This is a genomic window from Pseudomonas sp. S3E12 (genome assembly GCF_001702295.1).
GTDB classification, from domain to species: domain Bacteria; phylum Pseudomonadota; class Gammaproteobacteria; order Pseudomonadales; family Pseudomonadaceae; genus Aquipseudomonas; species Aquipseudomonas marginalis.
The window spans coordinates 453288-510958 of the sequence record NZ_MBDT01000005.1; the positions used below are offsets into that span (position 1 = coordinate 453288).

Annotated in this window: 48 protein-coding genes (2 of these 48 cut by a window edge); 32 read left to right on the plus strand and 16 right to left on the minus strand. The window is 61.7% G+C overall.

Annotated elements, in window-relative coordinates; translation table 11 throughout:
• Positions 1 to 1717, minus strand: the 5' portion of a protein-coding gene (locus BB029_RS06860; RefSeq protein ID WP_065938650.1) for a TonB-dependent receptor. The gene continues 302 nt to the left of window position 1, outside the view; only the first 1717 of its 2019 coding nucleotides appear in the window; its start codon is at positions 1715 to 1717; the stop codon falls past the left edge of the window.
• A gap of 149 nt (positions 1718 to 1866) precedes the next feature.
• Here BB029_RS06860 and BB029_RS06865 point away from each other — a divergent pair, with 149 nt between their 5' ends.
• From BB029_RS06865 to BB029_RS06915, 11 genes are all read left to right on the plus strand, one after another.
• Positions 1867 to 2100: a VF530 family DNA-binding protein gene (locus BB029_RS06865; protein WP_027604640.1), complete on the plus strand. Its 234-nt coding sequence runs from the start codon at positions 1867 to 1869 to the stop codon at positions 2098 to 2100.
• A 4-nt stretch (positions 2101 to 2104) separates the two neighbouring features.
• Positions 2105 to 2731, plus strand: coding sequence for a Pr6Pr family membrane protein (locus BB029_RS06870; RefSeq protein ID WP_065938651.1), 627 nt, complete (start codon positions 2105 to 2107; stop codon positions 2729 to 2731).
• A 492-nt stretch (positions 2732 to 3223) separates the two neighbouring features.
• A complete protein-coding gene (locus tag BB029_RS06875; RefSeq protein ID WP_065926573.1) occupies positions 3224 to 3733 on the plus strand; it encodes a fimbrial protein in 510 nt (169 codons plus the stop codon).
• Positions 3734 to 3783: 50 nt separating this feature from the next.
• Positions 3784 to 4344, plus strand: coding sequence for a fimbrial protein (locus tag BB029_RS06880; RefSeq protein WP_065938652.1), 561 nt, complete (start codon positions 3784 to 3786; stop codon positions 4342 to 4344).
• Positions 4345 to 4363: 19 nt separating this feature from the next.
• Positions 4364 to 6967: an outer membrane usher protein gene (locus BB029_RS06885; protein ID WP_168166798.1), complete on the plus strand. Its 2604-nt coding sequence runs from the start codon at positions 4364 to 4366 to the stop codon at positions 6965 to 6967.
• Positions 6964 to 7725: a fimbria/pilus periplasmic chaperone gene (locus tag BB029_RS06890; protein WP_065926571.1), complete on the plus strand. Its 762-nt coding sequence runs from the start codon at positions 6964 to 6966 to the stop codon at positions 7723 to 7725. The genes BB029_RS06885 and BB029_RS06890 overlap by 4 nt, the downstream gene beginning before the upstream one ends.
• Positions 7726 to 7747: 22 nt before the next feature.
• Positions 7748 to 8329 (plus strand): fimbrial protein, encoded by a 582-nt coding sequence (locus BB029_RS06895; protein ID WP_065938653.1) that lies wholly within the window; start codon positions 7748 to 7750, stop codon positions 8327 to 8329.
• 10 nt (positions 8330 to 8339) lie between these two features.
• Positions 8340 to 8834: a fimbrial protein gene (locus BB029_RS06900; RefSeq protein WP_065938654.1), complete on the plus strand. Its 495-nt coding sequence runs from the start codon at positions 8340 to 8342 to the stop codon at positions 8832 to 8834.
• A gap of 13 nt (positions 8835 to 8847) precedes the next feature.
• Positions 8848 to 9327 carry a fimbrial protein gene (locus BB029_RS06905; protein WP_065926568.1) on the plus strand — a complete coding sequence of 160 codons (480 nt, stop codon included), beginning with the start codon at positions 8848 to 8850 and terminating at the stop codon, positions 9325 to 9327.
• Between the two features lie 9 nt (positions 9328 to 9336).
• Positions 9337 to 9885, plus strand: coding sequence for a fimbrial protein (locus BB029_RS06910; protein WP_065938655.1), 549 nt, complete (start codon positions 9337 to 9339; stop codon positions 9883 to 9885).
• Between the two features lie 125 nt (positions 9886 to 10010).
• Positions 10011 to 10958, plus strand: coding sequence for a fimbrial protein (locus BB029_RS06915; RefSeq protein ID WP_065938656.1), 948 nt, complete (start codon positions 10011 to 10013; stop codon positions 10956 to 10958).
• Positions 10959 to 10961: 3 nt separating this feature from the next.
• Here the strand turns inward: BB029_RS06915 and BB029_RS06920 are convergent, their stop codons facing one another.
• Complete coding sequence (locus BB029_RS06920; RefSeq protein WP_065938657.1) at positions 10962 to 11729, minus strand: siderophore-interacting protein; 768 nt, start codon at positions 11727 to 11729, stop codon at positions 10962 to 10964.
• Positions 11726 to 12274, minus strand: coding sequence for a PadR family transcriptional regulator (locus BB029_RS06925; protein WP_065938658.1), 549 nt, complete (start codon positions 12272 to 12274; stop codon positions 11726 to 11728). Before BB029_RS06925 ends, BB029_RS06920 begins: the two co-directional genes overlap by 4 nt.
• 520 nt (positions 12275 to 12794) lie before the next feature.
• Between BB029_RS06925 and BB029_RS06930 the strand changes: the two genes are divergently transcribed.
• From BB029_RS06930 to BB029_RS06955, 6 genes are all read left to right on the plus strand, one after another.
• Positions 12795 to 13286, plus strand: coding sequence for a CS1 type fimbrial major subunit (locus BB029_RS06930; protein WP_065938659.1), 492 nt, complete (start codon positions 12795 to 12797; stop codon positions 13284 to 13286).
• Between the two features lie 122 nt (positions 13287 to 13408).
• A complete protein-coding gene (locus BB029_RS06935; protein ID WP_065938660.1) occupies positions 13409 to 15934 on the plus strand; it encodes a CS1-pili formation C-terminal domain-containing protein in 2526 nt (841 codons plus the stop codon).
• A 26-nt stretch (positions 15935 to 15960) separates the two neighbouring features.
• Positions 15961 to 17199 (plus strand): hypothetical protein, encoded by a 1239-nt coding sequence (locus BB029_RS06940; RefSeq protein WP_065938661.1) that lies wholly within the window; start codon positions 15961 to 15963, stop codon positions 17197 to 17199.
• Positions 17200 to 17214: 15 nt separating this feature from the next.
• A complete protein-coding gene (locus BB029_RS06945; RefSeq protein ID WP_065938662.1) occupies positions 17215 to 17955 on the plus strand; it encodes a pilus assembly protein in 741 nt (246 codons plus the stop codon).
• Positions 17955 to 18485, plus strand: coding sequence for a CS1 type fimbrial major subunit (locus tag BB029_RS06950; RefSeq protein ID WP_256558133.1), 531 nt, complete (start codon positions 17955 to 17957; stop codon positions 18483 to 18485). The genes BB029_RS06945 and BB029_RS06950 overlap by 1 nt, the downstream gene beginning before the upstream one ends.
• A gap of 20 nt (positions 18486 to 18505) precedes the next feature.
• Positions 18506 to 19246: a pilus assembly protein gene (locus BB029_RS06955; RefSeq protein ID WP_065938663.1), complete on the plus strand. Its 741-nt coding sequence runs from the start codon at positions 18506 to 18508 to the stop codon at positions 19244 to 19246.
• Here BB029_RS06955 and BB029_RS06960 read toward each other — a convergent pair.
• On the minus strand, positions 19243 to 22353 hold the full coding sequence (locus BB029_RS06960; RefSeq protein ID WP_065938664.1) for a transglycosylase domain-containing protein: 3111 nt from the start codon (positions 22351 to 22353) through the stop codon (positions 19243 to 19245). The genes BB029_RS06955 and BB029_RS06960 overlap by 4 nt on opposite strands.
• 458 nt (positions 22354 to 22811) lie before the next feature.
• Between BB029_RS06960 and BB029_RS06965 the strand changes: the two genes are divergently transcribed.
• On the plus strand, positions 22812 to 24230 hold the full coding sequence (locus tag BB029_RS06965) for an amino acid permease (protein WP_065938665.1): 1419 nt from the start codon (positions 22812 to 22814) through the stop codon (positions 24228 to 24230).
• A 50-nt stretch (positions 24231 to 24280) separates the two neighbouring features.
• Here the strand turns inward: BB029_RS06965 and BB029_RS06970 are convergent, their stop codons facing one another.
• Together BB029_RS06970 and BB029_RS06975 are read right to left on the minus strand one after the other, a co-directional pair.
• Positions 24281 to 30763, minus strand: coding sequence for an NEL-type E3 ubiquitin ligase domain-containing protein (locus tag BB029_RS06970; protein ID WP_065938666.1), 6483 nt, complete (start codon positions 30761 to 30763; stop codon positions 24281 to 24283).
• A gap of 66 nt (positions 30764 to 30829) precedes the next feature.
• On the minus strand, positions 30830 to 31963 hold the full coding sequence (locus tag BB029_RS06975) for an OpgC family protein (RefSeq protein ID WP_065938667.1): 1134 nt from the start codon (positions 31961 to 31963) through the stop codon (positions 30830 to 30832).
• A 224-nt stretch (positions 31964 to 32187) separates the two neighbouring features.
• Here BB029_RS06975 and BB029_RS06980 point away from each other — a divergent pair, with 224 nt between their 5' ends.
• Genes BB029_RS06980 through BB029_RS06990 form a run of 3 tightly spaced genes read left to right on the plus strand, consistent with a single transcriptional unit; the run spans position 32188 to position 34996 of the window.
• Entirely contained in the window at positions 32188 to 32562 is a 375-nt protein-coding gene (locus BB029_RS06980; RefSeq protein ID WP_065938668.1) for a GtrA family protein, read from the plus strand.
• A complete protein-coding gene (locus BB029_RS06985; protein ID WP_065938669.1) occupies positions 32559 to 33518 on the plus strand; it encodes a glycosyltransferase family 2 protein in 960 nt (319 codons plus the stop codon). The genes BB029_RS06980 and BB029_RS06985 overlap by 4 nt, the downstream gene beginning before the upstream one ends.
• Positions 33515 to 34996, plus strand: a complete 1482-nt coding sequence (locus BB029_RS06990; RefSeq protein ID WP_065938670.1) for a glucosyltransferase domain-containing protein — start codon at positions 33515 to 33517, stop codon at positions 34994 to 34996. Before BB029_RS06985 ends, BB029_RS06990 begins: the two co-directional genes overlap by 4 nt.
• A gap of 25 nt (positions 34997 to 35021) precedes the next feature.
• Here BB029_RS06990 and BB029_RS06995 read toward each other — a convergent pair whose 3' ends face one another.
• The 4 genes from BB029_RS06995 to BB029_RS07010 all read right to left on the minus strand — a co-directional run bounded on the left by BB029_RS06995 (position 35022) and on the right by BB029_RS07010 (position 40924).
• Positions 35022 to 35318 carry a cupin domain-containing protein gene (locus BB029_RS06995; protein WP_065938671.1) on the minus strand — a complete coding sequence of 99 codons (297 nt, stop codon included), beginning with the start codon at positions 35316 to 35318 and terminating at the stop codon, positions 35022 to 35024.
• A gap of 63 nt (positions 35319 to 35381) precedes the next feature.
• On the minus strand, positions 35382 to 37001 hold the full coding sequence (locus BB029_RS07000; protein ID WP_065938672.1) for an FMN-binding glutamate synthase family protein: 1620 nt from the start codon (positions 36999 to 37001) through the stop codon (positions 35382 to 35384).
• 81 nt (positions 37002 to 37082) lie between these two features.
• A complete protein-coding gene (bglX, locus tag BB029_RS07005; RefSeq protein ID WP_083236345.1) occupies positions 37083 to 39347 on the minus strand; it encodes a beta-glucosidase BglX in 2265 nt (754 codons plus the stop codon).
• Positions 39344 to 40924: a glucan biosynthesis protein gene (locus BB029_RS07010; RefSeq protein ID WP_256558145.1), complete on the minus strand. Its 1581-nt coding sequence runs from the start codon at positions 40922 to 40924 to the stop codon at positions 39344 to 39346. Before BB029_RS07010 ends, bglX begins: the two co-directional genes overlap by 4 nt.
• 370 nt (positions 40925 to 41294) lie before the next feature.
• On the opposite strand from BB029_RS07010, the gene BB029_RS07015 reads away from it, so the two are divergent.
• The gene (locus BB029_RS07015) at positions 41295 to 41885 is read left to right on the plus strand and encodes a hypothetical protein (RefSeq protein ID WP_065938674.1); all 591 of its coding nucleotides are present in this window, start codon (positions 41295 to 41297) and stop codon (positions 41883 to 41885) included.
• 44 nt (positions 41886 to 41929) lie between these two features.
• Here BB029_RS07015 and BB029_RS07020 read toward each other — a convergent pair whose 3' ends face one another.
• From BB029_RS07020 to BB029_RS07035, 4 genes are read right to left on the minus strand one after another with little or no spacing between them, the layout of a single operon-like run.
• A complete protein-coding gene (locus BB029_RS07020) occupies positions 41930 to 43309 on the minus strand; it encodes an ATP-binding protein (protein WP_065938675.1) in 1380 nt (459 codons plus the stop codon).
• Positions 43306 to 45120, minus strand: a complete 1815-nt coding sequence (locus BB029_RS07025) for a DAHL domain-containing protein (protein WP_065938676.1) — start codon at positions 45118 to 45120, stop codon at positions 43306 to 43308. Before BB029_RS07025 ends, BB029_RS07020 begins: the two co-directional genes overlap by 4 nt.
• A 10-nt stretch (positions 45121 to 45130) precedes the next feature.
• A complete protein-coding gene (locus BB029_RS07030; protein ID WP_065938677.1) occupies positions 45131 to 46099 on the minus strand; it encodes a cytochrome-c peroxidase in 969 nt (322 codons plus the stop codon).
• A gap of 25 nt (positions 46100 to 46124) precedes the next feature.
• Positions 46125 to 47999, minus strand: coding sequence for a bifunctional diguanylate cyclase/phosphodiesterase (locus BB029_RS07035; RefSeq protein WP_065938678.1), 1875 nt, complete (start codon positions 47997 to 47999; stop codon positions 46125 to 46127).
• A gap of 219 nt (positions 48000 to 48218) precedes the next feature.
• On the opposite strand from BB029_RS07035, the gene BB029_RS07040 reads away from it, so the two are divergent.
• From BB029_RS07040 to BB029_RS07050, 3 genes are read left to right on the plus strand one after another with little or no spacing between them, the layout of a single operon-like run.
• The gene (locus BB029_RS07040) at positions 48219 to 49535 is read left to right on the plus strand and encodes an HD domain-containing phosphohydrolase (RefSeq protein WP_065938679.1); all 1317 of its coding nucleotides are present in this window, start codon (positions 48219 to 48221) and stop codon (positions 49533 to 49535) included.
• A gap of 32 nt (positions 49536 to 49567) precedes the next feature.
• Positions 49568 to 49981 carry an NUDIX domain-containing protein gene (locus BB029_RS07045; RefSeq protein ID WP_065938680.1) on the plus strand — a complete coding sequence of 138 codons (414 nt, stop codon included), beginning with the start codon at positions 49568 to 49570 and terminating at the stop codon, positions 49979 to 49981.
• A 5-nt stretch (positions 49982 to 49986) separates the two neighbouring features.
• Positions 49987 to 50493, plus strand: a complete 507-nt coding sequence (locus BB029_RS07050) for a GNAT family N-acetyltransferase (protein WP_065938681.1) — start codon at positions 49987 to 49989, stop codon at positions 50491 to 50493.
• A 49-nt stretch (positions 50494 to 50542) separates the two neighbouring features.
• Here the strand turns inward: BB029_RS07050 and metR are convergent, their stop codons facing one another.
• Positions 50543 to 51460, minus strand: a complete 918-nt coding sequence (gene metR / locus BB029_RS07055; RefSeq protein WP_027604617.1) for a transcriptional regulator MetR — start codon at positions 51458 to 51460, stop codon at positions 50543 to 50545.
• 182 nt (positions 51461 to 51642) lie between these two features.
• On the opposite strand from metR, the gene BB029_RS07060 reads away from it, so the two are divergent.
• The 5 genes from BB029_RS07060 to BB029_RS07080 all read left to right on the plus strand — a co-directional run bounded on the left by BB029_RS07060 (position 51643) and on the right by BB029_RS07080 (position 55258).
• Entirely contained in the window at positions 51643 to 52662 is a 1020-nt protein-coding gene (locus BB029_RS07060; protein WP_065938682.1) for an alpha/beta fold hydrolase, read from the plus strand.
• 55 nt (positions 52663 to 52717) lie between these two features.
• Complete coding sequence (locus BB029_RS07065; protein WP_065938683.1) at positions 52718 to 53371, plus strand: DsbA family oxidoreductase; 654 nt, start codon at positions 52718 to 52720, stop codon at positions 53369 to 53371.
• A 188-nt stretch (positions 53372 to 53559) separates the two neighbouring features.
• Positions 53560 to 54480: an arginase gene (locus BB029_RS07070; RefSeq protein ID WP_065938966.1), complete on the plus strand. Its 921-nt coding sequence runs from the start codon at positions 53560 to 53562 to the stop codon at positions 54478 to 54480.
• A complete protein-coding gene (locus tag BB029_RS07075; RefSeq protein ID WP_065938684.1) occupies positions 54477 to 54857 on the plus strand; it encodes a transporter in 381 nt (126 codons plus the stop codon). Before BB029_RS07070 ends, BB029_RS07075 begins: the two co-directional genes overlap by 4 nt.
• Positions 54854 to 55258, plus strand: a complete 405-nt coding sequence (locus tag BB029_RS07080) for an EamA family transporter (RefSeq protein WP_065938685.1) — start codon at positions 54854 to 54856, stop codon at positions 55256 to 55258. The genes BB029_RS07075 and BB029_RS07080 overlap by 4 nt, the downstream gene beginning before the upstream one ends.
• 51 nt (positions 55259 to 55309) lie before the next feature.
• Here the strand turns inward: BB029_RS07080 and BB029_RS07085 are convergent, their stop codons facing one another.
• On the minus strand, positions 55310 to 56080 hold the full coding sequence (locus BB029_RS07085; RefSeq protein ID WP_065938686.1) for a MipA/OmpV family protein: 771 nt from the start codon (positions 56078 to 56080) through the stop codon (positions 55310 to 55312).
• A 226-nt stretch (positions 56081 to 56306) separates the two neighbouring features.
• Here BB029_RS07085 and BB029_RS07090 point away from each other — a divergent pair, with 226 nt between their 5' ends.
• Both BB029_RS07090 and BB029_RS07095 read left to right on the plus strand, forming a co-directional pair.
• On the plus strand, positions 56307 to 57011 hold the full coding sequence (locus tag BB029_RS07090) for an MtnX-like HAD-IB family phosphatase (RefSeq protein ID WP_027604610.1): 705 nt from the start codon (positions 56307 to 56309) through the stop codon (positions 57009 to 57011).
• Positions 57004 to 57671: the beginning of an aspartate aminotransferase family protein gene (locus BB029_RS07095; protein ID WP_065938687.1), read on the plus strand. The gene runs 727 nt beyond the window's last position; only the first 668 of its 1395 coding nucleotides appear in the window; its start codon is at positions 57004 to 57006; the stop codon falls past the right edge of the window. Before BB029_RS07090 ends, BB029_RS07095 begins: the two co-directional genes overlap by 8 nt.

Below are 57671 nucleotides of genomic sequence, written 5' to 3' on the forward strand. Positions count from 1 at the left end.
TGCGTGGCAAGGCTTCGCCGGTGTCCAGGTTGGTGGCGCGGGTGTAGTCGCCTGACAGCTCCAGCGCGAACTTGCCGTAGGCGCCCTCACTGAGCTTCCAGTGATCCTGGGCCTCGAAGCCGGCGAAACGTGCGCGCACACCGGAGTATTCGTACTCGGGGATGCCGCCAGCGTCTTCTTCGCCTTCGTCGTTCAGCGTACGACCGGTGCCCAGCAAACCGATGTAATTGGAGAAGTGGCTGTAGAACACGCCGAAGCTGCCCTTGTGGGTGCCGGTGTCAAAGCGCAGAGCCAGGTCGCTGGACACGGCTTTCTCTTTCTTTAAATGGGCGTCGCCCAACTCATAGGTGCCGGTGGCGACGTGGGCACCGTTGGCGTACAGCTCGTAGAAGGTCGGTGCGCGCTCGGTGTAGCCCAGGGTCGCGGCCACGGACCAGATCGGCGTGAGGGTATACACCGCGCCCGACGACAGGCTGCCGGCGGTGAAGTGGTTGCTCCTGTCGGCGCCGGCGAAGCGTTCGTTGCCCTTGGCGTCGGGGTCGATGCGGGTGTGTTCCAGGCGCCCGCCGAGGCTGAGTTTCAGGCGGTCGGTGGCCTGCATTTCTTCGAGGATAAACAGCGCGCCGGCGTTGGTGTCGGTCTGCGGCACGAAGGCTTCTTCGCCCAAGGCCGAGAACTCGTTGCGCGTCACCTGCGCACCGACCACGCCGTCGAATGGGCCGAGCGGCTGGTGACGGGCTTCGACGCGGGCTTCGTAGCCCTTGTTCTTGAAGACCGTACCGGTTTCGCCGCCTTCGATTTCGCGGTGCTCGTAGTCGGTATAACCGGCGTCGACTTTGACCGAGGTAAACGGGCCTTGCAGGTTGCGGATTTCGGACGCAAACCCGTAGTGATCCTGCTGCATGCGGATGCGCACATCCTGTTCGGCCGGGGAGCCGTAGTTGCTGTCGTAGTTGCTGTAGGACAGCCCGGCGTAACCGTCGTCCCAGGTGTAGGAACCGCCTACCGCGCCGCCGTCCTGGCGCCCGTCGCTGTTGCCCAGGCGGCCGTTCCTGCCGGGTGCGTCGTCGCTGTCCGGGGCGTGGCGGCTGCGGGCCTGGCCGGGGATTTTCAGGTCGTTGAATTCCCGCGCGTTGGCATCCAGGTGCAAGGCGAAGGTGCCATTGCCGGCTTCCAGCTTGCCCGCACTGCTGCGCGTGGTGTCGGCGCCGCCGTAGCGCAATTCACCGGCGCCGTGGATGCCCTCGATGGCTTCGGTGGGGATGCGGTTGTCGAAGGTGTTGACCACGCCACCGATGGCGCTGCCGCCATACAGCAACGCTGCCGGGCCGCGTACGATTTCGATGCGTTCGACATTCACCGGGTCCAGCGGCACCGCATGGTCGTAGGACAGTGACGAGGCATCCAACGCCCCCACGCCATTGCGCAGGATGCGAATGCGGTCGCCGTCCTGGCCACGGATGATCGGCCGGCTGGCGCCCGGGCCAAAGTACGAAGACGACACGCCCGGCTGCTTGTTGAGGGTTTCGCCGAGGCTGCCTTTTTGTTGCAGGGTCAGCTCATCGCCCTCCAGCACGGTGGTCGGCGAGGCGAGTTGCTCGCTGCCCAGCGGGTTGCCGGTGATGACTTGGGGTTGCAGTTCCAGGGCGTGGGCTTCCGAGCTGATCAACAGGGCGGCGGCGAGCGGCGACAAGCGCCACAGGGAGGAGAGGGACATCGGACATTCCTTGGCAAAACGACGAAAAGATTTGAGATTTATGGTTACAATATAACATCTCTTTTTTGCCGGGAGCGGGAACTTTTTTTACCTGCCAGGGCGGAGTGATAAGGTGTGCGCCTTCGTGAGCACTTTTTCATAGGCCCGGCATGACCGCGACAAACAACGACCCCCTCCACGGCGTGACCCTGCAACACGTCCTCACCACCCTGGTGGAACACTACGAATGGGCAGGCCTGGCCGAACGCATTGATATCCGTTGCTTTAAGAGCGACCCGAGCATCAAGTCGAGCCTGACGTTCCTGCGCAAGACCCCATGGGCGCGGGAGAAGGTCGAAGGCTTGTACGTCAAGCTGATGCGCACCAAACGCCCGCTGGATTGACCTCATGAAGCGGTATGTGGCGGCAGCGGCGCTGGCCGGTTGGGTGGGCCTGGCGATTCAGCAACACCTGATTTTCTATTCGCGCTGGGAGTCCGGCGCCAGCCTGCTCGGCGGGCTGATCAACTTCTTCAGTTTCTTCACGGTGCTGACCAATACCCTGGCAGCGGTGGTGCTGAGTTATGCGTGGGTGAAGCGCGATTCTGCAGCCAGGCGGTTTTTCCTCGCCCCCGGCGTCAGCAGCGGCATCGCCGTCAGCATCGTGGTGGTCGGCTTGGCCTACAGCCTGTTGCTGCGGCATCTGTGGCAGCCCGAAGGCTTTCAATGGATCGCCGATGAACTGCTGCACGACGTGATGCCGCTGCTGTTCGTGCTGTACTGGTGGCGCTGCGTGCCCAAGGGCCAGTTGCGCCTCAAGCACATTGGCCTGTGGGTCATCTACCCGCTGGTGTACTTCGGCTATGTGCTGCTGCGCGGGGATTTGCTCGGGCAGTACCAGTACCCGTTCATCGATGTCGGCACCCTGGGTTATCCACAAGTGTTTGTGAACGCCGGGGGGATCCTGCTGGGGTTCGTGCTGGTTGCCCTGGCGGCGGTCGGCCTGGACAAGACCTTGAAGTCACCCCGAATTTAACCTGTACAGATCTCTGGGCAGGGAGCAACTCCCTTCTCCCAGGCTTTAAGCCTCTTCATTCCCCCCCGCTGCGCACCGTCCATGGTTTTCCATTGAACGGTGTTTCACCACGTCGCGCACTTATCAACATGTTAGTTGATGTGCTCCAGTAAACGTTGTTATTTTTCGTTGAATGTAATCCCTCTCTTACAGTGATATCTGAAGACAAGTTTCTGCAACTAAAGCTGATGTAGTCCAATTCTTACGGGTAATTTTAAAGTTTTGGCAATTTGCCATATTTTTCCTATGTGTCCGAGTGTTGCAAGGCTACGCAATTAGAAGAACTGGCCGACTTATGTTTTTTGAAATTGGCCGGGATAATCGCCTGGCTTCAAATGAGCTGGTTTGCAATACAAGTAATTGGAATAAATAGAGGAATTCTGTGCGCCACGGCGGCGGAATCACTTAAACGACGTTTATTACTAATGTGGGCATCTATAAATGAAAGCTAAAATGAAAACCGCGCTGTTCTCTATCGGGCTGTTGGTGGGGTCGATGTCCGTTGCCCAGGCGGCGGACGGAACTGTCACGTTCTTGGGGTCGGTCCATTCGGGTGCCTGCTCTATCAAGCCTGATTCGGTCGATCAGACCATTCCCCTTGGCGCGATCGCAAAACATCAATTGCAAGCGGGCGGGAAGTCCGAGCCGCGTCGTCTGCTGATTGAACTTGAGGGCTGCGACCTGGCGGGTCTCACCGATAACACCGTGACCACCACCTTCACCGGAGCGCCATCGAGCGTTGTGCCGGGTGCGCTGGGCACCGTCGGGAGCGCGGGCAATGTGGGCATCATGATGACCCATGGCAGTAAACCCGTTGAATTGGGCGTGGCTACCACGCCGCAAGTGATTGCCGCCGGTGACAACACACTGGAGTTCGGTGCCTATGTACAAGGCGCTGCCACGGGCGACATCGTGCCAGGCGACTTCAGTGCGGTGACCAACTTCACCTTGGCTTATCAGTAAGCGTTTTCCCCCGCCACCCAGCGTGGCGGGGGAGGCTGGTGGAGGCACAGGTGAAAACATTCATAAGTCTCGCTATCTCCTCTTCTTTGGCGATGTTCATCAGCCCTGGGGTGGTTGCCCAGGAGCCTGCTCAAGGTGATGGGCTTGTCACGCTGGGAGGAGAGGTCGTCGACTCGGCCTGCGGGCTGGAGTTGGTCAGCGTCGATCAAACCATCGATATGGACCCCGAGCCCATTGGCCGCTTCCTGCGGCGCGCCAGGGGCCAGGACCAGTCCTTCCAGTTGCGCCTGGTCAATTGCACCTTGAGTCGTACCGATCCATCCCGTCCAGGGGTGACGCTGCCCGACTGGCAGCACCTTCGGGTGACGTTTGACGGCCCCACGGATAGAGGCGGTCGTTCTTTTGCGGTCTTTGGTGGCTCCCAAGGCGTTGCGATGAATATTGAGGATTCCGCTGGCCAGTTAAGTGTTCCGGGTCAGCCGATGACTCCACATCCGTTAACGGAAGGCGATATGACGCTGCACTACACGCTCCATTTTGTCGGTAACGGATTGCCCATAGTGGCCGGAGCCCACCGTACTGCCGTGCGGTTCAAGTTGGAATATTTTTGAACGTTGATGGGTTGCTTGCATGTTAAATACAGCGAAGGTCAAAAATACGCTGCGCCCGAGCCTTTTTGGCGGGTTGATATCATTGGCAGGCACTGCACTGGCTGCTGGGGATATTGAGTTTAATACTGATGTTCTTGATCTGAGTGATCGCACTAATATTGACTTGTCTCAGTTTGCCCGCAGCGGGTTTATTCTGCCGGGCACCTATTCGATGGTAGTGCAGATTAATGCCCAGCCTATTGCTGAGCAATCGGTGGCTTTCTATCCCCCCGATAATGACCCTAAAGGCAGCCAGGCATGTTTATCGCTGGATCTTGTCGATCAATTGGGTCTCAAGGCGTCGGACGCGGCCAAACTCAAATGGTGGAAAAACGGCGAGTGCCTGGATACCGAAAGTTTGCCTGGCATGGAGGTCAGTGGCGACCTGGCCACCTCCACACTGAACATCAACCTGCCCCAGGCCTACCTCGAGTACAGCGCCATTCATTGGGATCCGCCGTCCCGGTGGGATGAGGGTGTGCCGGGGCTGTTGGTTGACTACAACATGACGGCGCAGTCCAGCTATCAAAAGAATGACGGCACCCGCAACAACCTCAGTGGTAACGGAACCCTTGGCGCCAATGCCGGGGCCTGGCGCCTGAGGGCCGACTGGCAGGGGCGGATCGAGAAAGGCGTGGAGGGGGCACCCAGGGATCAACAACAGTTGGAGTGGAGTCGTTACTACGCCTATCGCGCAGTGCCTGCACTGAAGGCACGCTTGACGGTCGGAGAGGACTACCTGTACTCGGACATCTTCGACAGCTTCCGTTTTACCGGTGCTTCACTGATCTCGGATCAAAGCCAACTGCCACCCAACCTGCGCGGCTACGCACCGGAAGTCGTCGGGGTCGCCAAGACCAACGCAAGAATCATCATCAGCCAGAAGGGCCGCGTGCTGTATGAAACGCTGGTCGCCGCAGGCCCTTATCGCATTCAGGACCTCAGCGATGCCGTGAGTGGCACTCTGGATGTGCGGGTCGAGGAGCAGGACGGTTCGGTTCAGACCTTCCAGATCGATACGGCAGGCGTTCCCTACCTGACACGTCCTGGGCACGTTCGATACAAGCTGGCGACCGGGCGCCCGTCCGATCTTCAGTACGGTGCCAACGGCAGCGTTTTCGGCACCGGCGAATTCTCCTGGGGGATCAGCAATGGCTGGTCGCTGTTTGGCGGCGCGATAACGGATAACAACTACCGCGCATTGTCTGTCGGGGTCGGTCGCGACCTGCTGGCGTTCGGCGCCGTATCGCTGGATGCCACCCAGTCCCACGCCAGTGTGTGGAACCAGACACTCTCGGGCAAATCCTACCGTCTTCAATACTCCAAGCACTTCGAGCAGTACGACAGCCAGGTCACGTTTGCCGGTTACCGGTTTTCCGAGAAAAACTACTTGAGCATGAGCGAATACCTGGACGCCCGTCATTACGGGTTGAACGGTGAGCGCGGCGGGATCGAGCGCGGTGAATACATCGAGGGCTGGAAGCCGATTGGCGACAGCAAGGCCCTGTATACGGTGACGCTCAACAAGCAGTTTCGTGACCTTGGGGCGACCGTCTACGCCAGCTACAACAAGCAGACGTATTGGGGGCGCCCGGACACTCAGCGTTGGAACCTGTCGATGTCGCGCTACTTCAATGTGGGAACCGTCAGGAACATGAGCCTGTCCCTGAACATGTTTCGCACCCAGGAGTATGCCTACAAGGATAACGGAATGGCGCTGACGGTCAGCCTGCCGTTGGGGCGCAGCGGCACCCTGTCGCTGGACGCCAACAGGACCTCGGGTAAAGAGAGTTTCTCGACGCGCTACAGCGATCGCCTCGATGAGCGCAACAGCTACCAGCTCAATGCAAGCGACCGCTCCGTCAGCGGCTACCTGAGTCATATCGGCGACCAGGCCGACATCGATCTCAGCGCCAGCACCCAGGAAGGCAGTGGCAGAACCCTCAGCGCATCCATTCGCGGCGGTGGCACGCTCACGCCCTACGGTGCGGCGCTGCACCGAACCAATGGCACCGGTGGCACCCGCCTGATGCTCGACACCGGGGGTGTGCCCGATGTGCCTGTGCGTGGTTACGGCACATCGACCCGCACCAACGCGTTCGGCAAGGCAGTGATTTCCGATATCAGCAGCTACCAGCGTACGGCCGCCAGTGTCGACCTGGAGAACCTGCCGAGCAACGTTGAAGCCACTCAATCGGTGACCCAACTGACCCTTACCGAAGGGGCCATTGGTTATCGGTCCCTGGACGTGATTGCCGGTGAGAAGGCCATGGCTGTCCTGCGCCTGCCGGATGGCAGCGCACCGCCCTTCGGCGCGACGGTGAAGAACACCAAACAGCAGGACACCGGGATTGTGAACGACGGTGGCGCTGTTTACCTGAGCGGTATTCAGGCCGGTGAGCAAATGATCGTCAGTTGGGGCGGCATCGAACGCTGCCTGCTCACGCTGCCCGTCGCGCTGCCCGCAGACAGCTTGACCGATGCCTTGCAATTGCGCTGCCAGAGCGTAGCCACTGATCAATCCTCACCCGAGCCAGCAGCGCTGACCGGGAAGCGTACCGATACGGAGAACAACGCCTCATGATGCTCAATACGCACCCCACACTCCTGGTCTTCGCACTGCTGGCTCTGGGCCTGAGCCAGAGTGCCGGCGCCGCGGTTGGCCTGGACCGAACCCGGGTGATTTTTGACGGTGGCAAGGATGCGACCAGCGTGAATATCACCAATAACAACACCCAACTGCCGTACCTGGCCCAAGGCTGGATCGAGGACGAGGAGGGCAACAAGATCACCTCGCCCTTGATCGTGCTGCCGCCGGTTCAACGCTTGGAGCCCGGCAAGCAAAGCCAGGTGAAAGTGCAGGCGTTGCCGGCGGCCAAGTCGTTACCGCAGGATCGCGAGACGGTCTACTACTTCAACCTGCGGGAGATTCCACCGCGCAGCGACAAATCCAACACCCTGCAAATCGCGCTGCAGACCCGGATTAAATTGTTTTACCGACCGCAGGCCATCGCTCCCAGCCAGCAAGACCTGTCCAACCCCTGGCAGGAAAAGCTGACCCTGACCCGCCAGGGCGACCGTTACCAGGTGAACAACCCTACGCCTTACTACGTGTCTCTGGTGGATGCTCGCAGCAGCAAAGACGGCAAGACCGTGCCGGGTTTCGAGCCCGTGATGATCCCGCCTAAAGGCACGCAAACCCTGGGGCCGACGGCCAAGGCGCTGGGCAATTCACCCTACCTGGCCTACGTGAATGACTACGGCGGGCGTCCATTACTGGCGTTCACCTGCACGGGCGAAACATGCAAGGTGAACTTGCAAGTCTCGACGCCTAATGAGTAGCAGCCTGCAGCGGGAGAGCGTCATGAAGTTGCACAACGTGAAAGTCCTGGGCTGTGTGTTACTGGTCCTGGCAACGCGCGCGGGCGCCGAGGATGACGATGGAATCGATGGCCAGCGTGGCCGGTTGAACGTTTCCGGATCCATGCATGAGTCCCCTTGCACGCTGGAGATGACATCGCTGCATCAAACGGTCGACTTGGGCGCCGTGTCTGCCAGTCAGCTGCAACGACCTGGCGATCAGGCCCCATCGAAGCCGTTTCAACTGCGTTTTCAGGATTGCCAGCGCACCGCAGGCAGTATCCGCAGCGAACGTACCGGGAACCTGGCATGGAGCGCTCACCAACCGGTGTTGTCGGTGACGTTTGTTGCCCCTGCCGATGCCGACGACCCTCGGCTGGTCAAAGTGCAAGGCATCACCGGGATGGGACTGCGGTTGACCGATGCCCTGGGGCGCGATGTACAGCTGGGCTCCAGGGGCGAACCGTTGTATCTGAGCGAGGGCAGCACGACCCAGACGTGGAATGTTCAACCCACGCGTACCGCCGCGCCGTTGACCAGCGGAGCGTTTCGGGCGGTGGTGGATTTCAGGCTCAGTTATGAGTAAGGGCAAAACAATGGCTAAGTCAGTCGGCTCGCGGGCCATTCTTATCGCGGGGGGCCTGTTGTGGGCGGCCAGTCAAGGCGCGCAGGCCGAGACCAGCCTGATCATCCGCGCAGTCATCATTGCGCCTCCGCCCTGCGTCATCAATGGCGGCGGTACGCTCAATGTGCCTTTTGGCAATGACCTTCTTACGTCACGGATCGACGGGGTCAACTACCGTCGCAACGTGCCTTACACCGTCACCTGTGACGCCCCGTTCAGTAACGCGATGACCCTTCAGCTCAGGGGGACCGGGGCTTCGTTTGATGGGCGTGTGCTCTCGACCCGCAACCCGGACCTGGGGGTCAAGCTGTCGCTCAATGGCACTGACTGGGCGCTGAATTCGAGCGTGAATTTTACCTATCCGAACTTTCCCGTGGTGCAGGCGGTGCCTGTCAAGCGCGCGGGCAGCCGGCTGGTGGGAGGCGCATTCGATGCTGCCGCCACCTTCGTGATCGATTACCAGTGATGAGGAGCGCGCAATGACATGCTGGCAGCAGCGAGCCTTGCTCGCTTTGTGTTCCATCGGCCTCTGCCATAGTGCGTCGGCCAACGTAACGTTCAGCGGAACGCTTAACGAGCCCCCGCCCTGCACCATCGATGCGGGCAACAAGATTGAAGTCGACTTTGGGGATGTGGGGGTCAAGCGGGTCGATGGGGTGAAATATCGCCGGGGGGTGGGTTACACCATCAATTGTGGCGTCGACACGCTCCCGTGGGTACTCAAGTTGAGTGTCAACGGTACCCCCACGACGTTCGACGGCGCGGCATTGCAGACCAGTGCACCTGACCTGGGTATTCGGATATTCCAAAACAACCTGCCGTTTCGACTCAATACGCCACTGGACATCACCCTGTCTTCCCCGCCGGTATTGGAAGTCGTGCCGGTCAAACAGCCCGGTGCAACGCTTGCCCCCGCCAGGTTTACCGCGGTGGCGACGTTGTTGGCCGAGTACCAGTAGGAGTTGGATATGGGACATGAAACTGTTCAGAGGGTCAGGCTGTACGCCGTGCTGGCGTGCCTGCCTGCCCTGGGCCTGATCTGCGAAGCACACGCGGCGGATAACCTGAATTTCAAGGGCAACCTGGTTGAAGAAGCCTGCACCATCCGCCCGGGTGACGAGGCAATCAGCCTGGAACTCTGGGACCTGACCAGCAAGCACCTCTACATCAATACGCGTTCGGTGGGCAAAGGTTTCAAGCTGCACCTGGAGGACTGCGACACCACCATCGGCGACACGGTGACCATCACGTTCGGCGGCGTAGAAAACCGGGAGCTTCCAGGGTTGCTCGCACTCGATGGTGGAAGCGGCGCCTCCGGTATCGGGATCGGTATAGAGACGCCGGGTAACAAGCCCTTGCCGCTGAATAAAACCAGCGACGAACAGGTACTGAGTAATGGCAGCAACGTCATCGAACTCAAGGCCTACGTGCAGGGGGAGCCGACGGCCATCAGGGACCAGACCATAGGGCACGGCAGCTATACCGCGACCTCTACTTTTACGCTGGACTATCCGTAGTCGTGAGCCGTCATTGACCGGCTGAAAACAGCATTGGACAAACTTCACATCTCTCCTGGGCGGCTTAAGGTACGAACTCCGCGTTCGCAGGCCAACGCCTGGTGGAGGAGCAATGAGAGATCAAAATGAAACGATTCTATGGAGCCATTGCACTGCTTGCCTTGATGGGTGCAACTGCCACCGTGAAGGCCGCAGAGTGCCGTGTGAATGGCGGGCCGTGGGGGTGGTCCCTGCAGGTCCCTGTGACTGTGACCTTGGCGGCGGATCGTACGCGGATCCTGTTGGAAGGCGCCAGGCTGGAATGCCGATACAGCGCCGGGCATGGCCCAAGTTGGGGGGAGGATTACTGGGCAACGGGGAACGGCACTATTACGCCTTGGACCCCCGGCCCCAAGTTTGCGAGCGAAAGGACGGGGCTACGAATTAACGGGGCTTTTCACAACACCCCGATCCCGAACGGTATACGGTTGGCGACGATGCCCAACAATGGGGTTGCTTACCCGATCAATGTCACGCCTTTTATTCTGGTGCGCAACAGTCCGTCTAATCCGATCAATGTTCGAATAGGAGACAACCTTGGCCGGTTGCATCTCACTGCGACGAACAATTACAGCGCTGAAGTGGCGGAAGTCATCCTCATCTACACCGCCGCCAACAACTTCGACATCTCGCCATCCACCTGCACGATCAACAACAACAACCCGATCGAGATCAACTTTGGCAACGTACACCAACGGGCGATAGGCACCGATCCGCTGACGACCTCCATCCGCAGCAACCGCCGGCTCACCTACTCATGCCCGGACGGAGGGATTACCACGCCAATCACCATCACCTACAAAGGCACCGCCTCGTCGTTCGACACGCGCCTGCTGCGCATGACCAACCCGGACGTGGGCACCGCCCTGGTTCGTGGCGCAAGCGCGGTTCAAGTTGGTGGTTCATTCCTGACCCAAATCACCAACAGTGTGGGGGGCGACGATGTGACGTTTTCTCTCGTACGGCGTTTCGGTTCACTGCCTGCCGCTGGGGTTGTCAGCGGCAGCGGTGTCCTCGTAATGGGTGTGCCCTGAGGCTTACTCCTCTTCGCTGCCTTCCGCACGCCAGTAACCCACCGCCTTGAGGAACGCCTCATTGACCTTGTGGGTGTCCAGCAGCACCCGGCGGACCTGGCGCGACAGCCTGGTTTCGGTGGCGACAAAGCTGTACAACGAACCGCTCGGCAGCGTCAGTTTCTGCACGGTGTCGAGCAGGTCGTCCTGGCCGCGCACGACCCATTTCACCTCCACATCGGCAGCACTTGCCAGTGCCTGCCGTTCCGCCGCATTGGCGATTTCGATCACCGCCAGCACCTTGCGCCCGGCCGGCAATTCTTCCAGGCGCCGAGCAATGGCCGGGATCGCCGTCTCATCGCCGATCAGCAAATAGCTGTCGAACATATCCGGCACGATCATCGAACCCCGTGGCCCGCCGATGTACAGGTGCTGGCCGACCTTGGCCTGTTCGGCCCAGGTGGAGGCCGGGCCGTCGCCGTGCAGCACGAAGTCGATGTCCAGTTCGCCGATGTCCAGGTCGAAGCGGCGTGGCGTGTAGTCGCGCATCGCCGGTTGCGGGCCGTCGCCCTTGATGTTGAAGGTCGGGCTTTCCAGCGCCGCTTGTTCCGCAGCGTTCTGTGGGAACAGCAGCTTGATGTGATCGTCACTGCCCAAGCTGATAAAACCGGCCAGTTCCGGGCCGCCCAGGGTGATGCGGCGCATGCGGGGGGTGAGGTCGACTACCCGCAATACTTCAAGGCGGCGGCGTTTGATTTCGTGGGTCACGCGGTGGATGGCTTGCGTATTCATTGAGCTGTCCCGTCGGCAATGGCTTGGGCGGCGCCGTTGAGCAGCGCCGCGACACGAACGATTTCTTCCGGGCTCCAGCGCCCGTGGTGCGAATGCAAGGCATGGCGCAGGTTGTGCACGGCCTCGTGGATTTCCGCAGGGCGGTCATGACCGCGCAGCGAGCGTTTGCTCACGTCCATGCGCAGGCGAATGCCGTCGAGGGCCACTGCCTGTTCGCTTAGGAAGAGACGACCGGCCTCGGTGATTGTGTAGCGTTTTTTTCCACCTTCGGCGTCGCCGGCGATCAATTCGCTTTCTTCCAGGAAAGTCAGCGTGGGGTAGATCACCCCGGGGCTGGGGCTGTAGGCGCCGTCGAACAGGGTTTCGATGCGGCGGATCAAGTCATAGCCGTGGCACGGCTGCTCGGCAATCAGCGCCGGCAGCAGCAGTTTCAGATCACCCGGCGCGAAGACACGCGGGCCACGCCCACCGCGTTCGCGGCCGGCGCGCTTTTCAAAGCCATCGTGGCGGTCACCGTGGTCTCGGTGGTGATGAGGGTCTCTCATGATGATGTTCTCCTGTCTGATTTCGATACAACTTAAGATATATCTTACTCAGGATGCAAAATCTTCTGACGAGCGGTGCCGGAAGGCGAGAGCTGCTTCGAAGGGGCGCCACGACCCACAATCCGTTTCGGCACTACCATCATTTATTTGACAGTTAAATGGCGATTTTATGAATGTGGAATAAACTTATTAAGTACGTCTTTAGGCGAAACGCTTGAATAGTGGGCGCCTGCAGAGCGTGTAGTTAATGTCTTACAGATAAGCGAATAAATTAAGTAGTGTCGAGTACTTGTAAAGGTAATACGTGGATGACAGTTAATATTCAACTTATTGAATAATATTGTTTTTTTCTGTATTGACCAGTCGTGATTAATTACGCGCTTAAACGAAAGTGCTGGCATCGCCAAGTGGTTTTTCAAGGGAGTATTTACCGGCGTCGCAAGACACGCATTACGCGTTTTCTTGACGCCAGAGAACACCGCTTCTCAACTAAATACTGATGCCACTACAGGTACTTAAAATGCTTAAGAAGACCGCTTTCGTCCTGCCATTCATCGCATTGGCTTTCGGCTCATCCAGCGTATTCGCTGCCGGCGAAGCCACCAGCGTCATCAACATCAAGGCCACCATTCCTACCAAGCAGTTTCATGTCCAGCCGCGTGATCCCAACTTCGGTCGTGATGAAACCATGGCCTACAACACCGTCAGCGGTGAACTGAGTTCGCTGCGCGCCACCTACGATGTGAAGAACACGGATGGCTCGATCAAGGCCTACATCGAAGGCGGTCCTGCTTCGTTGACCAACGGCACTGCGTCGATCGCACTGACGAACACCTTCAACGGTGTGGTGCTCACCGGTTCGCCGCTGGAAGTGGTCGACGACGCCAGTTCCACCCCGGGTACCCAGGCAGATCTGGTCGTGGCCGCAGCCAAGCCGGCGGATGGCATCTCCGGCCTCTTCACCACTAACTACACCATCGTGTTCGACCACGAGCCACGCGTTACTCCGTAACGCCAAGCCCGTTGACTCAATAAGCAGCGGCTTATTGTTGGGTAGCGGTACCGGTCGGCAGGCAGCATTTGTCGGTCGATCGGTCTCCCTGTTTTGACGTCCGAATCCAGAGTATTCCGTTCATGTTCCCGATGACTCCCATCGCGGCAGCGCTCGCCCTGTTGTTTTGTGCGGGCGCGTTGGCGGCAGGTACCGCCGACGGTACAACCCCTCGTAGTTTGCTTTCCCAGGCCAAGGGATTGCCGGCGGATTTTGAAGAGCATTTTTTCGACGTGCCGCTGGCCGTCAGGGTTGAGCTGGATCAGGAGTTTGTTTCCGAGGCGATGATTGTCCTGACCCGCGATGACCGCCTGACCCTGCTCGACTTTACCGACCACGACGGCAGCGTGATCAAGGATGAGGAACGCGATCAGTGGGCCGATTACCTCAAGCAGGGTGTGGCCCTGGGGACGTGCGCCAGTAACTGCCCGGATGGGCTCATGGCCGTGCACTACAACCTGGAAAACTCCACGGTGTCGCTGCTGACCGAAAACGCCGAGCGCGATGAGCAGGCGCAGCGCTACTATTTCCTGCCCACTGGTGGCAGCACCGGCCTGATCGTACGCAACCAATTGAACCTCAGCGGCGGCGAAGGCCAGGACCTGGGCGGGCGTTTCGGCATCGACGCCAGCAGCAGCCTGGGCCTGTGGAGCCAGACCCTGAACATGCAGTTCTCGCGCCTCGGCGGTCCTGATGACGACGACCTCAACCACGCGGTGTACGCGCTTTATACCCAGCGTGAATTGCAGGGCAATTTCCTGCGCCTGGGTTACTTCACCCCTAACGCCGAAGGCCTGACCCGCCAGCTGCGCACGTTCGGCGCCAGCCCGGACACCGCGGTCGGCGTGATGTACGGCAGTTCCGACAGCCTGGTGATCAACAACTCCAAACCGGCGGTCTACCCGATCTATGTCACCGCCAGCCGCCAGGCATCGGTGGAGATTTACCGCAACGGCCTGCTGATCAACACCCAGCCGGTCGGCAGCGGCCTGCACAGCCTGGACACCCGACCACTGCCTGGCGGCATCTATGAAGTGGAAGTGCGCCTGGTGGAAGATGGCCAGATCACCAGCACCACCCAGGAGCTGGTGTACAAGCCCAACAACTGGCGCAACCACGACGAGCGTTGGCGCTACAACCTGTTCGCCGGCCAGGAAAGCAAACTGCTGAGTAACTTCGACGAACAAAGCAGCGGCAGTCCGACTGCCGGCGTCTCCCTCAATTACCTGGCGCATCCCCGTGTGGTGCTGGGTGTATCCGGGCGCCAGGTCAAGGACAACATGCAGTACGGCTCCTCGATCGACTGGACCCTGGCCGACCAGGCCAGCCTGTACGCCAACGTGTACTGGACGGAAAAGTACGGCACCGGCCTCGACCTCAACGGCTTATACAACTACGGCCTGGGCAGCGTGGTGTTCAACCACACCCGCAGCTGGCTCGACACCCGCAACACTTACGAAACCCTGCCCGATGGCACGCGTATTCGCCAGCGTGACATCTTTGTCGGCCAGACCAGCAGTTCGTCGATTTCGGTCAACCATCGCCTGAGCAACCTGCGTTCGATCAATGGCCGGCTGTTCTACAGCGAGGGCAATAACGAAGGCGTCGGCCTGGACCTGGGCTGGACCGAGCGCACCCACCTGTTCGGCAACGACGCCAATTGGCGGCTGTCGGTGTTCGACCGGCCCGCCAGCGCCAGCACGGGCGACCGGCGCAACCGCGGGATTGACCTGAGCGTCAGCCTGGCCCTTGGCGCGCCGGGCGAGCAATGGTCCGCCAGTATCGGCACGCGGACCTCCCGCGACGGGACCCGCGACAATAATGCCTCGCTGACCTACCGCAAGGACCTGCAGGACCACATGCTGCAAAGCGTGTCCGCCACGGCAACCACCGATACCTACGGCGTCGGTTTGTCCGGCATGGCCAGTTTCGAAAACGAGTTTGTCAGTGGTGACGGCTATGCCCAACGCTCGTCGTTCAACAACGAGTTGTCCGGCGGCCTCAACCTGGACAGCACCTTCGCCCTGGGCCAGCAGAAGATGGTGCTCACCAGCCAGTACCACGGCACCGGTTCCGGCCTGATCGTGGACGTGGAGACCGACGTCGATGACATCGCCCTGCGCGCCGACGACCTGAGCGGCGGCAGCACGGCCCTGCGCCCCGGCCGCAACTTCATCCCGATCACCGCCTACAAGGGTAGCTCGGTGAGCTTCGACTTCGAAGGCAACCATGCACCCTCGGCCACGATCCAGCCGCCGCGCACGCGCTACCACTTGAACAAGGGGGGCGTGGAGTATCGCAAGATCAGTGTGATGCAAACCGTGACCGTGCTCGGTCGCCTGGTGGACCCCCAGGGCAAACCGCTCAAGGGCTTGCACGTGATCAATCACGCCACCCGTGGGGTGAGCGAGGTCGACGGCTTCTTCTCGCTGGAAATGAACGCCAGTTCACCCACCCTGGAAGTGCGTCTCAACAACCAGTTGCTCTGCCAGTTCCGGCTAGACCCCTCCAAGGCGCGCAGCGAAAACAGCGTGCTGATGATCGGTGACTTGCGTTGCACGCCGGATACGTTGGCCGACACCACCACCGCCGAACAGATTGCCGGTTGAACATGATGACGAGACTAAGCAACGTTATGAAAACCCCCAGCGCCCGCGCGCCTCAACGTTTCGCCCTGGGCCTGGCTGTCCTGCTGTGTGGCGCTGGTGCAACGGCCGACGAAAACATCACCGCGCGGTTCCGCCCCGACCCCTCCAACCCCATGGTGAACAAATTCGAAAACACCACGCCGATCAGCTCGATCTGCGCCGCGCATATTCCGGCGCGCTGCAAGGCGTTGGGTATTTTCAGCCTGCGGGACACTACCCTCAGGATTGCCAGCGTCGCACCGATCATTGCCAATCATGAGGAGGAGCGTCAGGGCTTCATGGTCAAGGTGCCGTCCGCTTGGCGTGACTTGGTCGTGACCCATGCCACCACCCAGGAAACAGAGATCGTTCAAGTCCGGATCGCTGGCATCGGCGGGTATTGGTCTGTCCCCCGGCCTCCAGGCGTGTCGGCATGGGGGCAGCCAGGGATCGCCTGGTCAACACAGTGGCGGTACGCTCCTTCCCCTTGCCAAAGCACCAACCATCTTGCAGCGGGTACCGCGTCCGCTTCGTACTTCTGGCTGACGCCTGAAGGGGCCGGCCCTTGCAGCCGGAAACCGTCACAGGACCTGCTCAGGATGAACGTCAACACCATGGAGTATGCCTACGAACTGCGCACCCCCAACCCCTTGGGCATGTCCAGCGGGCAATACACCGGCAGCATCACCTACACCATGGGCCCTGGCGGCGATTACGATTTCGGCGACGTCATGATGCCCTCCAAGAACGCCCTCACGTTCAACTTCACCTTGAGCGTGGAGCACGACCTCAAGGTCGAAGTACCACCAGGGGGCAATCGCATTGAACTGGTGCCCCAGGGCGGCTGGCAGGCCTGGCTGAACCAGGGCCGCAAACCTGCGCGGCTGTTCCGTGACCAGACTTTCAATATCTCCGCCTCGTCGCGCTTCAAGATGCAGTTGGGGTGCGAGCGAACGATGGGCGATACCTGCGCCTTGAGAAACGCCACCGACGGCCACGCAGTGCCGGTGGATGTCAGCGTCAGCCTGCCCCATGGTTTGAGCGGCATGGACGGTGCGCCGGTGAATCGCCAGCCGCTGCTGCTGAGCGGTGCCGGTACCGAGTCGTTTCAACCGGGGTTCTATGTCAACCGACGGCCCGGCACCTTGCACTTCGAGGTCAAGAAGGACTACGCCGAACAGATGCTCGAACGGGGAGGCAGCACCTACTCAGGCCAGGTCACGGTGGTCTGGGATTCGGAACTCTAACGGGGATTTATGGCGATGAAACATCTGTTGGCACTGTGTGCGCTGTGCTGGTTGCCGTTGTCGGCGCCAGCGGCTCCCAACATCAACGTCGGGGTGTTCTATGACTACCTCGACGGTGACAAAAGTACCTACCTGAAACGGATATTCAACGGTGGCGACAGTACGGCGTTCATCAAGGTCTCGGTGATGGAGATCCTCTACAACGCCGATGGCAGCGCCGAGGAGGTCGAGCTCAAGAACGACCCCGGCAACTCCGCGCGCGATGGCCTGATGGCCACGCCGGCCCGCCTGATCGTGCCGCCCGATGGCATGCAGGGCACACGCCTGCTGTACCTGGGCGAGCGGCAAAACGAGCGTTATTTCCGCCTGCGTTTCGTGCCCGTGATGCCCGAGCCCGAGGACGATTTCGTGGTCTCCAGCGAAGAGCGCGAGGCCTACAAGAACCAACTGTCAGCCGGGGTCACGGTGTTGGCGGGGTTTGGCACGGTGTTTTTCGTGCGGCCCAAGGACACCCGCTTCGCCACCCGCATCGATGAGCAGCCGGTTGAGTACGGGCTGCATAACGACGGCAACAGCGTGGTGGTGGTCGATGAGTTCAAGGACTGCGCCAGTGGCGATAGCCAGGACTGCCTGCCCGTCACCAAGCATCACATCCTGCCGGGGCGTGCCTTCAGCTTTGCCAGGCAGGCCGGGCGTACCTACCGCTTCACCCTGATCGAGGGCAGCGAAAAAAAACCATATGAGGTCAAAGGCTGATGGTCAGTGAAATAGCCCCAGGGGGCGCGCGCCAGTCGTGCAGACATTGCAAGCTCGTGTTGGCGGCGCTGCTGCTGATGGGGGGCGCATTGCTGAGTACCCAGGCCTTGGCGATCCGTGAAGAGCAGGTGTTCGATGTGTCCGTGACCATCCCGACCGCAGACTTTTACGTCCTGCCGATCAACCCCGGGTTCCTGGAGCGCGAGCAAAAAATGGTCTGGGACCTGGTGCCCGGGCGCCTGCGCCCGCTGCGCGAGCACTTCGACGTGAAGAGTTCCGCCGGCGGCATCAACGCCCGCTTGGGCGCGCTGCCCACGCTGTTCAATGGCGGGCGCACCTATATCGACCTGAACGTCACCTTCAACGGCCAGGTGCTGGGACTCGATGACACCCTGGTGGTGCCGCACGACGAGGCGCGCCAGGGCAAGCGCGTGTTGCTGGATATCTCGGCGGTCGAGCCGGCGGATGGTTTTACCCCAGGTGAGTACTACGGCAGCGTCGAGCTGCTGTTCGATGCGGTACGGCCGTGATGATGGGCAGAGGAGTGGTTATGAAGGCTTTATATGCAATGCTGGGTTTGATCCTGTGTTCACTCAATGCCCAGGCCGGGCCGAACATCAACGTCGGTGACTTCTACGATTACTTGCGCGGCGATAAAAGCACCTACCTTAAGCGGGTATTCAATGGCGGCACCAAGACGGCCTTCGTCAAGGTCAATGTCACCGAGATGCTCTACAAGCCTGACGGCAGCTACGACGAGGTGCCGCTCAAGCTCGAAGCCGATGGCAGCGTGCGCAACGGCCTGGTGGCCAGCCCGGCGCGCCTGATCGTGCCGGCGGACGGCATGCAGAGCACGCGCTTTGTGTTTATCGGCGATCGCGAGCGCGAGCGCTACTTCCGGGTACGCTACCTGCCGGTCGCGCCCGAGACCGAAGACGGCTTTGGCCTCAGCGACGAAGAGCGCAAAGCCTACGAAGAGACCTTGGTGGGAGGCGTGCAGGTGATGGCCGGCTACGGCACGGTGTTCTTCGTGCGGCCCAAGGACAGCCGCTTCGACACCCGGGTCGAAAACGGCGGGCAGCGTTACACCTTGCGCAATGCCGGCAACACCGTGGTGGTGGTGGATGAGTTCAAGGATTGCGCGGCAAAGGACCGTACATCCTGCGCCCCGACCACCAAGAACCATATCTTCCCTGGCCGGGTGTTCAGCTTTGAAAAACAGCCCGGGCGGACGTATCGGTTCTATCTGGTGGAGGGCACCTCCGAACGCATCATCGAAATCAACGGTTAGTCTGTTGAGGTCACGGCACGAGGCGGGTTGCACAGGGTATGGCCGCCCGGTTGCAGGTACGGCATCAGCACTGGCGCCATGCCCTTGAGCACCTGCACCGGCAGCGCCGAGGTAAAGGTGAAATTCTGCGCGCCGCTGCCGGGCACGAAGGCCGTCAGCGTGCCGAAATGCCGGTCGCCGATATAGAACACAAAGGTCGCGGTACGGTTGATCGCCTTGGAGCTGAGGATGCGCCCACCGGCGCCGATGGCTTCGATGCGATTGTCCCCGGTGCCGGTCTTGCCGCCCATGGCCAGCGGTGTGCCGTCGGGCAACTTGAAGCTGCCCGACACGCGTTTGGCGGTGCCCGCATCCACCACCTGGGACAACGCACCGCGCAAGGCGGTGGCGACTTCGCTGGGCATCACCCGCTTGCCTTTGTCGGGGTTGTTCACCAGGCGGGTTTCATAGGGCGTGTCGACGGCAAAGTGCAGGCTGTCGATGCGCAGCGTCGGCTCGCGTATGCCGTCGTTGAGGATCGTGCCCACCAGTTCCGCCAGCGCCGCCGGGCGGTCCCCCGAGCTGCCGATGGCCGTGGCCAGGGACGGCACCAGGTGGTCGAACGGGTAGCCCACCGCCTGCCAGCGCTGGTGAATATCCAGGAACGCCTCGACCTCCAGCATGGTGCGGATACGACTGTCGCGGGCGCTCTTGTGGCGGCTCTTGAACAGCCAGCCATAGACTTCCTGGCGCTCATGCTCGCTGGCGGCGACGGCCTGGGTGAAGGTGGCGTCGGGGTGGTTCAACAGGTAGCCGAGCAGCCACAGGTCCAGGGGGTGGACCTTGGCGATATAGCCTTGGTCCGGTAGGTCGTAGGCACCGGGGCCGTAGTCTTTGTAGAGCTTGGCCAGGCGTTCGTCGGTCAGTTTTTCTGTGGCTTTGGCACCGGTCAGGTGCGAGCGCACGAAGTTGTTGAAACTCACCTGGCTGGCCTGGGGCAACAGGTAGCGGTGCACGGCGGCCAGGCGGATGGCGGTGGGGTGCAGGCTGTCGAGAAAGGTGGCGAGCCGCGCCTGGGTGTCCTTGTTGCGGTACTTTTTCCAGAAGCGCAGCAGGAAGGTCGTGCCTTCGCGGTCGGCGAACTGGGCCAGGTATTCCTGGCGCCGTGGGTTGCTGTCGTCCTTGAGCAACTCGGCACTGTTGTTGTCTGCGTGATAGGTGCTGTAGCGCACCAGGTCACGCATCAGGCGAATAAATGGCAGGTTGATCGACTCACGCAGGGCGTCGCGCAATGTCGGGTTGCGGCCGTTGTCTTCATTGCGAAAGTTATGGAAGCGATGCAGGCCGCCGCCGGTAAAGAAGCTCTCGCCGGGGCTGGCGGAATACGGCCGGTCGAGCGCGGCGTCAAGCATCTTCGACAGGCTCTTGTCGCTGTTTTGCGCCAGGTAATCCACGGCCCAGCGCGACAGGCGATCCTGCTCATCGATATCGACTTTTCTCAGCGCAGCCGGTGTCTGGCCGGCGTAGCGCTGGTGCAGTTCGCTGATGATTTGCAGGTAGGTGGTGAGCACCCGCAGCTTGGCGGTGGAGCCCAGTTCCAGCTTGCTGCTCTCGTTGATATCGAAGGGCTGGTCGGTGTTGTCGGTCTGCACCCGGACCCGCGCGCCGTCGCCGGTCATCTCGTACAGCGTGAAGCTGTAGCGCACTTGCGCGGTGCTGGCGGGCGTCAGCAGGCGCGGGCCGAGCAGGCCGAGTTGCCCGGCAAAGGCCGGATCGGCCAGGTGCTTGAGGTAGGCCGTGGCCTGGGTTTGCAGCTCATTGTGCAAGGTGCTGGTGGCGGACAGGTCGAGGCGATCCAGGTCATACAGCGGGCGGTTGAGCAGGGCGGCCAGGCGGCTGCGGGCCATGCTGATGCCTTTGTTGGAGTCAATCGCTTGGATCGTCGGCTGTTGCTGCCAGTCGCGGTAACTCACTGTGCTGGCCAGGGCGGCCCTTGCCAGGGCGGGGGCGATGATCCCGTCCTGCTCCAGCAGGCGAAGGTGGCTGTCGGTCAGGTTCGAAAGTTCCGCGTGGCCTTTGGACAGGTAATGGGAAGGCCGGCGCTGGGCGATCATCAACGACAACACTTCGCGCAGGGCCAGGCCCTTTTGCGCGAGGTCCTGCGGGCTGGTGTCGGCGAGCAGCGCGTTGGTGCGGTCGAAGTCGGCGCCGTACCACACGCGCAACCCTTCGGCCATGCCATGCACTTCGCCGTGACCGGGTACGGCGGACAACGGCACGCTGTTGAGGTAGTCGCGCACGATGTCTTGGCGCGCCTGCAAGGTCTGCGGGCCATCCCGATAGGCGCGCACGCTGGCGGAAAACATCTGGCGCAGTTTCTCGCCGCCGGACAGCGTCAGCCCGTCAGGGGAGTGGCGGTATTTTTCCAGCTGGGTGGCCAGGGTACTGCCGCCGGCGGTCTGCCCGGGCAAGTGCAACAGCTTGGCCACTTGCGACCACGCCGCCCTGGCGAAGCGTGGCCAGTCCACCGCCGGGTTGGCCTGGGGCTGGGCCGGGTCGAGTAAATCGCGGTTCTCGATGAACAGCAGGCTGTTGACCACCACCGGCGGGATCGCGTCGAAACGCTGGTAGGACTGCTGTGGGTAGGTGAACCGGTACAACGGCTCGGCGCGGCAATCGCTGATCGACAAACCGGCCTGGATTTTCTCCCCATAGGGCACGAACAGGCCGCGCTCGGCATAGGTCATCAGGGGGGCGGAGAAGCGCACCTGGCTCTGGACCAGGTAGTTGCGCTTGAGCAGGCGCGGCAGGAATTCATCCAGGTCGCTGTAGCCCAGGCGCTTGTCGAAAGGCCCGTCACCGGGATAGACCACGGCATCGCTGGGGCCGGGTTCGAGCCGGTAGTTCAAGGTGGCGGCCAGGCGGCTCAATTCCCGGGCCTGCCAGTGGGACGTGCGCATTTCGCGCTGGGCGGCAAACCCGGCGGCGATCAGGCCGATCACCAGCAACAGCCACGCCATTCGCCACCGGTACAGCCGTTTGCGGGAGCGTCGTGGCAATGGCTGTTCGTCCATGCTGTCGGTGGGAGCCGCAGCCTTGGTTGAATCGGTTTGCCATAAAGCGCCCATAGTCGATTGATCCATCCCGGCAGATTGATCGGACTTGATTCAAGCGTAGACGCTGATTGGCACCGTCGAGAAATTTGTCGGCGTGCGGGCGACCGCGTGCAACCCCTGGAGATTCGTCGCGGCGAAATCAGCCTGCCCATGGCCCGCACGGTGTTCTTCGACGCGCCGATGCGTGCGCCGCCAGGGTCAGTACGCAGGGCAATGGGCTTAAGCCGCGCACCATCTCCGTGCGATACTCCCACCGCGCAATCGGAATTTTCCGGGAGTTCCCGCTGAATATTGCCGTTTATAGAGTGAAAATCACTGGGTTGAGCTTTTTATACTGCACCCCCCCTGATCTGGCCCGGCCAGACCGGTTGACCCAAAAGGTCCACCGGAGACGGCATGCCATGGCTGACCCGCCGTGGCGTGCCGGACTCGGAGGCTCATATCCAATAACAAGACGAGGTTGTATCCCTATGCCAGTCGGCAACCACCTGCCCCATGGCGAGACCGCTTCGGGCGGCCCGCTCAAACGCGAACTGGGCGAACGGCATATCCGCCTGATGGCGCTCGGCGCCTGTATCGGTGTCGGCCTGTTCCTCGGCTCGGCCAAGGCCATCGAAATGGCCGGCCCGGCCATCATGCTGTCCTACATCATCGGTGGCCTGGCCATCCTGGTGATCATGCGTGCCCTCGGCGAAATGGCCGTGCACAACCCGGTCGCCGGCTCGTTCAGCCGCTATGCCCAGGATTACCTCGGCCCGTTGGCGGGCTTCCTGACCGGCTGGAACTATTGGTTCCTGTGGCTGGTGACCTGCGTGGCGGAGATCACCGCCGTGGCGGTGTACATGGGCGTGTGGTTCCCCGATACGCCGCGCTGGATCTGGGCCCTGGCAGCCCTGATCAGCATGGGCACCATCAACCTGATCGCGGTGAAGGCCTTCGGTGAGTTCGAATTCTGGTTCGCGCTGATCAAGATCGTCACCATCATTGCCATGGTGATCGGCGGCGTCGGCATCATTGCCTTCGGCTTCGGCAACGACGGCGTGGCCCTGGGGATTTCCAACCTGTGGAGCCACGGCGGCTTCATGCCCAATGGCGTGCAGGGCGTGTTGATGTCCCTGCAAATGGTGATGTTCGCCTACCTGGGCGTGGAGATGATCGGCCTCACCGCCGGTGAAGCGAAGAACCCGCAGAAGACCATTCCCCGCGCCATCGGCTCGGTGTTCTGGCGCATTTTGCTGTTCTACGTGGGCGCGTTGTTCGTGATCCTGTCGATCTACCCGTGGAATGAAATCGGCACCCAGGGCAGCCCGTTCGTGATGACCTTCGAGCGCCTGGGCATCAAGACCGCCGCCGGCATCATCAACTTCGTGGTGATCACTGCGGCACTGTCGTCGTGCAACGGCGGCATCTTCAGCACCGGGCGCATGCTCTACAGCCTGGCGCAGAACGGCCAGGCTCCGGCCGCGTTCGGTACCACCTCGAGCAACGGCGTACCGCGCAAGGCGCTGCTGTTGTCGATCTTCGCCTTGCTGCTGGGCGTGCTGCTCAACTACCTGGTACCGGAGAAAGTCTTCGTCTGGGTCACGTCCATCGCTACCTTCGGCGCGATCTGGACGTGGGTCATGATCCTGCTGGCCCAGCTCAAGTTTCGTAAGAGCCTGAGCCCGGCCGAACAGAAAGCCCTCAAGTACCGCATGTGGCTGTACCCGGTCAGTTCGTACCTGGCCCTGGGGTTCCTGGTGCTGGTGGTGGGCCTGATGGCGTACTTCCCGGATACCCGCGTGGCACTGTATGTGGGGCCGGCCTTCCTGGTGCTGCTGACCGTGTTGTTCTACGTGTTCAAGCTGCAGCCGACCCCGGTCGTCCAGGGTTCACAGCCGTCGGCGTGATCCCTTGAGCGCGGGCCGGCCTGTGTTACGACAGGTCGGCCCGCACGGTCTCAGACCCGCTGCAACGTGCGTTGCGTGCCTTCGGTCAACTGCCGCACCAGGCGGTTGTGTTCGTTGGCTTCCTCGTCGGCCAGTTGCTGGCGACGCTCCAGGTATTCATCCGAACGCCTGTCCGGCAATTCCTGATCCAGCACACTGACTTTGTAGGTGATGGTGTCCTTGACGGTGAAAAACGCCTCCGGCTCGCTGCTGGCCAGGTACTCGACCCAGAACTCGGTGGCCAGGATCGCCTCCTGCAACGCCGGTGACTGGCCGAGCCTGCGCAGGGTCCGGCGCGCCTCGTCGATCACCGCCGGTGTCACATAGTCATCCACGCTGTACAGCAGCTCCAGCGGATAAAACGGCAAGTTGAATTCCCGTGCCAGTTTACTGCGCAGGTAGATCGTCACCTCGGCGGGGTCGGCGTCCAGGTCGGCCCGTTCGCGCGCCAGCACGAACTGGTCGGCAAAGTGGTCGAGCTGATTGAGGTAGAAACAACTCTTGGCCAGTTCCAGCAAGGCCCGGTCGGCCAGGTAGCTCCTGGGTTGCAGCTTGGCCTGGTGGATACGGTGATGCAGTTCCATGTTGGTAAAGGCCAGCAGCACGCTGTCGCCGCAATTGCCTGAGCCGTAGGTATTGAGGCAGATCGTGTTGCGCAGTTGCGTCGACTCGCCCATTGCCATCAGCAGGCTCCAGACCCGCTCGGTCAGCCGCGTTCTTGAGGTGTTGCTGCGGTAGGCGTGGGTCCGCTTGAGGTCGCGCAGGACCCGGAACACATCATCGGCACTCGCCGTTTCATTGGCCTGCAGTTGCTCCCACAATTGTCGGCGGGCCGCCACGTCCTGCGCTGCGACGCCGGTCAGCCAGGTATCGAAGTCATTCGGCGCCACGGGGGCATGGGCCGGTGTGCGCAGTTGACCGCCCAGGCGGATACCCGTGGCGATACGGTAGGCGTCGATGCTTGCCAGGGTCTCGGCGGACAGCGGGTTTTCGTGCAGCAGGGTGTTGCGATTGGCCATTTGCAGCCAGGGGTTGCTGAAGACTTCGTCGGGAATGGTGCTGATCCCGTTGGCCTGCAAGTGCAGCTCGGTCAGCACCGGCAGCGCGCTGGCGCCGATGGGCCATTGGGTGATACCGGTGTTGGCCAGGTGCAGGGTATTGAGCTGCAGCATCCGGCTGACATCCGGGGTGAGGGTCAGGTCCGGGTTGTCGTTCAGGTCAAGTTTCTGCAGGTTGACCATAGTGGCCAGGCGCTGTACCGACTCTTCGGTCAAGCGCAGGTCGTTGTCGTTCAAGTCAAGGTGGGTGAGCCAGGTCATCTCGGTGATCGCGCTGGGCAAGTCGGTAAGGCGACAGTCGATGCGCAGGGCCTTGAGCTGGGTGAATTTGCCCAGGAACTCTGCCCCCGTGGTCGGGAAGGCATTACCGGAAATCCGCAGGTACTCGATGTGGCTGAAGCCGCTGGTGCCGGTCAGGAACGAGCCGGGCGGCAGGCCTTCGTCGTCCAGCTGCAACTCCAGTGACGGCACGTTGAACAGGCCGGCGATGTAGAACGTCGCGTTTTCGCGCCGCCATGCGCCCCGCAGTTGGTAGGCGATATGGCGACGCCGGCCACGGTTCATGCCCAGAGGGTCATTGAGTTCGTCGTCGGCCGGCAGCAGGGTTTCGCTCCAGCGTGACAGCTCCACATCCATGGCCTGGTACTCGGCCTGGCGGCGTTCCAGCTCGATGAGTTTTTCCGGGTCGGTCATGTTCAGGGACTGGAGCATCCGCCGTGCATCGTCATTGTTGAAATGCGGGTAAAGCTCCTGGACCTTGGCCACCAGATCCGGCGGCCGTGGGCCGCGAAACGGCCAGATACGTTGCCAGAACGGATACACCAGGAACGAACGATCCACCCCCATGGCCGGTTGCATCCAGGGTTGCAGATGGGGAATATCCAGCAGGCCCTTGATTTCCACACGGCGCGCGAAGGCCAGTTCGGCCAGTTGGGTGCGCAGTTGGGTGATGCCGCTTTCGCTGTCCACTTCGAGCAAAGCCCGCTCGTCGGCGGACAAGCTGCTGAGAATCACCCGCAGCAATCGGTTCGAGGGCTCGCCCAGCGGTTCGCCCTGCGGGGTATAGGCCTGGTAACCGCGGTTGGTCCTGGCCACGGTTCGGCGCGAGGAGCCCTGCCGATGGCCGGCGGTTTCCAGCAGGCGCCCCTGATTGTCCCGTTCACGCACATCGATGCGCAGGGTCTTCGGCCAGGCGGGCAGGTTGTGCAGCAGGTAGAGGGTGATGCGGTCGCTGTCGGCGTTGGCGCAGGCATCCACATACAGGCCTTCGAACGCCCGGTTCAAGCGTAACTCGTGGCCGCTCAGGCGCGCCTGTTCGGCCAGGCGCAGGCTCACGCGGTCATGCTCATGCAGCTGTTTGAGCTCGCGCTTGGAGGCCTGGCCGAGAATCGCCTTGACCGTGCTGGTGGACAGGTCCGGGTGCTTGGTCTTGAAGCGGCGCTCCGGCTCGCTGCCCGCCGACTCGCTGCGCATGTACAAGGACTCGAGGATTTGCGAGCGCTCGCGGTCGGTGTAGTCAACGATCCGGGTGATCAGCTGGAACAGCCGCTGTTCCTGGGTCTGCGGCAGCGTGCCGAGCAGTGCCAGGGTCAGGTCGTCGTCAGCGATGAATTTCTCCAGCAGCCCGGCCGACTCGAGGTCCTGGTCGGTGGCGCTCACCACTTTGGCGTCGGGCCGATGGCGGGCAGGGTATCTGATGGGGGCGTCCTGGCCGACAATTTCCAGCACATGGCTGTCGGGCCAGCCGGGCAGGCTGGAGACCACCAGCAGTTGCAGGTCCGGGCGCGGATCGGGGGCGCTGGGCAGCTCATACATCGATTCGATGAAGCGGTCGATTTCCTGGTCGATGCGCAGCCGCTTGCAGGTATCGGCCAACAACGGTGGCGACGCCCGACCGCTGCGGTGTATCTGGCGCAGCACGTGGGGCGGGGTGTCGGTCAGGGCGAGAATGCTGCGGGCGGTGTCCTGGGGGAATGTGTAATGGTCGCCCCCGAGGCGATAGAGCAGGCTGTGGTCGTCCCAGCCCATGGGGTTCTCGCTGGACAGGCGCCATGCGCCCTCGCCGTTGTGCTCCAGGGTCGGGGTGTCGACACCGATCTTCTGCGGGTGTTTGAGCCGCCACTTGAACAGCCGTTTGTCATAGACGATCCGGTACCAGGAACCGAACAGCGGCAGATAGTGGTCGCCGGCCAGAGGGAAAATACCCTCGGAATCCGGCCGCAGGCTGGGCGGCAGTGCCAGGGTGTGCTCGTACTGGGCCAGTGAACCGTCGGCCAGTCTGACAAAGCCTTCCGGGCCGCGCTGGTTGCTCATGTAGTCGCCCAGGGTGATGCGCAGGCCCCTGGCGTCGGTGGCACTGTGCATGCCCAATTGTTGCCGCTCGTGGGGTTGCAGCACCGAACCGATGGCCAGGTAGAAACTGTCCACCGCCGGCGTCACCGCAATCGTGCCGGCATTGCGCATGTCATAGGCTTCATAGACACCCTCGCCGTAGTGACGCAGCTCCACGGTGAGGTCCTCGGGGCCGCTGGAGCGATAGGGTTTGGCGATGCGTCCCGCGACCACTTCGGTGATGAGGAAGTCGCGCTTGAGGCTTCGGCGTATCAACGCCGAGGCGAATTCCCGCGCCCATTGATCGGCATCGTTGTTGAACTGGCGCGGGTGGTACAGCGCATCGATCGCAGCGTCGATGCGCAGGGCGGTGCGGTGGTTGTCCAACAGTTCGGCAAAGGCCGTGGGCAGCCCGCCTTCACGCAGATAGGCCTGCTGCTGGCGTGGGGTGAGGGGATGCTGCGCCAACAGACGCTCCAGCAAGGCCGGTGACAGCGGGCTGTTGAGGTCGCGCAGTTTTTTCAGCAACGGCGTAACCGCCACCAAGGGCATCGACGCCTTGACCGGCAGGAAACGCCGCACATTGGCGGGCGGCAATAGCTCATGTTTTTCATAGCCGGCGTAGTTCACCAGGGCCGCGAACAGGGCCAGGCGTTCGCGCCGCGCCAGGGCGGCGACGTCGCGCCGTACTGCCAGGATCCGCTGTTCGAGCGTGGCGTCGAGTTGGTCCGTGAGACCCAGCAGCGAGGTACTCGGTTGCAGGCTGATGACCAGACTCAACAACGGGTCGGCCCGATAAGGCGGCAGGCCGCCGTCGCCTTCGGCCTGGTAGCGGTTGTCGGCGCCGCGCACGAGGGTGATCGTCGTCGGGCCCGGCATCGTCGGCTCGGTCTTGCCGAAGGTTTCGATCACGCTGCGTTGCGGATCGCTGATGCTCAGCAAGGTTGCGGCGGGCCAATCGGGCAGTTGGGTCAGCAGGCATAACACCACGCTGTCGCCATAGGGGGGCAGATAGCCGGCTTCATGAAAGCGGTTGATGATGTGCTCGATCACCTGGTCGGCTTGCAGGCGGCGCACGCCTTCGATCAGGTTCAACGGTGCCGGCTCGCCTTGCCACACGTGCTCCAGGGTGGCGCGGGAGGTGGCCGTGCTGCGCAGCATCCGCTCCAGGTCGGCCCGCGCGATCAGCGATGAGCCATCGGGCAGCATCTGTTGCAGCAACTGGGCATCCGACAGGGCCTGGGTGTTGTGCAGGTCGAAGGTCCAGGCTTGCAGCGCCGGGTTGAAGACAATCGGTGGCTTGTAGGGGCTGCTGCCGTTCTTGAGAACGTAGCGCTGGGTGGCCTGGTCGTGGGCGACCTCGGCCACCAGGGTCTGGCTGTCATGGTGCAGCTTGACGTATTGCTGGCCTTGCACGGTGAATACGCAGAGGGCGTCGGCGCGTTTACCCTCGAGCAGGTACTGCTGGCGATGGGCGTAGGGACGTGCGTCGGGTTTCCACAGCTCTTCCACCCCGTCGGGACGCGTGACTTTGCGCGGATTGCCCAGCCGCTGCAGGTGCCCGAGCATGCGCTGGCGATGGGCGCTGCCGGCGACGCTGATCAAGCGGCCGCTGATGGCCAGGTCGGCGACATCGCTGAGGGTCGAGGCGAAGCTGCTGGCATCGCCCTTGACCGCTTCATTCAGGCCCACGCTGACGCTGTAGGTCATGCTGCCCAACACGGCCAGCTGCATCACCCGGTTCATCCCCGTGACCCCGCCGGGCAAGGGCGTGAGCAGCACTTGCAAGACTTCGGCGGCAACGGCGGCGGTGGCGTCCTGGACCGCCTGCCAGTCGGCTTCGGAACGGCTGTTGGCCAGGGTGTCGAGGTCGGCCTGGCAGCGTTGGATCTGCCGGTAAGTCAGGGCTTGCACCAGGGTTACGGCGGGGCCGGCGTGCGGGTCGGTGGAGAAGCGGATGTCGTTGAGGGTGCGCTCCGGGAAGGCCGCGTGAAAGCCATCGTAAAGCCGCTCGGCCAGCCAGCTCATGCCCTCGGGGCGGGGTTGCCGGGTCACCAACGACTGGAACACCGATAACCCCACCAGGGGCAATTGCCGGGAAAACCAGCCCAGGTCGCCTTGCTGGTGGCTGTCCAGCAACTGCTGGCGAAAATCCACCTCTGCCGCGCGCGCATCGCTGTGGTAACGCAGCGCGCCGCCGGGGCGGAACGGAAAATAGGACAGCACCCCGAGGCTGGCGACCCTGATCAGCAGCAGCGGTACGGGAATGGCACTCTCCCAGGCGACGAAAGGCACGGCGATGACGGGGGTGACGCCCGAGGTCAGGCTCAGGCTGTCGACCGGCAGTTGCGACCCGCTGCCATCGATCGATGCGGTGAGGCTGTCATACATCTCGCGGGTCAGGCCGTTGCGGGCGCGGTTGCGCCAGGCGTCAAGCACATCGAACTGCAGCAGTGCCAGCGCCGCCTCGCCCATCAAGCGGCGCAGCGTGCCGTTTTCATCGAGGCTGGCCTTGATCTTCACCTGCAACTGGTGGCCCAGGTCCAGCTCGCGGGCAATGGCGATGAACGCCTGCGCCGTGAGGCTGCGATCGCCACCCGGCCCCACCACACGGCTGGCGTCCACCAGGCTGTAGCCGGAGTCCTGGCGGACCGAGGTGGTGAAGCCGAAATTCAGGCAGGCGGCCTCCCACAACGAGAGGCTTTTGATGTGTTCGATAAAGCGCAGATCCTTGTCGGAGCGCCGCGGTACCCGCACGTGACTGCCCGGCTGCCGGTCCCAGGGCAGCGGTTGCTCGATCTTTTCCAGGTAGGTGGTTTCGAAGCGATACTGCTCCGGATCGCGCCCACCGATCCGGTCACGCAACTGCGCCAGGCCATCTGCCTTGAAGCTGCGGACCACCCGTTCCTTTTCGGCTTCAACCGCCGCCATGGCCGCCAGGGCGTTGCGTTGCAGGCGCAGGAAGCGGGGTTTTTCCTCGGCGTCCAGGCCTTCCAGGGCTTGCAGGATATTGCGCTGGATCAGCTCCAGCGCCTGTTGCTGGGCCCAGGTGGTACTCGATTGCAGATTGCCGGACAGGCCGTTGAGTAATTGATGAGTCGGCATGCGCTCTACCTTTCACGATAAGTGGAAGGCAGATGGAAGCACCGCGCATACCGGCGCTGGGGCTATCTATTTAAGGGCCGGCGCCTCGCCGCGCAGCGCCAGGTCCAGGCGCCTGTTGAACTCCAGCCACGCCGCCAGCCCGGCCATCAGCGCCAGCCCCAGCAACGCGCTGAAAACCTGCATCGGCCAGGCATCCTCGACCTGGGCGTTGAGCATGTCCGCCAGCGGTGCCAGCAGCACGCCGAGGCAGAACACCTCCAGGGAGTAACGGCCCATGCGGCAGCTTTGTTGCGACCACCAGGTTTGCGTCCAGCCGCGACCCGGCAACAGCTTGGCGGTGACATAGGCCAGGGCCAGGAAGTGCAGCAGGCGCAGCGGCGACAGGTCGGTCTTGCTGATGGGATAGATCAGGTCGCTGAGCCATGACGGCATCAACGCGTCATGCACCTCGGGCCAGCGCCATGACAGGGTCAGCACACACGCCACCACGGTGTACACCGCCGCCGCCATGAACAACGGCTGGCGCTTGAGCGGGCGCTGTTCCGGCGGTCGCCCTTGACTGGCCTGCAGCGCCGCCGCGCCACCGAGGATAAACAGGAACTGCCAGGTCACCGGGTTGAAGTACCACACGCCGTCGGCAATCGCCCGCAGGTTCCAGCCCATCCACGGCGCCAGCAGATACACCGTCGCCGACGCAGCCACCACCAGCCAGGTGTGGCGCAGCAGCAGCGGCAATACCAGCGGCAACCCCGCCAGCAGCACGATATACAGCGGCAGCGGGTCCATCAGGTTGGGCTTGAAGCGCAGCAGCAGCTCATCGGTGAGGGCCTGTTGCGGGTGAGTGACGAAGTGCGTCAGGCCCATCTCTTGAACCAGGTCGCGGGTTTCCACATGGCTGTTGGCGAAGAACACGATGCCCATCAGCATCGCCAGCAAAAAGATATGCACCACGTACAACACCCAGGCGCGACGCAGGATTTTCAGCGAGGCAATCCAGTAGCCGTCGCGTTGCAGGATCTTGCCGTAGGCCAGCACTGCGGCGTAACCGGCGAGGAATACAAAGACCTCGGCCGCATCGCTGAAACCAAAATTGCGCAGGGTGATCTGGCCGAGAGGATTGTGGGGGACGTGATCCCAGAAAATGAAGATCAACGCCAGGCCCCGAAAAAAATCGATGCGTGGGTCGCGTCCGTTCAGCATGGCAGCGGGCTCTTGAACAAAAGGTTTAGTAATGACCGGCGAGCGTGCAGGTTGTCGTACGCCACACGTCGGGCGGGCGCAGGTTGGCGGTATTTGTAAGCAATTGCAAAGGTTGGGTATTACTGAATGTCTCAACTTGCGGCGCTGTGTACCTGTTAATTCCGACAGTAGACGAGCAATGGGGGGGCGTGGCTTGCTGGAGGCAGGCGAAACGGGGCGATGGCATGGCCAGACTGTGGAAGGGATTCTCCAGCTACACGCTGATTGGGGGCGTCAATACGTTGATCCACTGGCAGCTGTTTTACGTGTTCAGCACGGCGCTGGACTTTAGCCAGGCAGTGAGCAACTTCCTCGCCTTTTGCGTGGCGGTGTCCTTCTCGTTTTATGTCAACGCGACCTGCACCTTTGCCATGTCTGCATCGTTGGCCCGCTACCTGGCGTTCGTTGCGTGCATGGGCGCTTTGAGCCTGGGCGTGGGATGGCTGGCGGATCGCTGGGGTGTGCCGGGGATTGTCACAGTGATGGTGTTTTCCGTGGTCAGTCTGGTGTGCGGTTTTTTGTTGTCGCGCTGGGTGGTGTTCCGCGAGCGTGGGCAATGAGGGTTTCGCTGATCGTGCCTGTGTTCAACGAAGAACAGGCGATCGAGCCGTTCTACCGTGCCGTGCGTGAGGCGCCTGGTTTGCACGCCCATGGAGTCGAAATAGTGCTTATCAATGATGGCAGCACCGACCGTACGGCCGAGCGTGCCCGGGTACTGGCCATGACCGGCAGCGATGTGATGCTGATCAATCTATCGCGCAACTTCGGCAAGGAGGCCGCGCTGTTCGCCGGGCTTGAATACGCCACGGGGGACGCCGTGGTGCCCATGGATGTGGACTTGCAGGATCCGGTCGACGTGATTCCGCGCTTGATCCACGAATGGCAGAGCGGCGCCGACGTGGTGCTGGCCAAACGTCGGGACCGCTCCAGCGACGGCTACTTCAAACGTCGCAGTGCGGCGTTGTTCTACCGTCTGCTCAATCGCATGTCCTATACGCATATCGAAGAGAACGTCGGCGACTTCCGGCTGATGGACCGCAAGGTGGTGGACGTGATCAAGGCCCTGCCCGAACAGCAGTTGTTCATGAAAGGCGTGTTGTCCTGGGCCGGCTTCACCGTGGCCATCGTCGAATACGACCGTGCCCCTCGCACGGTAGGCCAGAGCAAGTTCAACGCCTGGAAACTCTGGAATCTGGCATTGGATGGCATTACCTCGTTCAGCACTTTGCCGCTGCGATTGTGGAGTTACATCGGTGGCGGTATTTCGTTGATCGCGTTGGTGTACGCCGGGTACCTGGTGGTGGACAAGGTGATGTTTGGCAATGACGTGCCGGGGTATCCATCGTTGATGACGGCGATCTTGTTCCTGGGCGGGGTGCAGCTGATTGGGATCGGGATACTCGGGGAATATGTGGGGCGCATCTATATGGAAACCAAACACCGGCCGCGCTATGTGGTTAAAGGCGTTGTGCGTCGGGAGAGCAAGAGGGATCTTGAGGGAGGTAGCGCAAAGTGAGTACGCATGAATGGTCCAGGAAGGAAGGTTTTATATTCTTTTTGCTGGCTATTTTGGTCTATGTGTATCCATTGATTCTGGCGGACTATTTTTACGTTGAAGATAGCTTTCGGGCGGTCTATGGGTACGCGTCATGGCGTGCTGAAGGGCGTTTTTTAATTGATGGTTTTTATCATTTGTTATCCCTGTCCAATGGCGCTCCAGACGCTTTTCCACTGGGCCTGCTGGTCGCGTGTGTGGTCATGGCAATGGCGTTGACGCGCCTGGCGTTTCATTACTTTTGTCCTGTGACTGTATTGTCGGCGGCGGTGGTATTGCCGATGTTTTTCAGTCCCTTGTTTCTCAGTGATCTGGTTTATAAGTACGACGGCCCGGTGATTACCGTCGGCGTGGCGATGATCGTGTTTGCGATCACCTTGAAGTCTGAAAGGAAATGGGTCGAGTGGTGGGGAGGCAGCGTGCTGGTTGGCGGTGCGCTGTGTATTTATCAGCCACTTATGAATAGCTTTCTCGGCTTGTGCTGCATCGAACTGTACAGAGCGATCAACGATAAAAAAGTCACCCGTGAATGGATGGTGCTGGGCTTTGAAAAGGCCACCCAGGCGGGCGTCGCCTCGCTTTTTTATGTGTGTGCGATCGTCCCGTTTGTGGGCGGGGAGCGTCAGCGGCTGCTTGCTTTGGATGAGCATTGGCCAGTTGTCATATTGCAGCGCTTAAAAAACGCTGAAGAAAGAATCCGGCCCTTATACACGGGCGATAGTGCATGGCTTTTCGGGGTGATGGCGATTCTGTTCGGGATGGGTTATGCCTGGGCGTGGTGTTCTGCGTTGCGTGAACGGCCACGGTGGGTGAGTAAAGTCCTGGTGAGTTTGGCTTTTGGGGCGATAGTGCCGTTGATGATCATGTTTGTGCCAGGAATCATGCTGGTTTTTTTCTATGAAAATAGTGATTCAAGGGCGATGCTGGGGGCCGGGCCTTTACTGATTTTTTTACTGCTGGTGATCTACCAGTGGTTAAACGCTGTACAGCGCAAGTTGACGGTGTTTGTGCTGCTGCCAATAATTTTGCTGTTGTCCATTTCTTATAGTTATGGGCGCGTCTTGAGTTTGAAGAAGACGTTGGAAACTGCCGTGATGAGCAGTTTGGCTTATTCGATAAGCGCTAATGCAACGCTGGCATCGGTAAAGGTTTTTTACTTTGATGGCGGTGCTCAGGATTATTGGTTGCCGGCCTCTGCCGGAACTGTTTCGGGCATGCCGGTCATGCCGTATCTGGTGAATGCTGGCTTTTTGTTTTTACCCGCGGCAATGGCCAGGGTGGGGATCACGAATGTGGTACAGGCCAGCCACGAACATTCGGGCGGCGCACGATTGAAACGCGACGCCCACCCCATCGTCGATAATTTGTTTTACTCCATTTATCTTGAGGATGGGGACGGTTATATCGTCATGAAAAAACATCCACGTGTTAACCCGTGATTGCGGTTGTTTCATACCGCTTCAACTAGACATCAATGATCACCAGGGTGCCCTGGCTATCTGGAAGTACGGCATGAGTGGTGCCCGCTTCCACGAGGTACATCTGGCCGGTCTCTACGTGGATCTCTTCATCAGCGATGCTCAGGCGCAAATGGCCGCTTATCACCAGTAGCCCTTCGTTGTAGTCGTGCACTTCTTCTTCGTAAGCCTGCTCATCCATGCGCAACACCTTGATCCGCGCCGGGCCGACCTGGCCCAGGCGTATCGATTTCCAGCTGTCAGGCAGTTGCCCGGCGATTGCAGCGAAGTCCAGTAACGGCATGTGAATCTCCTTGTTTCTACGATGCCGTCGGTGGTCCGTTCAGCGGGGAAGGGTGTTTACAGGTTATGCAGCTACCACCTCATGGGGTTCAAAACTGTCCGCCCGCGCCATCTGCCACATGCGCGAATAGAACTCGCCATTCACTTCGCCGGTGAGCAACTCGCCAGGCTTGAGGAACACATGCAACTGCGAGAACAGCTTGATCTCGGTGGCCGACATGCGTCGTACCAGATGCTTGGCCGACAGCTGCGACGGGTGATCCAGGCCTGCCGCCGCGAGCATCTCGGCCAGGGCCTTGAGGGTGTTGCGGTGGAAGTTGAACACGCGCTGGGCCTTGTCCGGTACCACCAGGGCACGTTGGCGCAACGGGTCCTGGGTGGCGACGCCGGTCGGGCACTTATTGGTGTGGCAGCTTTGGGACTGGATGCAACCGATGGCGAACATGAAGCCGCGCGCCGAGTTGGCCCAGTCGGCGCCGATGGCTAGCACGCTGGCAATGTCGAAGGCGCTGACGATCTTGCCGCTGGCACCGAGCTTGATCTTGTCGCGCAGGTTCAGGCCCACCAGGGTGTTGTGCACGAACAGCAGGCCTTCGCGCAGCGGCACGCCGATATGGTCGGTGAACTCCACGGGGGCGGCGCCGGTGCCGCCTTCCTTGCCGTCGACGACGATAAAGTCCGGGAGGATGCCGGTTTCGAGCATGGCCTTGGCAATGCCCATGAACTCCCACGGGTGGCCCAGGCAGAACTTGAAGCCCACCGGCTTGCCGCCGGACAGTTCACGCAATTGGGCGATGAATTGCATCAGCTCAATGGGCGTGGAGAACGCGCTGTGACGTGACGGCGAGATGCAGTCTTCGCCCATCAGGATGCCGCGGGTTTCGGCGATCTCTTGAGTCACCTTATGCTTGGGCAGGATGCCGCCGTGGCCGGGTTTGGCGCCCTGGCTCATCTTGATTTCGATCATGCGCACCTGCGGGTTCTGCGCCTGCGCGGCGAAGCGCTCCGGGTCGAAGCGGCCATCGCTGGTACGGCAGCCAAAGTAGCCGCTGCCCAGTTCCCAGGTCAGGTCGCCGCCGTTTTCGCGGTGATAGGGGCTGATGCTGCCTTCGCCGGTGTCATGGGCGAAATTGCCGAGCTTGGCGCCCTGGTTGAGCGCGCGGATCGCATTGGCGCTCAACGAGCCAAAGCTCATTGCCGAGATATTGAACACCGACGCCGAATACGGCTGCGTGCATTGCGGGCCGCCGACCATCACGCGAAAGGCGCTGGGGTCGCTCAGCGGCGCGGGGCGCATGGAGTGGCCGATAAATTCGAAACCCAGCTGGTACACATCGATCAGGGTGCCGAAGGGTTTGTCGGCGGTTTCGTTCTTGGCCCGCGAGTACACCAGGGATCGCTGCGAGCGCGAGAAGGGCAGGGCGTCGCTGTCGGACTCCAGCAGGTACTGGCGGATTTCCGGGCGGATGGCTTCTACCAGGTAACGGATATTGCCCAGGATCGGGTAGTTGCGGCGCACCGCATGGGGGCTTTGCAACAGGTCGAAAATACCGATCAGGCTCAACACGCCGGTGACCAGGGTGATGGGCCACAGCCATTCGTGTTGGATAAAGGGCAGGCTGGCGAGGGTGAAAATGACGCACACGGCAAAGAAGGCGTAACGGCTTAGCAAGGACAGGCTCATACGGTTTCCTTGGGTTCGGACTCTCAGGTCGATCCGGCATTCTGCGCCAGTAATGAAACGCCAGACAACCTGCAGGTGTACTCAGTTTGATCCCGGTGATGGGACGGACTGGCCCGAAATAGACAAGGCGCGGCTATCGGTCAGTTCAAACCGGGCCTGGTTTTCGGTGGTCGAATCTGCCCCGACGAAGACGGTGAACGTGCCGGCCTCAACCACCGGCGAAAAGTCGCTGTCGAGCAGGGCGAAGTCCGCTTGGTCAAGGGTGAAGGTCAAGTCCCGAGCCTCGCCGGGCGCCAGCTGCACTTTGCGGAAACCGCGTAATTGGCGAACCGGGCGGGTCAGGCTGGCGACGTCATCGCGCAGGTATAACTGCACGATGTCTTCGCCTGGGCGCGCCCCGGTATTGGTGACGGTGACCGTTACGGCCAGCACTTGGGTGGACGCCAGCCGCTGTGTGCTGAGCCGCGGTGCGGAGTAACTGAACGAGGTATAGCTCAGGCCGAAGCCGAAGGGATACAGCGGCGTCCAGTGTTCATCGATGTAGCCGGAGGTATACCTTTCATCGCCGCTGGGCGGACGCCCGGTGCTTTTGTGCGCGTAGTAGAGGGGGATCTGCCCCACGTTGCGCGGGAACGTGATCGGCAGTTTGCCGCTGGGGTTGACGTCACCGAACAGGATATCGGCCACGGCATGGCCCATCTCACTGCCCAGGAACCAGGTTTCCAGCAGCGCCGGCGCCTGGCGCACGTTCTGTGAGAGCACCAGCGGGCGGCCATTCATCAACAGGATGACCACGGGTTTACCGCTGTCCAGCAGGGCACGCAACAGCGCCTCCTGGGCACCCGGCAGGCCCAGGTCCGCGCGACTGCGGGCTTCGCCGCTCTGATCGGCGCGCTCGCCGAGGACGGCGATCACTACCTCGGCACGGCGGGCGGCCTGCCGGACCTCGTTGAGGTTCTGAGTCTCGTTGCTGATAGGCGAAGCGCCGGGCAGGTAAACCACCTCGGTGCCAGGCGCGACGGCGCGGCGTATGCCCTGCAAGACCGTGATCGAGTCTTCCGGATGAGCCGCCAAGGCCCAGGGACCGAGCGTGGCCTCGGCATCCGTGGCCAGGCTGCCGACCACCAGCACGTTGCGCAGGTGCTTGGACAGCGGCAGCAGGGCGTCGGTGTTTTTCAACAATACGATGGACTTCTGCGCGGCCTCGCGTGCCAGTGCCCGGTGTTGCGGAGTCAGGACATTGGCCCGTTGCCGCGCCTCGTCGCTGTAGCGGTAGGGATCGTCAAGCAGTCCCAGGCGCTGCTTGGCCTGGAGTACACGGCGCACCGCATTATCCACGGCGGTCAGGGAAACCTGGCCAGTGCGCACCAGGGTGGGCAGGTATTGGCGGTACGTCTGGCTGACCATGTCGATGTCCACCCCCGCGCTGAACGCCAGCCGTGCCCGGTCGGCCGGGCTGCCGGCGATGCCGTGCTGGCTCAGCTCCCAGAGGGCGTTGAAGTCACTGACAATGAGGCCACTGAACCGCCACTGATTGCGCAGCACACCGGTCAACAGTGCGGTGTTGCTGTGCAGGGGCGTTCCGGCCAGTTCGTTGAACGACGGCATGATCCCATCGACGCCAGCCGCCACGGCGGCCTGGAAAGGCGGCAAGTACACTTCCCGCAAGGTGCGTTCCGACACGTCGGCGACGTTGTAGTCGCGCCCGCCTTCGGCGGCACCGTAGGTCACGAAGTGTTTTGCGGTCGCCAGCATATATGACGGGTCGGCAGGCCCGGCGCCGTGGAACCCCCGCACCTTGGCGCTGGCCAGCGCTGCGCCCAGGAACGGATCTTCGCCAGTGCCTTCCACCACACGGCCCCAACGCGGGTCGCGGGCAATGTCGACCATGGGCGCGAAGGTCCAGTGTATGCCGCTGGCCGTCGCTTCAACGGCCGCCACGCGAGCGGTTCGTTGTGCCAGGTCAGCGTCCCAGGCCGCAGCTTCTGCCAACGGCACGGGAAATACGGTGCGAAACCCGTGGATCACATCAAAGGCAAACAACAACGGTATAGGCAGGCGCGAACGGGTGACGGCGTGTTCCTGCAACCGGCGGGTCTGTTCGACGCCGTAGGCGCCAAGGACCGAGCCCACGCTGTTCATGGGCAGTTGCGCCAGCTCGCCTGGGTCAATGGCCGGGCCGGTAGGTGTGTCCTGGACGCCGAGCTGGCTGAGTTGAGCGACTTTTTCTTCCAGCGTCATCTGCTGCAACAAAGCCTCTACGCGGTCCTGCTCGCCGGCGTGGAGAGCGTTGCCGCTGACATTGAGCGCCAGGCAGAGCAGCGCCCATTGACCGCCGAGCCTCATGGACTATTGCCTGGGGCAGCCGTTGAAGGGGTACCGATTGCCGTCGATTCGGAGTGGAAGGGATGGTACTGATACAGCCAGGTTTCTGACAGCGGCTGGCCGTCCAGGCGCAGGAACAGGCGCAATTCCACCGGGTCCTTGCCGTCGACGCTCAAGTCGAACTGTGCTCGCCAATGGCCGGCGACGCCGTCCGGCACCGCTTCGGTAAAGACCCGGCTGAGCTCGCCCCTGGAGCAACTGATCACGGCCTCGGGCTTGACCCCCGGTGCGAGTTTTTCCAAGGGGGCGCCCTGGAATTCCACCACGAATTTACGTACCCCCAGCGGGCGCGGCTCGCCCGGTGAGCCGCCTTTGCCCAGGCGTGTGGCCACGCACACCGCCAGTGGCGAAACGTAGGGTTCCTGGGCCAGCCAGTGCAGGCGATAACGCAGCGCATAACGGTTGCCCGCTTCCGCCGGGGCCGAGGGTACCCACATCGCGACGATGTTGTCGTGGATCTCGTCGTCGGTACCGTTTTCCATCAGTTGCACGCTGCCTTCGCCCCAATCGCCCAACGGTTCGACCCACAGGCTGGGGCGCCGTTGGTAATTCACCCCATCGAGGTAGTGGTCGAAATTACGGTCGCGCTGTAGCAGGCCGAAGCCCTTCGGTTGACGATCGCTGAACGCCGAAACCAGGGTGCGTGGCGGGTTGTTCAAGGGCCGCCAGATACGTTCTCCGTTGCCGGTCCACAGCGCCAGGCCGTCACTGTCGTGGACCTCAGGGCGCCAGTCGGCGGCGGTGCGCTTGGCGGTCTCACTGAACCAGAACATCGAGGTCAGCGGCGCAATGCCCAGCCGGCTGACGTTCTTGCGCAGGAAAAACGTGCAGTCGATGTCCATGACCACGCCCTGTGTACGGTGGATCACGAAACGGTAGGCGCCGCAGATACTGGGGCCGTCGAGCCGCGCGTAGAGGGTCATGGCGTTTGTGTGCTGGTTCTTTGGCGGCTCGAACCAGATGTGGGTGAAGTCGGGGAATTCTTCGGCCTTGCCGGCTTGTGCCACATCCAGGGCAATCGCCCGTGCCGACAAGCCGTACTGGTACAACTCGCCGATGGCCCGGAAGTACGACGCGCCAAGAAAGGCCACCCAGTCGTTTTGTTGCCACGCCAGCCTGGCCTGGTCGCCCAGGCGGCTTTCCTGGATACGAAAGCCGGCAAATCCACTGTTACGGGGCAGGGCATGGGCCGGGCTGTCGCCCGGCATATCAAAGTGCGCCGGGTCGTAGACGATCTCGCGGGCGATGCCGTTGTCCAGCACATACAGCCTGACGGGCGTGCGAAAAAACGACCCCAAGTGAAAGAATGTGATAGGGAACTTGCCCGGGCCTTTGGCGAACAGGGCGTGCTCGGGTTTGAAGCGGATTTGGCCGTGGGCGGCGTAGTCGAGCCGCGCTAGCAGCGCGGCCGATGCAGTGCTGGGGTAGGTGTAGGGTTTCAAGGCGTCGGCTTGTGCCTGTTCGATCAAGCCTTCGAAGGAAAAAGTACTGGACGGGTCGGCTGTATCGGCCGCCGGGGCGTCCCTGCCCAGTGGCATGAGCAAGGCGCCCAGTGACGCGTATGTGAGGAACTCGCGGCGCGTAGACATGGTGTCATTTCCTTCGACGATGAGAGCCCAGGCCTCACGTTCAGCACGCCACCGGCATGCAATAGTGTTGCTTGTGTGGAGTGTCGAGTCGGGAAAAGGGTCTGTCTACTGTCAGAAATAACAGGTTGCGAGGGCAGGCAGATCAATGATCTGAGCAGGTTTTGAAAAGGTCGATCGTTCATGCTGCGTCCGCTGCGAAATCGTGACCAAGTTTTGGCCATGCAGGTGCCCATTTCAGAGGCCTTGGCGTGCGGAACTCATAGGTCGCCCCTGGCCACTTAAACGGGAGTTCCCCAACCTTTCCCAAAGTGAGCCGACCATGATTAGCAATATCCATACTGCCCTGGCCGCAGTGGATCTGCTGACAGGCCTTGCCTCGTCGTCGCAGATGCCTTCTACCACGCCTCATCCTGCGCCAGACAGCGCGCGGTTCTTTACGTCGACACCCCGCGAATCTGCCCCCTTCATGGCCAATGGCAACCCTTTGGTCAAGTCCAGGCTCTATCAGCAAATGGCACCGTCATTATCGGCGCAAGCGCCCGTAGCCGCCGACCGCAGCTGGGTCCAAAAGGCAAGTGGCGACATCGCTCGGCACACCTGGTTTATTCCCGGCTTGAGCAACATGCTTCATGGGCTGGAAAAGTCAGATGGCAGTGTAGACGGGATGATGGACGGGCTGAAAAGCGGCCTTGATAAAACCCTGAAGACGGGTTTGGCCACAGCGATTGCGGGGGCGGCGAAGGGCGATTGGGTGTCGGTTCTAAACGGATACGGACAAGCGGTCGCCCATAACGAATCCACACCCAAGTCGGTCAAGTCGACGTTGGGGCTGACCCAGGCGCTGGGGGGCACGTTCACTGCCGCTGCTGGGCTTGCAGGAACGCTGAAAACAACGCCGACCGGGATTTGACCTCCCGCGTCCGAGCGATGTCCTTAACGCGCGGACGGCGTGCCCTACGCCGCCGTCTGCCGAATCGGCAATACCACGCGAAACTTCGTGCCCTTGCCCAGTTCGCTGCTGACAAAGATATCGCCATGGTGTTTCTTGACGATGCCGTAGGAGAGTGACAGTCCTAACCCAGTGCCTTCCCCCACCGGCTTGGTGGTGAAAAACGGGTCGAAGATTTTCTGCACCGCCTCGGGGGCAATCCCGCAGCCGTTGTCCGCCACTTCCAGCCACACGTGCTCGCCTTCCACACCGTTGCTGATGGTGATGATGCCGCGCTCCGGCCCCATGGCCTGAGCGGCATTGATCACCAGGTTCATCACCACCTGATTGAGCTGCGAGGCCAGGCATTCGATCTCTGGCAGCGGTGCATAGTGCTTGACCACATCGGCCTTGTACTTGAGTTCGCTGGCAACGATGTTCAGCGTCGAATCGATGCCCTGTTGCAGGTTTGCGAATTGCCAGGTCTGGTCGTTGTCCACCCGCGAGAAGTTTTTCAGGTCCTTGACGATCTGCACCACGCGGCCGATGCCCTCCTTGGACTCGCGGATCAACACCGGAATGTCTTCCTGTAGAAACTCCAGTTCCAGACGGGTGCGCAAGGCCTTGAGCGGCTCGTGCTGTTCACCGGTGGCGAGGCTTTCTTCGGCCTGCCGGTAAGCCTCCAGCATCTGTTGCAACTGGGCGAAGTAGCCGTCGAGGGTGCTGAGGTTGGACGAGATGAAGCCTACCGGGTTATTGATCTCATGGGCCACACCCGCAGCGAGTTGCCCCAGGGAGGCGAGTTTTTCCGACTGCACCAGTTGGCTTTCCAGGTGCTTGCGTTCTTCGATTTCCAGCTGCAGCGCGTGGGTGCGTTGTTCCACCAGCCGTTCCAGCTGGGTGGTTTGCAGGGCGGCGCGACGGGCCATGTCCCATTTATTGGCCAGGGTGTTGGCCATCTGCTGGACTTCGATGTTATCGAACGGTTTTTTCAGGATCAGCAAGCGATCATGGCCTTGCAGGCGGTCGAGCAGGTCCTCCCAGGAATAGTCCGAGTACGCGGTGCACACCACCACTTGCAGGTCGGGGGCGACTTTCCAGAGTTCTTCTATGGTCTTCGCGCCGTCCCAGCCCTGGGGCATGCGCATGTCGACAAACGCCAGGGCATAGGGCTGCTGGTGCGCCATGGCGGTGATGAGCAGCTGCAGGCCTTCTTCGCCGCCGTAGGCCGAGTGCAGGTCGAAAGGGGGGGCCGTGGGTTTGCTGGTTTCGCCGAACAGTGCCGACTCCATGTCATCCAGCTCCTGATTGGATTCAGTGGGCGGCATCAGGATCTTGCGGAAATCCTCATGAATCGACGGCGTGTCATCAATCAACAGGATGCGCCGGTTGGGAGGCTGGTTCATATGAGGCTTCCGGCAGGAATGAGGGGGATCGTCAGGGTGAATAGCGCGCCCAGGCCCGGCCCGTCGCTGTGGGCGCTGAGGTGGCCGTCCATTTCGACGGCGGCCAGCGCGCAGCTGTGCAGCCCGAAACCGTGGCCTTCCTTGCGGGTGGTAAAACCGTGGGTAAATATCCGCGTCATGTTCTCGGCCGGTATGCCTTCGCCCTCGTCCTTCACGCTGATCTGCAACGTGTTGTCCTCCAGCGACTGGACCGTGAGGGTCATCTGCCGTGGCCGGTCAGTGAGGTTGGACATGGCGTACTTGGCGTTGCTGATCAGGTTGACCATGATCAGCAGCAAGCGGTGTTTGTCCGCGAGGACTTCCGGCACCTGCCCGTAGTGCTTGACCACTGTGACATTGTGCCGGCTCAGGGCCCCCGCGTTCATGCGCAGGGCGTCTTCCATCAAGGTGCTGATCTGCACCGGCTCCTTGAGCGAGGGCGCGCCCGCATAGGATTGTTGGGTGGAGACGATGTCCTTGATGTGGTCCACGCTTTTGCTCAATTGCCCCAGTTCCTCGATCAGGCCTTGTTGCTCGACGGCAATGGCGTCCACCAACTGGTTCAAGTAGCCGGGCAGCAGCTTGCCCTTCTCATCCTCGGTGATAAAAGTGCCCAGGTCGCCCTGGCGTTCGTTGATCAACTGCATGGCCTTGCCCAGGCCCATTGCCTTGCTGCTGCGCAGTTTGCGGGTGACCAGGTCGGCGGAAATGTTCACGCTGTTAAGCACGTTGCCGACGTTGTGCAGCACGTTGGTGGCGATCTCCGCCATGCCGGCCTGGCGTGCACTGTCCATCAGCTCGCTCTGGGCATCCTTGAGCTGTCGGGTGCGCCGTTCCACGCGCTGTTCAAGGGTTTCGTTCACCGCCTGCAAGGCGCGGTTGACACGGTTGATCTCGGCGAAACTGCGCAGCAGGCGAATCGTCAGGTACAGCAACAGGGCCACCAGCAGCGTGGAGAACACCAGCAGGTAACGGTGGTATTGCTGCTCGACCCGGTCCAGGGCCTGTTGGTCCAGGTTGAGGTGGGTGGTCAGGTCATCCAGGCGTTCGGCTACCGGAATGGCGGCGATCTGGTCGAGCAACGTGTTCACCACCGGCTGTTCACGCAGGATCAGTTCGATGTGATTGCTCAGGATCTCCACCGGGCCGCGGAATTCGCTGGGCAGCAGTTCCTGGTTGACGGCCAGCTTGCCCAGGCCGACGAGAATGTCGGCGGCGCGCTCGTCGCTGGTGACCTGGGCGAATTCAAGGCTGCTGAGCAGCAGGTCGTAGGTGTCGGTGGCCACGCTTTGCAGTTGCGCTTTTGTATCGTCGTTTACCTGGTTGAACTGCGCCTGGATATCGTCTTCGGCGGTCGGCAGGAAAGCCAGGGAGTTGCGCAATACCGCGTTATGGGACTTGAACTGGTCGACGCGCCGGGCCTTTTCCTGGATGGCCGCTTGATAAGCCTGCTGGCTGGCTTGCCAGGCGGGCAGGTCTTGCGGGCTGTGGTACGAGCCGCGTGCTTCCAGCTCGGCCCACAACCGGGTCATTTCCGTCAGGGGCGTCACCAGGGGGTCGTAGTTGTGGGTGATGGCGATCCTGGCCTTGAGGACTTCGCTGTCCCACTGGGCGTTGAGTTGCTGCAGTTGTCGGATCAGGTCCCGGGAGTGGGTGTAGGAAGACGCCTGGTCGCTGGACGACTTGATGTACAGAAAGATCAGCGTCGAGGCCAGCAACAGGGTGATCAACCCCAAGGCCAACTGGCTGGTGCGGCGGCGAGAAAGGGTCATGACGGTCTGCTCATAAAGGCTTGCCTTTCCATTCGCCGGTCAGGGTCTTGAGAAACTGGATGATCAGGTCTTTATCCTCCTGCGAAGGGTTGCGCCCCAGTTGGAACTTGAACATCACGTCGACGGCTTCTTCCAGGGTCTTGGCCGAGGCATCGTGAAAATACGGGGCCGTGACCGCGACGTTACGCAGGCTGGGGACCTTGAACACGTGCCGGTCTTCCTCATCCTTGGTCAGCAGGTAGCGCCCCAGGTCCGAGTCGACAGGGTTGCCGCGCACCTTGAAGTAGTCGCCCATCACGCCGAATTTCTGGAACATGTTGCCGCCGATGTTGATGCCCTGGTGACAGGCGATGCAACCGTAATCCTTGAAGCGCTGGTAGCCGTACTTTTCCTGGATCGTGAGGATGTCCGTGTTGCCCAGCAGGTACTGGTCAAACCGTGAGTTGGGCGTCAGCAGCGTGCGTTCATAGGTGGCCAGGGCGTTTTGCACATTGGCGGCGGTGACGCCATCGGGGTAGGCCTGTTTGAACGCTGCCTGGTAGGCGGGCAGCGCGGTCAGGTTCTGTACCACGGTGTTCCAGTCGCTGCCCATTTCCACCGGGCTGATGACCACTTGCTCGACCTGCGCTTCCAGGGTGTCCACGCGGCCATTCCAGAACTGTTTGAAGTTCAGGCTGGCATTGAATACCGACGGCGTATTGATCTCCACGGGCTTGCCGTCGAAACCCAGGGAGAAGGGCCTGGTGTCGGCGCCCCCGGCTTCGAGGTGATGGCAACTGGCGCAAGACAGCGTGTTGTTCACTGACAGGCGCGGCTCATTGAACAGCTGGCGGCCCAGCTCGACCTTGGCCGCATCCAGGTGCGGCGCCGGCGGCAGGGGCTTGAGCGCTTCGTCCAGCGGCGCGGCCGTCACGGTCGTCCCCAGGCACAGCCCCAACGCGAGGATGGAACCGAAACGGTAGGTTGAAACGTCGCTCAAGCGAGCACTCCTTGCAGGCATAGGGCTATTGGTCGGGCATCAGTGTGGGGCTGCCCACCTGCAGCAACTGGGCGAAATCCTTCGCAGGCACGGCCTTGCTGAACAGAAAGCCCTGGCCTTCTTCACAGTGCTGGGCTCTCAGGAAGTCCAGCTGTTCGACGGTCTCCACCCCTTCGGCGATGATGTTCAGCTCCAGACTCTTGCCCATCCCGATGATAGCGCTGATCAGCTGCGCGTCCTGGCTATTTTCGTGCAGCCCGCGCACGAATGATTGGTCGATCTTCAGCACATCGATGGGAAAGCGTCGCAGGTAGCTGAGGCTGGAGTAGCCGGTGCCGAAATCATCCAGGGCCAGGCGCACGCCCATGGCCTTGATCCGGTTGAGGATATCGACCGTATCGTCGACATTCTGCATCAGCACGCTTTCGGTGATTTCCAGCTCCAGCTGGTTGGGCGGCAGGCCGGTCTGCTTGAGGATGGCGGCCAGGTTGTCGACAAACTCCCGCTGGCGGAAGTCGATGGCCGAGATGTTCACCGAGATGCGCAGCGGCGCCAGGCCCATGGCGCGCCAGGCCTGTGCCTGTTCGCAGGCGTGGCGCAGCACCCACTGGGTCAAGGGCACGATCAGCCCGCTGTCTTCGGCCACCGGAATGAAGTCGGCCGGGTGGACCCAGCCCGAGCGCGGTTGAAACCAGCGGATCAGCGCCTCTGCGCCGAGGATCCGCCCGGTTTTCAGGTCCAGCTTGGGCTGGTAGTGCAGCGCAAACTCATCGTGCTCCAGGGCCTGGCGGATCGCGCTTTCCAGGTTCTGCTGGTGCCGGGCGCGCAGGTTCATGTCTTCGGTGTAGAAACTCAGGTCGTCCGGGCCACGCTCCTTGGTGGTGTGCATGGCGGTTTCGGCGTGCTTGATCAGTTCCACCGCAGTGCTGCTGTCGTTCGGGTAGATGCTGATGCCGAGGCTGGCGGTGACGCTCAGGTCGTGCCCCGCGACATGCCGGGTAACGCTGATGGCCTGGAGCACCTTCTGGGCGATGTGCTGGGTTTGCTGGGGATGCTGGACATCATTGAGCAGGATCACGAACTCGTCCGAACCATAGCGAAACACCGAGTCCGACTCACGCACGGCCGCCACCAGGCTTTGGCTGACCTGCTGGAGCACCTCATCCCCCACCGGATAACCCAGGGCGTTGTTGATGCGCTTGAAGCGGTCGAGGCCGATAAACATCACCGCCAGTTGCGTGTCATGGCGCCGGCCCAGGGCAATGGCCTGGGTCAGGCGGTCGCCCAGCAGCGTGCTGTTGGGCAGCTCCGTGAGTGCGTCGTATTGCAGCAGGTGCGAGACTTTCAGCAACTCCTGCACGCGTTCCTCAATCGTGCGTTCGAGCCCGATCACCTTGAGGGCGGCATCCTGGGCGAGCTGCCATTTCCAGGTCAGGGCGCTGGCCATCTGGCGGATTTCCAGGTGGTCGAAGGGCTTCTTCAGGATCAGCAACTGGTCGTTGTACTTCAATCGCGCTTCGATCGCTTCAAAGGAATAGTCGGAATAGGCGGTGCACAGGGCGATCTGCAGGTTGGGATCGACGTTCCACAACTGCTCGATGGTTTGCAGGCCGTCCCAGCCGGGCGGCATGCGCATGTCGATGAACGCCATGGCGTAGGGGGTGTTGGTTGCCAGGGCCCGGTTCACCAGATCCAAGGCCTCCTGGCCCTGGTAGGCGGAATCGAGGATAAACGCCTGGCGAGCGACGGTGGTGGTGCCGAACAGGGTCTGCTCAAGGGTATCCAGGGAGGGCTCGGCGTCGGCGTCGGCGCACAGGATCTTGCGAAAGTCCAGGTGGATGGACGTGACATCATCGACGATCAGGATGCGCCGGTTGGCCCGCTCAGGGTTCGGGTTCATAGTGCGCGCCTTATCTGCAAACGGTTCGACGGCATAACCATTCCTTCCTTGGTTCCGTGGCTGAGCGGGGCGCAGGCCTGCCGTGACAGTGTAGTCGAGGTCCCTTGAATTCGGCGGCCAGTTGGCGTCAAATCAACCCCGCGCCTTAAGCGAGGGAAGACGGCTTGGCACACGGGTTCAAATCAGCTCAATTCAGTTCAATGTGAAGGCGCAGCAGGCATGGATGAACAACTTGCGACGAAACCCACTATTTTGCTGGTCGACGATGAAGAGTCGATTCTCAACAGCTTGCGTCGCCTGTTGCGCGGCCAACCCTTCGATGTCGTGCTTGCGGGCAGCGGTGCCGAGGCCCTGGAGATCATGGCCGCCCAGCCCATCGACCTGGTGATGAGCGATGCGCGTATGCCCGGCATGGACGGCGCACAATTGCTGGCTGAGGTTCATCGCCTTTATCCCGCCACCAGTCGCATCCTGCTCACCGGCTACGCCGACCTGCCGACGATCATCAAGGCGATCAACGAAGGGGCGATCCACCGCTATATCGGCAAACCCTGGAACGACGACGAACTGAAGCTGATCCTGCAGCAGGCCCTGGAATTTCAGCGGCTGGAGCGCCTGGCCCACCAGCAGAACGACCAGCTCAAGCTGTTGAACGCGACCCTGGAAAAGCGCGTGGCAGCACGCACCAGTGAGTTGCAACAGACCGCCGACATGCTCGACCTGGCCTACGACGAGCTCAAGCGCAGCTACGTGACCGGCACCGAAGTGTTTTCGTTGCTGGCCAACCTGCGCCTGCCCAAGAACAAACAGACCAACCGCGCACTGATCGAACTGGTGCGGGTGTACTGCACCGCCCAGTCCATAGACGAAGCCAGCGCCCGCGACATGGCCATGGCCGCCGCGTTGTACAACATCGGCAAGCTGAGCTGGAGCGACAGCATGTTGATCGAGCCGGCCGACAAGCTGCACAGCACCGATCGCGAGCGCTACCGTGGCTATCCGGCCCAGAGCGAATCGCTGCTGATGACCCTGGAGCCGATGAAAGATGCGGCGCGGATTATCCGTCATCACCAGGAGCGCTGGGACGGCAGTGGCTTCCCCGACCACCTCAAGGGCGATGCGATTCCGTTCGGTTCACGCCTGCTGAAACTGGCGGTGGACTTCATCGAGTTGCAGAAAGGCCTGATCCTTGAGCGGCACCTGAACAGCGATGAAGCGCTGTTGTATATCCGCAAATATGCCGGGCGCCTCTACGATCCGGACCTGGTCGAGGACTTCATCCTGGCGTGCGCTGCGTTTCTCAGTGATGTGACCCTGGGCGATCCCACGGTCAAGGTGCTCACCACCCGTGAGCTGGAAGACGGTATGGTCCTGGCGCGTAACCTCAACGCCGATAACGGCATGTTGCTCCTTAACGCCGGCAAGGTGCTGAACCTGCCGTTGGTGGACAAGCTGATTGCGTTCGAGGCGATGGAAGGCGCCAAGTACAGCGTGTTCATCAAGGAGCCGGACGAGAGCGAAGGGGTGCTCCATTAATTTTCATTGTTTGAGTTCAAGGTTTTCAGTTCATGCCTAGCACTATCCGTATCGCCGCTGCCCTGCTGATCGGCAGCGACGGCCACACCTTGCTGGTGCGCAAGCGCGGCACCCAGGCCTTTATGCAACCCGGTGGCAAGATCGACGCCGGTGAGCAGCCCGCCGAGGCCCTGGCCCGCGAGCTGTACGAAGAGCTGAACCTGCGCATCGAGCCCGGCGACGCGGTCTACCTGGGTCACTTCTCGGCCCCTTCGGCCAACGAACCGGGGTTTACCGTGGACGCTGAATTGTTCCAGGTGCAGATCGATGTTCCGGTCAGCCCGGCCGCTGAAATCGAAGAGGTGCGCTGGATCGACCCGGCCGGTGATGGCGGCCTGGTGCTGGCGCCCTTGACCCGTGACCTGATCCTGCCGTTTTACCGCGCGTCACTGACCACGCCGGCCTGACGCGAATGAACGTGCGTGCGCTGGGGGCCAGCGATGCCGAGGCTTATCGGGCGTTGATGCTGGAAGCCTACGGCGCCTATCCCCAAGCGTTCACTTCCAGCGTGGCCGAGCGTGCGGCGATGCCGTTGAGCTGGTGGGAAAAGCGCCTGGAGAGTCCGCTGGATCGTTTGCTCGGCGCGTACGCCGGGGATGAGCTGGCCGGCATCGTCGGCCTGGCCTTCGAGCCTCGGGAGAAGGCGCGGCACAAAGTGACCCTGTTCGGCATGTACGTGACCCAGGCGCACCAGCACAAAGGCCTGGGCCGGCGATTGGTCGAGGCCGCGCTGGATGAGGCACGCCAGCATCCGCGCCTGAAAGTGATCCAACTGACCGTCACCGCCGGCAACGACGCGGCGTTTGCGCTGTACCGACGCTGCGGGTTTATCCAGTACGGCCTGGAACCGCTGGCGGTGCGGGTGGGTATGGACTACTTCGACAAAATCTACATGTGGCGCGAACTCAACGCTGACTGAGAGCCAATGTGGGAGGGGGCAAGCACCCCACATTTAGAACCGTATTGTTTCAGCGCACCGCGCTCACGCCATCCAGCGTTGAAAACGACGTGTCCTTGGCCGTCAGCAAAAAATCGCGCATATACGGCGCATCCAGCATATCCGCACGAATCCCCGCATACAGCGTCGCAAACAAACCTTTCTCGCCCAGGCGCTTGGCCTTCACGTAGCCGCGCGAGCTGTACTCATGCAGGGCCCAATGGGGCATGCCGCACACGCCGCGGCCGCTGGCGACCAGTTGCATCATCATCACCGTCAGTTCCGAGGTGCGCACTTGGGCCGGTTCCACGTCGGCCGGTTCCAGGAAGCGGGTAAAGATGTCCAGGCGGTCGCGCTCCACCGGGTAGGTGATCAGGGTTTCGCTCAGCAGGTCTTCGGGCACGATGTACGCCTTGTTCGCCAGCGCGTGCTGGTTGGCCACGGCGAGCATGGCTTCGTAGGTGAACAGCGGCACATAGGTGATGCCCGGCAGCTCCAGCGGGTCGGATGTCACCACCAGGTCCAGGTCGCCACGGGCCAGGGCCGGCAGCGGCGCGAACGCAAAGCCCGAGGCCAGGTCCAGCTCGACTTCCGGCCAGGCATCGCGGAACTGGTCGATGGTCGGCATCAGCCACTGGAAACAACTGTGGCACTCGATCGCCATGTGCAGGCGTCCGGCGGTGCCACCGGCCAGGCGCGCGATATCGCGCTCGGCACCGCGCAGCAGGGGCAGGGTGGCGTCGGCCAGTTGCAGCAGGCGCAGGCCGGCGCTGGTGAAACGCACGGGTTTGGTCTTGCGCACGAACAGCGGCATGCCCAGGCGCTCTTCCAGCTCCTTGAACTGGTGGGACAGTGCCGATTGCGTCAGGTGCAGGCGCTCGGCGGCCTCCACCAGGCTGTCGGCCTCGCGCAAGGCATGCAGGGTCTTGAGGTGACGGATCTCGAGCACGGGCTCTCCATGAAGACAATTTGTGACGAAGCGGGATAGCGTGAGTTTGTCTCATGTTGCAACCCGTGTCGATCATGACCGCCGGGCACTCTTCATCAAACTGTCATGGAACTGTGGCAGCGCCCTTGAACAAACTTCATCAGACTCGCGCTCTACTGGGGTTCTGCGTTTCGGTGTTTTTCATGCGCGTGTTGCTTTTACTGGCCGCTCTACTGTTCGGCCTGCCGTCTTTTGCGGCGTCTCGATGTGATGTCAATGTCCCGACCCAAACGGTCGACCTGGCCCAGGTGAGCATCGCCTACCAGAGTATCGGCCGTGCGTCCGACCCGGCCTTGCTGCTGGTGATGGGCCTGGGCGGGCAACTGATTCACTGGCCCGACGAAGTCGTCGTTGCCCTGTGCCAGCAGGGTTTCCGGGTGATCCGCTATGACAACCGCGATGTGGGCCTGTCCACCTGGCGCCAGGCGCCGGCGAACGCCAACCTGACCTTTGAAGTGCTGCGCTACAAGCTCGGCCTGCCGGTATCGGCGCCGTACACGCTGACGGATATGGCCGATGACGCCCTGGGCCTGATGGACGCCTTGCAGATCCAGCAGTTCCACGTACTGGGTGCGAGCATGGGCGGCATGATCGCCCAGCACCTGGCGGCGATGGCGCCGCAGCGCGTGGAAAGCCTGACCCTGGTCATGACCAGTTCCGGCGCCGAAGGCTTGCCGGCCCCGAATGCGGCGCTGGTGCAGTTATTGTCGCGACGCAGTGCGCCGAATCGCGAAGTGGCGCTGGAGCAGCAGGCCGACTTGCTCGCGGCGCTGGGCAGCCCGACGGTGAAGGACGATCGCCAGGTGTTGCTGCACCAGGCGGCGCTGTCCTATGACCGCGCCTTCAACCCGGACGGCGTGAAGCGCCAGATCATGGCGATCCTCGCCGAACCCAGCCGTGTGCCGTTGCTCAACCAGCTGCGCGTGCCGACACTGGTGGTCCACGGCACCGCCGACCCTTTGCTGCCGGTGATGCACGGCGTGCACCTGGCGGCGCATATCCAGGGCAGCCAGTTGAAGTTGATTCCCGGCATGGCCCATCGTTTCCAGGAAGCGTTCAAGGCGCCGCTGCTGACGGCGGTGCTGCCGTACCTGCAGGCTCATCGTGAAGATGCCGCCCATTGGGCGCAGATCGATCCGGTCGGGCCTTCGAAGCTGCTGTGACATTGGTGTATCGTGCACCCTTTACGGCGTATTGAAGCCTGCGAGGTTGCCTGTCATGAGTACTCCCCTGAAAATCGATTTCGTCAGCGACGTGTCCTGCCCCTGGTGCATCATCGGTCTGCGCGGCCTGACCGAAGCCCTCGACCAGCTTGGCACCGAGGTGCAGGCCGAGATCCATTTCCAGCCGTTCGAACTGAACCCGAACATGCCCGCCGAAGGGCAAAATATCGTCGAACACATCACCGAGAAATACGGCTCCAGCGCCGAAGAGTCCCAGGCCAACCGTGCGCGTATCCGCGACATGGGCGCCGAGCTGGGCTTTGCCTTCCGCACCGACGGCCAGAGCCGTATCTACAACACCTTCGACGCACACCGCCTGCTGCATTGGGCCGGGCTCGAGGGCTTGCAGTACAACCTCAAGGAAGCGTTGTTCAAGGCCTACTTCAGCGATGGCCAGGACCCTTCCGATCACGCCACCCTGGCGATCATCGCCGAAAGCGTCGGCCTGGATATAAAGCGCGCCGCCGAGATTCTCGCCAGCGATGAATACGCCGCTGAAGTCCGTGAGCAAGAGCAGTTGTGGATATCCCGTGGGGTGAGCTCGGTGCCGACCATCGTGTTCAACGACCAGTACGCCGTCAGCGGTGGCCAGCCGGCGGAAGCCTTTGTGGGTGCGATTCGCCAGATCATCAACGAAGCTAAAAACTAAAATCGAACACTGATCCAAATGTGGGAGGGGGCTTGCCCCCGAGAGCGGTGGCACATTCAACATCTTTGTTGACTGACACTCTGCTCTCGGGAGCAAGCCCCCTCCCACATTTGTTTCTCACTGTCCTTGAGGTAAGCGCTGGCCCGCCCCTTGCATTGTCCCCCTAAAGCCATAGGGGAAACATGACCTTGAACATTCTCGACCTCGACCACAGCCTCACCGGTCAGGCACCGATTGCCCGGCGCCTGGCCAGTGGCCGTGCCACGCGTATCGACCTGCTGGACCTGGGCCCGAAGCTGCGCCTGTGGTCCACCGAAAAAACCTGGAAGCGCTTCGCCGAACGCCTGGCCCGGCGGCCCCGGCCCACGGATGCGCGCCCGGAAATCCTGTTCGTCGGCTCCGGCGATTATCACCACCTGACGCCGGCGTTTCTGGCCGACCTGAAAGAACCCATCAGCCTGATCCACTTCGACAACCACCCCGACTGGGTGCGCTTTGCGCCCAAGCGCCACTGTGGCTCATGGGTCAACCGCGCACTGAACATGCCGGCGATCAAACGCATCGTCACCCTCGGCCCATGCAGCGATGACCTGCATAACCCGCAACTGCGTGGCGGCAACCTCGGAGCCCTCAAGCGCGGGCGCCTGCAACTGTTCCCCTGGCAGCACCCGCCGTCAAAAGTCTGGGGCCGGGTCGGCGATGGCGCCGGCCACCAGCAGCAGGAAAACCACCTGCACTGGCGCAACCTGGCGGAGCTGGACTGGGCTGCGTTTCTCGAGCAGATGATCGGCAGCCTGCCCACCGAAGCGATCTGGATCACCATCGACAAAGACGTGCTTGCCAGTGAAGACGCCGCCACCAACTGGGACCAGGGCGGCATGCGCCTGACCCACCTGCTGCAAGCCCTGCGGGCGTTGGCGGCACGCAAGCGCATCATCGGCATCGACGTGTGCGGCGAGTTCGCCACGCCGGCGTTCAGCAACGCGTTCAAGCGTTGGGAAGCCAAGTCCGACCAGCCGCCCGCGGAGCGCTGGAGCCCGGAGGATCTGCAGCGCAACGCCGACACCAATGAAGCCCTGATCGACCTGTTTGAGGAGCTGTTCCCGTGACCTTGACTGTGGTGTTGCTCGTGGCCTTTTCCATCGTGCTCGATGTGATCGGCCAACTGTGTTTCAAGCTCGGCCTGGACCGCTTGCCGGAGCTGGAGGGCGGTTTTCGCCTGAATGCGTTCTGGGGCCAGGTGTTCAATGCGCCGTTGCTGTGGGCGGGGATCGGTGCCTATGTGATCGAGTTTTTCGTATGGCTCGAAGCGCTGTCTCGTGCGCCGTTGAGCTTGTTATTCCCAGCGGCGGCCCTGGCTTATTGCGGGGTGGTGCTGGCCGGCAAGGTGGTACTGGGCGAAACCGTCAGCCGCCGTCGTTGGCTGGGCACGCTGGTGATTACCTTGGGTGTGATGCTGGTAGCGATTGCTGGGAGTCAGGCATGAGTACGCAAACGATGCATACCGGTTGGTTGCATGGGCGCCTCGGCACGGTGGTGCTGTGGGCCTTGCTGATCTGCACCGAGAGTGCCGGGCAGCTGTTTACCAAAGTTGCAGGGGACCAGCTGGGGCAGATGGATTTCAACTGGCTGTGGTTGTCCGAGGTGGCGCGCAACCCGGGGATCCTGGCGGCGATCGCCAGCTACATCGGCGCGTTTTTCGTGTGGATGCTGATCCTGCGGCGCAGCAGCCTGTCCCTGGCGTTTCCGTTGAGTTCGCTGGTGTTTGTGGTGGTGTTGCTGGGTTCGTGGCTGGGGCTGGGGGAGCACATCAGCCCGCTGCATTGGGTGGGGGTGGCAGTGATCATCGGCGGTATAGCACTGCTGGCCGAAGGCGAGGAAAACTGAAACACGGATTCATGTGGGAGGGGGCTTGCTCCCACATGTTGTCCGAAGTGATCAATCGAACGTGTAGCTGATCGCCGTCTGCACCTGGCCCTGGTTCACGTCGCCCGTCTCCTTGACGATGCTGCTGTTGGCCGCCGAGCCCACCAGGTGGATCCAGCTGGCGCTGGTCAGCAGCGACCAGTGGGAGGCCAGGGGGAACTCGAAGCTTTGGGTCAGCGTGAGGTTCTGGAATCCGCCGCTGGCGTTGTAGGGGCGAATGCCGGAGGCCGCGGATTCATTGGCGTCTACCCCGAAATAGGTCTGAGTCTGGCGCGCATCGGCGAAATTCGCCGCCAGGCCGCTGCTGCCGATAACCCCACCACCCAGTGGGTAGCCCAGCTCGCCGCCGACCTTGCCCAGCGCGCCGCTCTGCGAATGCCCGCCGCCCACGGCCTGGCCCATCCGGGCGTACACGCGCCAGAAGTCGGCCGGCGCGTATTGGATGAAACCGCCCACTTCCGCCATGTCCGACACATTGCGCAGGCCTTGCAGCTCGCCGTTGGAGGTACGCCCCTGCAGGTAGTTGATATAGGGGCCGGCGGTAAAACCGTTGGTGTTCAGGGCGCTCCAGGTCAGGCCGTCATCGGTGCTCAGGCTGACAGGGCCCCAGTCCAGGTCCAGGTAGGGCACGGGGCGGGTTTCGTAGCGGCTGCCGGTGGGGTCGTGGGGTTGATAACTGAGGCCCGCGCCGACTTCACCGGTGACCGGGGCTGCCAGGGCGGTGCCGGCAATGCCCCACAGCCCCAGTAAACCGGCGAATACAGCGCAAGTGAGTTTGAGCATGGAGCAGGTTCCTTATGTGGACATGCGCGCATGAACGCGCGAAGGGCATCCCTTGCGCAAGCACTCATCTTGTTTGTAGCGAGCTACAAAAATTGTAGCTTGCACGACACATATCTCCACCGCTAACGCCAGAACCCCCAGCCCGGCTGGGCTTCAGCCAGTTGGCACACTCCCTGCTCTACCCCTTGGGCAAGCGCACACAGCGCGCTCCTCAAGGTAAACGCAGATGATCCACTGGCATATCGTGTGTGACTTCGACGGGACCATTACCCCCACCGATGTCATCGACAACGTCCTCCAACGCTTCGCCGGCCCCGAGTGGGAAACCATCGAACAGGAATGGCTGGATGGGCATATCGGTTCCCGCGAATGCCTGAGCCGTCAACTGGCGCTGATCAAGGCCACCCCAAGTGAACTGCTGGCGTATTTCGACAGTGTCGAGATCGACCCGGATTTCCCCGACTTCGTCGATCACGTGCTCGGCCTGGGCGCTTCCCTCGAAGTGGTCAGCGACGGCATCGAACAGGGTATTGCGCGGATCCTGTCGCGCAACTACGTGACCTTGCTGCCGATCCTCGCCAACCGCCTGCGCCAGGTCGACCAGAACAGCTGGCGCATCGACTTCCCGTATGCCAGCGATGCGTGCCGTGCGGCGTCCGGCAACTGCAAGTGCAAATCCACCCCGCGCAACAAGCGCGTGCTGGTGATCGGCGACGGCAAGTCGGACATGTGCGTGGCCTCCACCGCCGACTTCGTATTTGCCAAAGGCAGCCTCGCCCAGTACTGCGCAGCCAACAACATCCCTCACGCGCGCTTCGACACCTTCGCCGAAGTGCCTGCGTTGCTGGCCCGCCTGCCTCAGGGCATCGCCGCCAACGCCACCACCTTCAACACCTCTTCTGACAATCAGGAACTCTTCCATCATGTCTGATATCCGCATCGCTACCGCCGAAGACCAGATCCTTCTGGATAAAGAAGCCAAGTATTGCTCCTACGGCGACACCGTTCACTACATCGAGCCACCGCGTATTTTCAGCCGGTGCGAAGGCTCCTACGTGTGGGACACCGAAGACCAGGCCTACCTCGACCTGCAAATGTGGTACTCGGCCGTCAACTTCGGCTACGCCAACCCGCGCCTGAACAATGCGCTGAAACAGCAGATCGACACCCTGCCGCAAATCGCCAGCCAGTACCTGCACAAAGGCAAGATCGAGCTGTCGGAAATGATCGCGGTGGACGCCAAGAAAAAATTCGGCCTCGACGGTCGCGTGCACTTCAACGTCGGCGGCTCGCAGTCGATCGAAGACTCCCTGAAAGTGGTGCGTAACGCCACCAACGGCAAAAGCCTGATGTTCGCCTTCGAAGGCGGCTACCACGGCCGGACCCTCGGCGCCTCGTCGATCACCTCCAGCTACCGCTACCGTCGCCGCTACGGCCACTTCGGCGAGCGTGCGCAGTTCATCCCGTTCCCGTACCACTTCCGCGGGCCTAAAGGCATGACCAAGGAAGAGTACGGCAGCCACTGCGTGCAGCAATTCGCGCGCCTGTTCGAGACCGAATACAACGGTGTGTGGGACCCGAAAGTGGGCCA

Excerpts from the sequence above, each read along its gene's own strand:
- BB029_RS06945 (WP_065938662.1), top strand. The coding sequence starts at position 17,215 with ATGAAACATCTGTTGGCACTGTGTGCGCTGTGCTGGTTGCCGTTGTCG.
- BB029_RS06890 (WP_065926571.1), top strand. The coding sequence starts at position 6,964 with ATGATGCTCAATACGCACCCCACACTCCTGGTCTTCGCACTGCTGGCT.
- BB029_RS06895 (WP_065938653.1), top strand. The coding sequence starts at position 7,748 with ATGAAGTTGCACAACGTGAAAGTCCTGGGCTGTGTGTTACTGGTCCTG.
- BB029_RS07000 (WP_065938672.1), bottom strand. The coding sequence starts at position 37,001 with ATGAGCCTGTCCTTGCTAAGCCGTTACGCCTTCTTTGCCGTGTGCGTC.
- BB029_RS06925 (WP_065938658.1), bottom strand. The coding sequence starts at position 12,274 with ATGAGAGACCCTCATCACCACCGAGACCACGGTGACCGCCACGATGGC.
- BB029_RS06920 (WP_065938657.1), bottom strand. The coding sequence starts at position 11,729 with ATGAATACGCAAGCCATCCACCGCGTGACCCACGAAATCAAACGCCGC.
- BB029_RS06900 (WP_065938654.1), top strand. The coding sequence starts at position 8,340 with ATGGCTAAGTCAGTCGGCTCGCGGGCCATTCTTATCGCGGGGGGCCTG.
- BB029_RS06950 (WP_256558133.1), top strand. The coding sequence starts at position 17,955 with ATGGTCAGTGAAATAGCCCCAGGGGGCGCGCGCCAGTCGTGCAGACAT.
- BB029_RS06960 (WP_065938664.1), bottom strand. The coding sequence starts at position 22,353 with ATGGGCGCTTTATGGCAAACCGATTCAACCAAGGCTGCGGCTCCCACC.
- BB029_RS07080 (WP_065938685.1), top strand. The coding sequence starts at position 54,854 with ATGAGTACGCAAACGATGCATACCGGTTGGTTGCATGGGCGCCTCGGC.
- BB029_RS06885 (WP_168166798.1), top strand. The coding sequence starts at position 4,364 with ATGTTAAATACAGCGAAGGTCAAAAATACGCTGCGCCCGAGCCTTTTT.
- BB029_RS06865 (WP_027604640.1), top strand. The coding sequence starts at position 1,867 with ATGACCGCGACAAACAACGACCCCCTCCACGGCGTGACCCTGCAACAC.
- BB029_RS07060 (WP_065938682.1), top strand. The coding sequence starts at position 51,643 with ATGCGCGTGTTGCTTTTACTGGCCGCTCTACTGTTCGGCCTGCCGTCT.
- BB029_RS06980 (WP_065938668.1), top strand. The coding sequence starts at position 32,188 with ATGGCCAGACTGTGGAAGGGATTCTCCAGCTACACGCTGATTGGGGGC.
- BB029_RS07085 (WP_065938686.1), bottom strand. The coding sequence starts at position 56,080 with ATGCTCAAACTCACTTGCGCTGTATTCGCCGGTTTACTGGGGCTGTGG.
- BB029_RS07050 (WP_065938681.1), top strand. The coding sequence starts at position 49,987 with ATGAACGTGCGTGCGCTGGGGGCCAGCGATGCCGAGGCTTATCGGGCG.
- BB029_RS06910 (WP_065938655.1), top strand. The coding sequence starts at position 9,337 with ATGGGACATGAAACTGTTCAGAGGGTCAGGCTGTACGCCGTGCTGGCG.
- bglX (WP_083236345.1), bottom strand. The coding sequence starts at position 39,347 with ATGAGGCTCGGCGGTCAATGGGCGCTGCTCTGCCTGGCGCTCAATGTC.
- BB029_RS06965 (WP_065938665.1), top strand. The coding sequence starts at position 22,812 with ATGCCAGTCGGCAACCACCTGCCCCATGGCGAGACCGCTTCGGGCGGC.
- BB029_RS06995 (WP_065938671.1), bottom strand. The coding sequence starts at position 35,318 with ATGCCGTTACTGGACTTCGCTGCAATCGCCGGGCAACTGCCTGACAGC.
- BB029_RS07065 (WP_065938683.1), top strand. The coding sequence starts at position 52,718 with ATGAGTACTCCCCTGAAAATCGATTTCGTCAGCGACGTGTCCTGCCCC.
- BB029_RS07090 (WP_027604610.1), top strand. The coding sequence starts at position 56,307 with ATGATCCACTGGCATATCGTGTGTGACTTCGACGGGACCATTACCCCC.
- BB029_RS06875 (WP_065926573.1), top strand. The coding sequence starts at position 3,224 with ATGAAAACCGCGCTGTTCTCTATCGGGCTGTTGGTGGGGTCGATGTCC.
- BB029_RS06975 (WP_065938667.1), bottom strand. The coding sequence starts at position 31,963 with ATGCTGAACGGACGCGACCCACGCATCGATTTTTTTCGGGGCCTGGCG.
- BB029_RS06985 (WP_065938669.1), top strand. The coding sequence starts at position 32,559 with ATGAGGGTTTCGCTGATCGTGCCTGTGTTCAACGAAGAACAGGCGATC.
- BB029_RS06940 (WP_065938661.1), top strand. The coding sequence starts at position 15,961 with ATGAAAACCCCCAGCGCCCGCGCGCCTCAACGTTTCGCCCTGGGCCTG.
- BB029_RS07010 (WP_256558145.1), bottom strand. The coding sequence starts at position 40,924 with ATGCCACTGGGCAGGGACGCCCCGGCGGCCGATACAGCCGACCCGTCC.
- BB029_RS06870 (WP_065938651.1), top strand. The coding sequence starts at position 2,105 with ATGAAGCGGTATGTGGCGGCAGCGGCGCTGGCCGGTTGGGTGGGCCTG.
- BB029_RS06930 (WP_065938659.1), top strand. The coding sequence starts at position 12,795 with ATGCTTAAGAAGACCGCTTTCGTCCTGCCATTCATCGCATTGGCTTTC.
- BB029_RS06935 (WP_065938660.1), top strand. The coding sequence starts at position 13,409 with ATGTTCCCGATGACTCCCATCGCGGCAGCGCTCGCCCTGTTGTTTTGT.
- BB029_RS06970 (WP_065938666.1), bottom strand. The coding sequence starts at position 30,763 with ATGCCGACTCATCAATTACTCAACGGCCTGTCCGGCAATCTGCAATCG.
- BB029_RS07015 (WP_065938674.1), top strand. The coding sequence starts at position 41,295 with ATGATTAGCAATATCCATACTGCCCTGGCCGCAGTGGATCTGCTGACA.
- BB029_RS07040 (WP_065938679.1), top strand. The coding sequence starts at position 48,219 with ATGGATGAACAACTTGCGACGAAACCCACTATTTTGCTGGTCGACGAT.
- BB029_RS07020 (WP_065938675.1), bottom strand. The coding sequence starts at position 43,309 with ATGAACCAGCCTCCCAACCGGCGCATCCTGTTGATTGATGACACGCCG.
- BB029_RS07045 (WP_065938680.1), top strand. The coding sequence starts at position 49,568 with ATGCCTAGCACTATCCGTATCGCCGCTGCCCTGCTGATCGGCAGCGAC.
- BB029_RS06955 (WP_065938663.1), top strand. The coding sequence starts at position 18,506 with ATGAAGGCTTTATATGCAATGCTGGGTTTGATCCTGTGTTCACTCAAT.
- BB029_RS06915 (WP_065938656.1), top strand. The coding sequence starts at position 10,011 with ATGAAACGATTCTATGGAGCCATTGCACTGCTTGCCTTGATGGGTGCA.
- BB029_RS07025 (WP_065938676.1), bottom strand. The coding sequence starts at position 45,120 with ATGACCCTTTCTCGCCGCCGCACCAGCCAGTTGGCCTTGGGGTTGATC.
- BB029_RS07035 (WP_065938678.1), bottom strand. The coding sequence starts at position 47,999 with ATGAACCCGAACCCTGAGCGGGCCAACCGGCGCATCCTGATCGTCGAT.
- BB029_RS06905 (WP_065926568.1), top strand. The coding sequence starts at position 8,848 with ATGACATGCTGGCAGCAGCGAGCCTTGCTCGCTTTGTGTTCCATCGGC.